Source organism: Neobacillus niacini (genome assembly GCF_036961885.1).
GTDB classification, from domain to species: Bacteria; Bacillota; Bacilli; order Bacillales; family Cytobacillaceae; genus Neobacillus; species Neobacillus niacini_H.
Map to the genome: position 1 here is coordinate 8,582 of NZ_JBALNQ010000021.1, position 57,671 is coordinate 66,252.

The window sequence follows — 57,671 nt, forward strand, 5'->3', positions numbered from 1 at the left end:
GATTTTAACAACAATCGTTTCGAAAACAAACTATAGTAGAAAAATTAAAAAGCCTTTCTGCATGGGCAGAAAGGCATCATAAATAAAGACCTTTCTCCCATCTCCCAAAGCATACGCTTTGTGTGAATTGGCACCATTTCAATATAAATATATTGACGGTTGCCGGGCTTCATCGGGCACATCCCTCCACCTCTCTTGATAAGAGCTATAGCATTCTATATTCAATTAATACGTTCATGGATTAAAGCAACTATTTTAATATAAGAGTTATATTAGCATGGTTATATAGTGGTGTCAAACAAATATTCTACAAATTTCGAATAAACTTTTAATCTATCTTAGGCATTTGCTTTTAGTGAAGCGACACCTGTAGCTGCCTCAATGGCTGCTTCTAGATCTTCAATTAGGTCCTCAACATTTTCAATTCCAATGGAAAGTCGAATTAAGTCCTCTGATACCCCAGCTGCTTTTAGTCCTTCGGCATCAAGCTGCTGGTGTGTCGTACTTGCAGGGTGGATAATTAAACTTTTCGCATCGCCAACATTCGCTACATGGGCAAATAGGGTGATGGAGTCAATTAATTTCGCTCCTGCATCTCTTCCGCCTTTAATACCAAATACAATCATCGAACCAGCACCTTTTGGCAAATACTTAGCTGCTAATTCATGGTCAGGGTGTGATTGGTGTCCAGGATAGGATACCCATTCTACAGCAGGATGATTGACTAAATAATCTACTACTTGCTTCGTATTGGCAACATGTTCTTTCATCCTTACATGAAGTGTTTCAAGGCCCAACGTGAATTGAAAAGCATTTAGCGGGCTTAAAGCAGGTCCTAGATCACGTAATAGCTGTACACGTGCTTTAATGATATATGCTACAGCACCAAGCGCTTCCGCATAAACCAAGTCATGATAACTAGGGTCAGGAGTAGTAAAACCAGGGAATTTAGGTGAATTCCAATCGAACTTTCCTCCATCGACAATAATCCCGCCTGTTGATGTTCCATTTCCTAAAAGCCATTTTGTTGCTGAATGAACAACAATATCCGCACCATATTCGAACGGTCTGCATAGGTAAGGTGTAGCGAAAGTATTATCGATAATCAATGGAACCCCTGCTTCATGGGCAATATCTGCAACTTTTTCAATATCAAGAATTCTTAAAGATGGATTACCAATTGTCTCAGCAAATACAGCTTTTGTTTTATCACTGATTGCTGCACGGAAATTTTCAGGATCTTCAGGATCAACAAATTTCACCTTTATACCATATTTCGGAAGAGTAACAGCAAATAAGTTATATGTTCCACCATATAAATTAGAAGCAGATACGATTTCATCACCCGCTTCTGCAATGTTTAAAATCGCCAACGTAATCGCAGCCATACCACTTGCTACCGCTAATGCACCTACTCCACCTTCCAACAGTGAAACTCTTTCCTCAAAAACAGTTGTTGTCGGGTTATGTATTCGAGTGTATATGTAACCTGGTTCCTTCAAAGCAAATAGATTTGCAGCGTGCTCCGTATTTTTAAATTGATAGGCATTATTTTGATAAATCGGTACTGCACGTGCTCCTGTAACTGGATCTGGTGATAACCCGCCATGAACACTCAACGTTTCAAAACGATAGTTTTTTTGATTTTCTCCCATCCTAAACACTCCTTTAATTTTTATAAAAAAAAAGAAAAACCCTCTTCAAGAAGAGGGGTATTCTCTCCTTATCTGCCAGAGTGACGTACTCTGCTGGAATTAGCACCGTGTGTTGTTAACCGGTTGCTGGGCATCATAGGACCAGTCCCTCCGCCTCTCTGGATAAGAAAGTATGAAATTACTAAAATAATTATTTGAATATTTAAACAGATGATACACCAAATCATGGAATCTCGTCAATAGTTTTTAAGAAATAGAGTGTTTGTTTTATTATTTAAAGTAGTCGTTAATTTTTTCATAAAGAAAAGGAACAGATTGAAAAGCATAAACCCGTTCAACCACTTTCCCATCTTTTATAAATAGCAGGCAGGGAACACTTTCAATTTCCAGCTTTTCCGCCAGTTCTGGATAAAAATTCAAGTTCATTTTTCCTATTTTTACATCAACCAGTTTTTCAATGACTTGAAGCATTCGCGATGCGACCTGACAAGTACCACACATAGGAGTATAGAAATAAATAAGTCCAGATGAATGATTATTTATGAAGGATGATACCTCATCTCGGTTCCAATCGTTCATTCGTTATCCCATCTCTAAAAATTCAGAATGAACATCAATATTTGCACCTAAAAGGACTGTGGCCAGATGGTACACTGGTGCAGTGGCAACTTCACGGTACATCCTGTCAATATAAAGATGCTCCGCTTGTGGAAACTCCCTTTTCAATTGTTTACGCAGCTTTTCACCTGCATCATCGGCATCAACAAGGATATAGACTTCTTTATCCTCGAGAAAATCAATTAATTCATCTAATTTTGTCATGCTGATGGTACCATTTGTACAAACAATCTCCACTGGTTCCTTTAAGATACTTTTCACTTTTTTCTTATCTGATTTTCCTTCAACAATCAGGACTTTATCACCATACGAATCAGCCATCATTCATCACCTATACGAAAAAAAGTTATTTGTTTGTTGTTAACATATTCGAAACATTAATAACGTGTGAACATGTTTACTATACCATGATTATCACACAGATAATAGTTGTTTACAGGTAAATCCACTAGCACCATCCACCATCATCACAATCCGTATATTTTGCATCTGGCTGTTCAGTCACAGTCACATTTTGATAGATCTTCCGCTGTTCTACTTCAAATCGCTGGTCAAGCTGAAATGTCATATCCCCTGGCAGCTTAATCGTTCCAATGGATGTTTTGTCTAAAAATAATTCTATTTCACCATTTTTCATTTTTCCAACTACGCGGTCTGTCACATCAATTTTCTGCTGTTTCAATGTCATACCAAAAGCCCCTTTTCAGTAAAGTTTCTTCTAGTGTCCCCAAGTTTTAGAATTAAGAAGGTGCGAATTTTTGCCAAAGCTGTTTTCTTGTTTTATGAAAACAACAGACTTAGGCAAAAAAAACACCTTGAGAACAAGGTGTTTTTAAAAAATTAGTCTTCTTTAGTCATTTCTTCATATTGTTCTGCAGTCATTAGTTTGTCCAATTCACTGCTATTAGAAGGCTCAAGCACGATCATCCATGCTTTCTCATATGGAGATTCATTGACAAACTCAGGGCTGTCACTTAAATCTTCATTAATTGCAACTACTTTACCACTAATAGGTGCATATAATTCAGAAACCGTTTTAACTGACTCAACACTGCCAAATGGTTCATCAGCAGTCACTTCATCGCCAACTTCAGGAAGTTCAACAAAAACGATATCTCCTAGCTCAGATTGCGCAAAGTGAGTAATTCCTACTCGAACTGTTTCTCCTTCAACCTTTACCCACTCGTGTTCTTCAGAATAACGCAAATCCTTTGGTGTAGTCATTAATAAAATCCCTCCATTATTTTTCTAAAATCTATAATCGACATGCATCGATTTTACCTTAATTACTTTTTGAAAAGTATGAAATGCTTTATAACCACATTTTTTCATACTCTTCTTCTTTAAAGCCAACTGTTACTTTTTCTCCATCCGTTACCAATGGTCTTTTGATTAACATCCCGTCTGAGGCTAATAATTCTAATAGTTCATCTTCAGTAGCAGTAGACATCTTATCCTTCATACCCAGCTCACGGTACTTTTGACCGCTTGTATTAAAGAACTTCTTTAATTCTAGTCCGCTTTTTTCGAAGAACTGCTGCAGCTCATCACGAGATGGGGGATGTTCAACAATATGTATTTCTTTATAGGTTAATTGATGTGCATCCAGCCATTTCTTTGCATTTCGACACGTACCACACTTCGGATACCAGTAAAAAGTAAGAGACATCCTTTCCATCCTCCTCTTCCAAGACATCATGACGTTCACTTCATTTGAATAGTAACATAACAAGGAAAAAAGTAAAAATGGTTCACTTAAAAAATTTCGACTAAATTCGTGAAAATCCTTCTTAAATGAAAGAAAAACTTTAGGCTCCTATGAAAGGAGCCTAAAGTCAATTAATTAAACGATATAGCGTTCAGCTTCAATTAGAACATCCGCCGCTTCACGTTTTTTCGCAATTACATTGATTGGCGTGTGGCGTGTAAGTTTCCGTAGTGCGGAAACTAGCATACGGAGGGTATCTCCTTGTTCAGTAGCCAATAATGTTTCCTTAGCATGCTGTTCAATTTCATTGAATGCTTCTTGGCAAAAGATTTGTGTATAGAGTAGTTTTTGTTTATTTTTCTCAAGACCGGATTTGGCAATTGCCTTTTCAGTCCGTAAAACCGCAGATTCCATTGCATACGCATTTGAAACAATGTCAGCAATATTTGATAAGATTTCCTGTTCTTTATCCAGTGCCTTACCAAATTTTTGTGCAGCTAAACCAGCAGCTAACAAGCCAATTTTCTTTGCATTGCTTACCAAATGCTTTTCTTGGGCAAGCGGCTCATCGCCTGGCTCTTCAGGCATTAACATCATAATTTCTTCTTGAAGTGCCATTGCCTTTTGGAATAACGGAAGCTCGCCTTTAAAGGCCTTTTTAATATATGTTCCTGGTACAAGCAGACGGTTAATTTCATTTGTTCCTTCAAAAATACGATTAATACGAGAATCACGGTAGGCTCTTTCGATCGGATACTCCTGCATAAAGCCGTATCCGCCATGAATTTGGACACCCTCATCTACAACATAATTTAATACTTCAGAGGCGAAGAATTTATTAACGGAGCACTCAATCGCATATTCAGCAATAGAGCCAGCAACTAATTTTATATCTTTTTGCTCTTCAGTAGTGAGTTTACCTTGGTTTTCCTCAAACAATCCTACTGTTCGGTAGACAGAGCTTTCTGCCGCATAAATTTTCGATGCCATCGTACCGAACTTTTCTTTTGTTAAATTGAACTGGGAAATCGGTGTATTAAATTGTTTACGACCATTGGCATATTTCACTGCTAACTCAAATGCATTTTTAGATCCGCCAACAACACCTACTGCTAACTTATAACGTCCAATGTTCAAGATATTAAAGGCAATAACATGGCCCTTGCCGTATTCACCTAATAAATTTTCAACTGGAACAGGAACATCCTCTAGAATAAGGGTTCGTGTAGAAGAACTCTTAATCCCCATTTTCTTTTCTTCCGCACCGGTAGAAACGCCAGGGTAATCTCTTTCTACGATAAATGCCGTAAAGTGCTCCCCATCTATTTTTGTATAAACGACAAATACATCAGCGAAACCGGCATTGGTAATCCATTGCTTTTCACCGTTTAAAATATAATGAGTACCTTCTGCATTTAGTTTTGCTGTTGTTCTAGCACCAAGCGCATCAGAACCTGAACCTGGCTCTGTTAAGGCGTAGGCAGCAAGTTTTTCACCTGAAGCAAGCGCTGGCAAATACTTCTTTTTTTGCTCTTTATTTCCGAATAAAACGATTGGCAGCGAGCCAATACCAACATGTGCTCCATAGGATAACGAGAATCCGCCAGCCTTTGACATTTTTTCTGTCACAAGCGAAGAAGTTATCTTATCCAGTCCTAATCCTTCATACTCCTCAGGTACATCCGCTGCTAGAAGTCCTAGGTCTCCAGCTTGTTTTAGTAATTTTACTGTTCGATGGAACTCATGGTTTTCAAGATGTTCCAGCTGTGGTAGTACTTCTTTTTCTATGAAATCTTCTGCTGTTTTGGCAATCATTAATTGTTCTTCATTAAAATCCTCGGGTGTTAGAATTCGATCATATGATACATCTTCGATTAAAAAGCTTCCGCCTTTGATCATTTTTTCAGTTTGTTGTGTCATTACATTTCCCCCTACCTTTTTGTTGTAATGGCTGTGTTAACTTGGCTGTTGATTTGTGCTCCACGCACTTCGCTTTCCGCAGGCGGTCCGGGAAGCCTCCTCGGCGCTAAAGCGCCTGCGGGGTCTCCCCAGCCCCTTACTCCTGCAGGAGTCTTCGTGCCTTCCGCACAAATCAACGATGTTCCTAAACCAAACATTCTCTCCTTTAAAACAACCTTTATTTTAATCATTCATTTCACTAAATTTAACTATAGTAGTTCAAATACCCCAGCTGCTCCCATTCCACCACCGATACACATAGTTACGACACCAAATTGTTCGTTTCGACGCTTTAGTTCATGGATGAGGGTTAAGGTAAGCTTCGCACCAGTACAACCAAGCGGATGACCTAGTGCGATTGCGCCACCATTAACATTTACCTTTTCTTCATCCAGACCAAGCTCACGAATTACCTGAAGGGACTGTGACGCAAAGGCTTCATTCAATTCAAAAAGATTGATGTCAGATAATTGTAAACCTGCCAGCTTAATTGCCTTAGGTACTGCCACAACAGGTCCAACCCCCATAATTTCCGGCGGTACGCCTCCGACTGCAAAAGAACGGAATTTTGCTAATGGCTTTAAGCCAAGTGCCTCTGCTTTCTCACGGTCCATTATCATTAAGGCTGCTGCTCCATCACTTGTTTGTGAAGCATTACCTGCCGTTACCGAGCCGGTTACGGAGAAGGCAGGACGAAGTTTTGAAAGTGATTGTACATTGGTATCCGGACGAACTCCTTCATCCTGAGAAAATTGGATGGTTCGCTCCACAAGCTTATTGTCCTTGCCCACTGAACGGAAGGTAACATTAACGGGCACAATTTCATCGACAAATTTTCCATCTTTAATCGCTTTTGCTGCCTTCTGATGACTGCGTACCGCAAATGCATCCTGATCCTCACGAGAAATCCCATATTTCTTGGCTACTTCCTCCGCGGTATGCCCCATGCCCATATAGTACTCTGGTGCTGTTTCTGCTAATTTTACATTGGGACGAATGACATGCCCTGCCATTGGGATCAAACTCATGGATTCAGCTCCGCCAGCGATGGCTGTATCGGTGTGGCCTAGCATAATTCCTTGGGCTGCATAGGCAATTGCCTGCAATCCTGATGAACAAAATCGATTAATGGTGATCGCTGGCACAGTATGTGGCAGCCCTGCTAATGCACCAATATTACGTGCCATATTATTTCCTTGTTCTGCTTCTGGCATGGCACAACCAATAATTAAGTCATCAATCGTACCTTCATAATTTCCCGCACGCTTTAATGTTTCTTTTACAACCAATGCTCCCAAATCATCAGGGCGAACATGGGCAAGCGTACCTTTCTTCGCTTTACCTACCGGGGTCCGAGCGCCGGCAACGATTACCGCTTCTCTCATTTCATTCCCTCTCTTTCTCTTATGGTAATAATCTATTAGTTACGTAGTGGTTTACCTTTTACCAGCATGTGCTGCATGCGCTGTTGCGTTTTTTGTTCGCTTATTAAACTTAGGAACGCTTCTCTTTCTAAATCCAATAAATACTGTTCATCCACTTCGGTACCAAATGGCACTTTACCACCTGCAATCACATAAGCAACTTTTTTTGCAATTTTCATATCATGCTCTGAAATATAACCAGATAAGAGCATAGAATGGGCGCCTAATAACAGTGTCGCATAGCCTGTTTCCCCAACGACTGGCACTTTTCTTCGAGCTTTTTGGACGTATCCCTGTTCATGTAATGCTAGGACAGCCTGTTTAGCATCATATAACAGGTGATCTCCGTTAATACTGATTCCATCGGCTATGCTTAAGAAATTATTCTCACGAGCTTCGGCACCAGATGTAGAGACCTTTGCAGTGGCTATCGTTTCAAACACTTTATTGGCAACCGCTTGAAGATCAAATGGAACCCCATTTGGCAGGCCTTCTAAATGTTTAATATAAAGTTCTTTATTACCACCGCCACCAGGAAGTAAGCCTACACCCACTTCAACAAGGCCCATGTAAGTTTCTGCAGATGCTTGAATATGTGCTGCAGGTAAACAAACCTCTGCTCCACCACCAAGCGTCATGGCAAATGGTGCTGCTACCACTGGTTTTGCACTATATTTAATTTTCATCATCGCATTTTGGAACTGGCGGATTACCATTTCAAGTTCATAGATATTGTCATCTTGGGCTTCCATTAGCATCATCGCTAGATTTGCACCAACACAGAAGTTTTTACCTTGATTGCCTATCACTAATCCTTTGTAATTTTTCTCCACTTCATCTACAGCAAAGTTAATCATCTGAATAATATCCAGACCGATTGCATTATTCGGTGATTGGAATTCTAGTAAAGCCACTCCATCACCTAAATCAACTAAGCTTGCGCCGCTATTCTTTTTAATAACACCCTTTTGTTTCTTTAATCTTTTCAGATCAATCGCTTTAGGATTACTTTCAACTAAACGGTATTCGCCATTTTTATAAAAGAATGTTTCGCCATTTTCTTCTAAGTAAAATGATGTGTGCCCTTTAGCAAGCATCTCGGTTACCCATTCTGGAACTTCTAATCCATCGTTTTTCATCTTTTGGACTGACTTATCCACACCAATGGCATCCCACGTTTCAAAAGGACCCATTTCCCAGCCGAAGCCCCATTTCATTGCAGAGTCAATGTCAACGATTGTGTCAGCAATCTCTCCTAAAAGCTGTGCCGAGTAAACAAGTACCGGACTAAAGATGTTCCATAATAATTCTCCCGCACGGTCATTTGCATATACAAGCGCTTTCAATTTATTGGCAGTACCTTTTTCCTGCTTGCTCATTTCAGTTGCCGCGGTTTTCAGCTTTTTCCGCGGAATATATTCTAATGTTTTCGTGTCAAGTTCAAGTATTTCTTTCCCTTTTTTCAGGAAGAAGCCTTGCCCAGACTTGCTGCCCAGCCAGCCTTTTTCGAGCATTGTTCTCATAAATGCTGGAACTTCAAAGACTTCCTTTTCTTTCCCCGATACTTGCTCATACACATTGCCTGCTACATGTGCGAAGGTGTCTAAGCCAACTACATCCAAGGTACGGAACGTTGCACTTGAAGGACGACCAATTAATGGTCCAGTAACTGAATCAACTTCTCCTACACTATAGCCGCCCTTTAACATTTCTTGTACGGTAACTAAAAGTCCATAAGTGCCAATCCTGTTGGCAATAAAGTTCGGGGTATCCTTAGCAAGAACGACACCTTTTCCTAGTACATCCTCACCAAAAGTTTTCATGAATGAAATGACTTCTTGGCTAGTATATTGAGTAGGAATCACTTCCAGTAATTTAAGATATCTTGGCGGGTTAAAGAAGTGGGTGCCAAGGAAATGCTTTTTAAAATCCTCTGACCTTCCTTCTGCCATCGCTTCAACAGAGATTCCTGAAGTGTTTGAGCTGATAATGCTGCCTGGTTTTCGATACTGTTCTACCTTTTCAAAAACCTGTTTCTTTACATTTAGATTTTCAACAACCACTTCAATGACCCAATCGACATCCTTTAATTTAATGAGGTCATCTTCTAAGTTGCCTGCCTCAATCAGTGCCAGGTTCTGTTTTACCGCTAAAGGTGCAGGTTTTTGTTTTAATAATTTTTGGATGGATTGGCTGCTTATACGATTACGGACCTGTTTATCTTCTAACGTCAGCCCTTTTGCTTTTTCATCTTCGGTTAACTCGCGAGGTACAATATCCAATAATAATGTTGGAATGCCGATGTTTGCTAGGTGAGCAGCAATCCCTGATCCCATAACTCCTGATCCTAAAACGGCCGCTTTTTTAATAAGTTGGTTCAACATTGTCTCCCCCTTCATAGGCTTTGAATGAATACTCATTCATTTTTTTGTCAAAAAAAATTCACAAATGAATAGTCCTGCTATTTATTACTATAGAATATTTCAAAAATTTGCGCAATAATTAAAAGCGGAAAATTGATAATTTTTTTAAAAGTGGAATTTCCTATCATATTAAAATAAATAAATGAAATTGGACATCCTATAAGTGAGGTGATTAATCATGGGTAAAATGAAGAAAGACCCATCTAAAAGAGGCGTGAGCGCCGCAAGCGTACAAGGTAATGCCGGTCCTGGCGGAGAACAATCAGAGAAAGACAAAGTAAACAGTCAAAATAATCAATACAAAAGATAAAAGCGTAAGCCCCGTGAACAGGGGCTGGAACTAGATAAAGAGTGTGACTCAAAAGGGCGTTGAATAACGGCGGCCCTTTTGAGTCATTTTTTTATCTTTAGCGGTTAGGGGCTCAAGTTAAGTGCACGAGCTGAAAATAGACGGAGAATTCCGCCTATTGATCCGAAAAATTCGAAAATGGGAGATTTTGCTTGGCATAACCGGAAAACCTCCGCTTATATCCCCAAAAATGAGCTCCATTCTGTATCTAACCGGAAATTTCCGCTTATTTTACTTTTGCTGGTTACTCGATTAAGGACAAGATATCTTATTTAAAAGATGCCCCAATAAGTTATACTTTTGGGGCACCATCTTTAATTTTTCCGAATTGCTGAGCAAATACTTTCTCCATCAAAACACCTTCCATCCTGTGTAGTAGGGGTACACGGGCATGTTTTACAGCGTTTTGAACCGAGCTGATAGGTAAAACAGCATGTTTTTCTTATTCTGACCTCGTCTTCAAATTTTTTCTCCGAAAAGTACTTTTGAATAGGATTATTGTGGTATCTGCCAAACAGGTTGCCTTCTGCCCCTTCAATTAAGAAACGAAAATCATCTTGGACATTTGGATTTTCATGGTCCCTTAACTCCGTCTCATAAAGCCAAAAAAGGTAAACAGCAATATTTTCCCACAAGACGAGTTTTGAAACTTTAAACGTTTTTTCAAAATGCTCAATGATAGGATAGATATTGTCAGCAAAAAGTTCGCGGTAAATATTTTTCCGCCATTCTTTCCGGTCGTTACCATTCCATTCCTCGATGGTTGGATCCTTTAATGAAATCATCGGGAGCCAGTCTTTTCCTCGTTCTGCTTCTTCCATTTCGATATTGTTGAGTGAAAGATTCAGTTTCTTATTTCCAGAACTCATCGCAAACAGGGAGATGACAGCAATAAAAGCATATCTTTTAATAAAGATTGAAGCGGCTGCCTGTTCCGTTGGAGCACCAATTGAATAAGCTAAATTTTTCATAAAGTCTACTACATAGGCATGATCCAATAAATTTGCAACGGTAAATGTTTTTCCTGGTGTCGACTGAAGCCGATATTTCTGTAATGCACTTAAATCATTTTCTAACAGAATATTATCCATTTGACACAGCTGCCTTTTGGAGAATACGTCTTCCTTTTCCATATGGGATACATAACGGTGTCCCGAATAAAGGGTCAATTGTAACTTCACAATCCATGCCAAATACATTTTTAACAAGACTGCAATTGATCACATACTCAGGCTTACCTTGGGCATAAACCTTCTTGTCCTTAAGGGCTACAATATTATGGGCATAGCGACAGGCGAGATTAAGGTCATGGAGAACCATCACAACGGTTCTATTTTTCTTTTCATTCAGTTCGAAAAGGAGATCAAGTATTTCAATTTGGTGCGCCATATCTAAATAGGTTGTCGGCTCATCTAAAAGGATAATATCACTATCCTGCGCTAAGGTCATGGCAATCCATGCGCGTTGTCTTTGACCACCTGATAGCGAATCAACCGATCGCTCCTTCAAATCCTCTAATCGTGTAGCCTTCAAAGCATCATTTACTTTTCTTTCGTCTTCTTCTGACCATTGTTTTAACCATGATTGATGTGGATAGCGCCCTTGTTTTACAAGTTGAAGGACGGTTAACCCTTCTGGTGCGGCTGGTGATTGTGGCAGAATTGCCATTTTCTTCGCAACTTCCTTCGTTGAAAGCTTCGCAATTGCCTCTCCCTCTAAAATAACGACACCTGACTTTGGTTTCAGAAGACGGGCTATTGAACGGAGAAGAGTTGACTTTCCACATCCATTCGCTCCAATAAAAACGGTAATTTCACCTTGAGGAATTTTCAAGTCTAACTCATCAATGATTGAGGCCTCCCCATATGATAGTGTCAACTTCTTCGTTTCAATTGCACTCTTCATGTTCCCAGCTCCTTTAAGCATTTCTTGTTTTAAAAAGTAGATATATAAAATACGGTGCGCCGATTCCCGCAGTAAAAACGCCAGCAGGTATTTCCAGTGGTGAAAACATCGTTCTTCCAATTAAATCTGCAAGCATGACAAGGATTCCACCAATTAATGCAGAAGTTGGAAGTAATGCACCAAAAGATGACCCCACCAGTCTTCTTGCCATATGTGGCGCCATTAATCCAACAAATCCGATGCCGCCTGCAAAGGCAACAGAGCCACCAATTAAAGCAGTGCTAATCATTAATAAAAAGAATCTTTGTCTTTGAATCTTGCCGCCTAAACCTGTTGCAACCTCGTCACCAAGTTCTTGAATATTAATGGTTCTTGCCGCAGCAAAGGCAATAATTAGGAATACCACCGCCCATGGAAGCAAAGTTGCTACATTTTTCCAATTAGATCCATAAACAGTACCTGTAATCCAAATGTTAGCCTGACTGGCCTGATAGATGGGACCCATAATCATCATTAAGGTTGTTAAGGCTTGCATCAACGTTGATAGTCCAATCCCAATTAAAACTAGTCTGATAGGTGAAACCCCATTTTTCCAAGCCAAAAAATAAACTAAGAAAGCAACAACTCCAGCACCTAAAAAGGCGGCTAAGGGCAGCCAAGAAATACTAACCGTTAATGCATTACTTTCATCCGAGAACCATGCAAGAAAAGCTACTACCGCCACGCTTGCTCCTCCGGTAATACCTAATACGTCTGGTGATGCAAGAGGATTTCTAATCATTCCCTGTAAAATTCCACCAGCAACCGCTAATGAGATTCCAACTAGCAGTGCAATAATAATTCTTGGCAAACGAAAGGAAGTTATGATTAGGGTTTCCATTTCAGGTCCGCTGCCCACAAATACTTTTAAAACAGTAAGAGGGTTTATTTTCATTTCTCCTACGGCCGTACTGATCACAAAAACAATAAAAGCTACTGTCATAAGTAAAATAATGGTCAAGCCTGCTTTTCGATCAAGGAGCATGGATACTTTACCGTTAAACAGGCGAAAATTTTTATATTTGCTCATCGTGCATTGAACCCCTTTCTTGCTATGTAAATGAAGAATGGAGTTCCGATGATGGCTGTCATAACCCCGACCGGCACCTCGGAAGGCATAAGAACATATCGAGCAGAGATGTCTGCCGCGACTAGTAATATTGCCCCTAATATGCCAGACAATGGAATGACCCAGCGATGGTCAATTCCAATAATCGCTCGAGTAATATGAGGAATTACGATACCAACAAATCCAATGGGGCCGGCAACAGATACGGCCCCACCTGCGAGCAGAATGACAATTACACCAACAGAAATTTTTACAAGTCCTGTTTTTAAACCCAGTCCCTTCGCTACATCTTCTCCCATTGAAAGGATATTCATTTTTCCCGCTATCACAATCGATGCTATCCATCCGATTCCCAAGTAAGGTAATACAGAAAAAAGTGTTTCTAATTTTCGACCTGAAACAGATCCAGCCAGCCAAAACAACACTTGCTCAAGTGCCGCTTCATCGACAACTAATAAACCTTGCGTAAATGACGAAAACATGGCCGCGATTGCGGCACCAGCTAATGTCAGTTTCATCGGTGTTAAACCTTCTCGACCGACAGAACCAATTGCATAGACACTGATCGCCGCAATTGCCGCTCCTAAAAAGGCGAGTCCACTAAATGCCTGCAAACTTGAAACAGAAAAAAGCGTAACAGCCGCTACAACCACAAAACCTGCACCAGCATTTATACCGAAGATGCCAGGGGATGCCAACGGATTTTTGGTTAATGTTTGCATTAACGTCCCTGCTATCGCTAGGCTTGCACCAACCGCAGCCGCAATGAGTGCTCTTGGAAGTCTAACACTTTGAATAATAATATGTTCATTTGAGCCATTATAATTAGTAAAAGCATCAATGGCCGTCCGTACCGATGTTTCTGTGTAACCAAAAATGACGCTGGCACACATGAAGAGCATCAATAAGAGTACGGAGGTTAGTAAACCACTCCATCGTAATGCACGATTTTTTAAAAGCATCTTGGGTAAACCTTTCTCTCAATATATTTATATTAGAAATGTATTTTACTACTTTTAGTGTATATTCTATTGATAATGATTGTCAATGAGGTTGATAACCATTTTCAATTAAATGTGGATGTGCTTTTAAAATTGATAATGATTTTCAATTAAAGCGTTGACATCACCTATAATCCATTTTATTATTAAGTTGTCATTGAAAATGATTATCATTAACAATTAGGATCAGGAGGGTACATACTCTATGAAAAAATTATTTTTATTCTTTTCGATTGCTGCACTTTTATTATTAGCTGCATGCGGTGCCGCTGAGGAGAAAACAACAGAAAAGCCAGAAACAGAAAAACCGAAGGAAGAAACGAGTTACACGATAGAACATGCCATGGGATCAACAACGCTTAAAGGCACCCCTGAAAGAGTAGTCATTTTAACGAATGAAGGAACTGAAGCACTTTTAGCAATGGGTGTTACTCCTATTGGAGCCGTTAAATCCTTTACTGGTGACCCTTGGTATGACCATATTGCCGATCAATTAAAAGACACTCAAGTAGTGGGTGTTGAAAGCGAAGTCAATGTTGAAGCGATTGTAGCTTTAAAACCGGACTTAATCATTGGTAATAAAATGCGCCAGGAAAAAATTTACGACCAATTAAACGCAATAGCACCGACTGTTTTTGCCGAGACACTTCGTGGCGACTGGAAGACAAACTTTACGTTATATTCACAAGCCCTTAATAAGGAAGAAGAAGGAAAGAAAATTCTAGCAGATTACGATGCTAGAATTGCGGAGTTAAAAGAGAAGTTTGGCGACAAGTTGAACTTGAAGGTTTCAATGGTTCGGTTTATGGCTGGAGAGGTTCGGATTTATCATAAAGATACATTCTCTGGCGTTATCTTAAATGACCTTGGTTTTGCCCGTCCGGAAAGCCAGAATGTCGATGATTTTGCTGAAAGAAACGTAACGAAGGAAAGGATCCCCGCCATGGAAGGTGATATCCTCTTCTATTTCACTTACGAAACAGGTGATGGAAAAGGATCTGAACTAGAAAAGGAATGGATTGCTGATCCGCTTTTCAAAAATCTTGAGGTAGCTAAAAAAGGCAATATACACAAGGTTGACGATGTCATCTGGAATACTGCCGGCGGTGTATTAGCTGCTAACTTAATGTTAGATGATATGGAAGATATTTTTTCAAAACAATAATCTTTTAAGAAGAGCGCGAGGATCTCTATCCCCGCGCTCTCTCTATGCTGATGTCGAAAACATATATTTTTTATAATGATATCGAATCGAGAAAATCAAACCAATCCCGAGCATATTCCCCATTATTGAACTTCCTCCATAGCTGATAAACGGCAAGGGAATACCCGTAATGGGCAACACACCTATTGTCATCCCGATATTTTGAAAAACGTGAAAGGTAATCATACTAATGATTCCGACACAAATATACGTATAAAAATTGTTCTTCGTTTCCATACCAACCTTGGTTATATGATAAATCAACAAGAAAAATAAACTAACGAGCACGCTTGCACCAATAAATCCAAACTCTTCACCGACCACGCTAAAAATAAAATCGGTATGACTTTCAGGCAGATATACTTCTCTATTCCCATATCCTTTACCGCCGGTTTGTCCGGATCCTATCGCTAAAAGTGATCGTGTCAACTGATACCCGGTTGAGCTTTGAAAATTGTAGGGGTCAAGCCATGAGTAAATACGGCTAAATTGATACTGCTTCACACCTAAATATTTTTCAAGAATCTCCGGTTTTAAGAGCACAAAATAAAAAATAACCGAAATTAGTGCTGTTCCAACTGAAAAGATGGGTACCAACAATTTCCATGAGATACCGGAAATAAAGATCATCCCTAATAGAATGGCCAAAAAGACCATTGAAGTCCCCAAGTCCTGCTTGATAATCAAGGCTAATGGAACCATCGTTATAACCACCAGCTTTACTAACAGCCAAAAATCAGTGGAAATAGTTTTGATTGTGTTCTTTTGATGGTGATCGTCGATGACTCTTGCTAACGCTACAATGATAAAGATTTTGACAAACTCTGATGGTTGGAGGGAACCAAGTCCAGGAACATTAAACCAGTTTTTTGCACCGTTTTTTACTGGAGCAATGCTTTCAGGCGCAATAATTAAAAATACGAGCAGAAGTATGCCTGCCCCATAGGCATACCACGTTAATTTTTTCAGCTGGTCAGAGTCAAGCCGAATCACGACGGCTATAATTCCACAACCAATGGCATAATTGATAATTTGTTTTAATAAAAAGTTTCCGACATATTGACCACTTGCCTGCGCACTATAAATCGATACACAACTGGCAAGAAATAATAAAAGTAAGATAAAAACAAGACTATAATCAAGTTTTGAAGTTGTATTTTTAGATGATGTCATTCTTCACACTCCTTATGTAAAGCTCTTTTCTTAAACTATATTGCTTTTTGTAACAAGAATTAATGATTGTGCTGGTTTTCGCGAAAAAACAGCATAAATTTAATAAGAAAAGAGCTTACAAACTAAATTCAAAGGCACAAAATATCTAATTCCGCGTTAAAATCGGCTTTAAGATTTTAACAACCATCGTTACGAAGACAGCCTAATGCAAAGCCTCAAAAGGAACTTGTACATTATTTCATTATATTTTTAATAAGAACAAAGTACAACTTCTAAAGTGAGAATGGATGAATTTACATGTGTAAAAAAATGAAGCTCCTATTATTAGGCGCTTCCACTCGTGAAATATTTACTTTTTATATCATCTGCCATCCATTCTAAATTATTGGGTACTTGGGGAATCCCATATCCAATATATAGTGGAGTTGTAACGAAACGAGGAACGATTTTTACATAAATTCTTCTATTATAATGATGAAAGAAGAGATTGTAGCTATTCGCTTTGAAAGGAAAGTTATTTAAAATATAATGCACCGTTTTTTGAAGATTAACCCCAAAGGTTTCATTATAGCTGAGATCATCCATATCAATATTAAACTCATAAAAGCCTACTTTAGGTTTTGTTGATAACGTAAAATGGACACCATCTTTTTCCTCTATTGTAATGCCCTCAAATACTTCCTCACCAATATTTTCTTTATAGTTAATATCATTTAAGCCAATAATCTGCATATGTGGATGTGCAATGGTCCCTCCTGACAATGGACCATGGTTTTTGTAAAAAATCACGGATTCATATGTTCCCGTTCTATCCATTTCAAGCCAATGCCTGATTCCAAACTGCAGTAGTTTATGTAGATGCGGAAGCTCATAGGTAGATAAATCAGCATGGCAGTCGTCTGTTTCGATCAACACAGTCTGATAGGCATTTTCCAAAACAGGATATTTATTTTTTAACAGAATGATCGGTCCATCCACTTCAATGAGGTTTGTCAGCTCTTCTCGCGCACAAAAGGGGCATGCTTGCTGTTTATTTCTTATACTTTCCGGTTTCTGAACTCCGATGGTTGTGTTGAAATGTAGATGGCTATTTCTCACGCTTGCACTCCTCTCTAAATGTACTTACTTCTATTTTATGGGAGGTTCCACTTATTTTGCACTATTTTTGCCTTCTAAAAAAATTGAATTATTTTTATTGGCTAATTGTTGTTTTTCGTGCATATTTATACTAGTACAGGCTTAGGATGCAGAAAGAGAGGTTATCTATGTTAAGTAAATTGGAAGCACTCATCTTAGGGATTATTCAGGGGTTAACCGAGTTTTTACCAATTAGCAGTACAGGACATTTGTATTTAGGCAGGAACTTATTTGGGCTACAAGAGGCTGGTTTATTACTCGATACGATGCTTCATGTTGGTACCTTGCTGGCGGTTTTTGTTTTTTATAAGGACGAATTTGTTAAAATCATTAAAAATCCATTCAGCAAGCTTACTTTCCTATTGATTGTCGGTACGATACCGGCTGTAGTGGTAGGGCTTCTTTTTAAGGACTATTTTGAGGAGATCTCAAAGACAGGTGTTACAATTGGATGGGAATTTCTAATTACCGGGGTATTTCTTTGGATTGCCGATTCTGCAAAAAATGGCTATAAAAAAATGAATGATATTAGCTATACGGATGCCTTAATTATTGGTTCATTTCAAGCCGCTGCAATTTTTCCAGCGATTTCACGCTCGGGGTTCACGATTGTGGCTGCTTTATGGAGAAAGTTGGACCGGGAAACAGCTGCCTATTTCTCCTTTCTCTTATCAACACCAGCAATTGCCGGTGCCGTCGTGCTCCAATCCTTAGATTTAGTTAGCGGTGCAGGTGAACAAATCTCCCTATCCGCCCTGCTTGTAGGCATCGCCTCGTCCGCATTATTCGGATATTTTGCGGTGAAGTGGATGATCGGGTATTTAAAGAAACGGTCATTAAAGCCGTTTGCTATTTATGTCTGGGTGCTGGGTTTTGCGGTGTTATTCTTTCAATTTACGGGGAAATTTTAGAATGATTATTTTATAGTGACCGGGTCGGCTGAATTTTTGGGGTTTCGGTCACTATGAACCTCTTATAGTTACCGTAACTCCTGTTCATTTTGATTTTCGGTCACTATAGACCTCTTATAGTTACCGTAACTCCTGTCCACTTTGATTTTCGGTCACTATGAACCTCTTATAGTTACCGTAACTCCTGTTCATTTTGATTTTCGGTCACTATAAACCTCTTATAGTTACCCAAACTTCGGTCCACTTCCAGTTTCGGTCACTATAAACAGTCTATTAAAATAAAAATGCGGCTCGATTTTCGAGTCGCATTTTTTTATGTGTATTAAAATTAAACGGTAACGGTTTCTTTCGCCATTTCCTTCGCAGCTTCAATGGCTTGTTCTTTTGCTTTAGCCATAATTTCAGGAACTTGTTTTGGAAAGTGATCCATACCTTCAGCGAACACAGTTGGCATTACTTCCATTCCTAAGAAGTTAAGTACTTTTGTTAAGAAACGGTCACCAAATTCAAAGTCAACCATCGGACCTGTTGAGTAAATGCCGCCTCGCGTTTGAATATGAAGTGCTTTGCGATTCGTAAGTAGCCCTTTTGCACCTTCATGTGTATTCGTGAATGTCTTATTTACAATAAATAAATTATCAAGGAATGCTTTTAAAATAGCTGGTGAGCCAAAGTTCCAAATTGGCGTGACAAACACATAATAATCAGCTGCAATAAAGCGATCTGCAAGTGCATGCATAGCAGTAATTTGTTTTTGTTCCCCCTCTGAAAGCTCATCAAACGTCTTACCCATAAAGGATAATTTAGCACGAGCATATAGCAAATCCATATCAATTTGAGGGATATCCATATCATATAAATGCATATGTTCAATTTCTACTTCCGGCTTCTGTTTTTTAAACTCTTCTAAAAAGGCCTCACCTAACTGCATGCCTTTCGACAGTTTTATATCATTTTTGGGGTTAACGGTAATATACAGAAGTTTTGACATCTAATCCCATCCCTCTTTTTAAATTATTTTCATCTATCCATATAGTACTAGAAATTCCCTTGTTCACTGATGAACAATCAGTGAATTTTTCGAAGAAAGTGTGAACTTTTTCAATGATCATGAACAAAAAGTGACATTTACAATGTTAAACTCAATAAAACTAAACAAAACTTAACAAAAATCACATAATCCATAGTATATTTATATTATATTTACACTGTGAATAGAGTGGAGGAATAACGGATGGAAGGAAAAGTATATACTCCTGATGAAGTAGCACAACTGTTCCAAATCTCCAAACATACCGTCTACGAACTGATCAAGCGGGGAGAATTACAGGCATTTAAAGTGGGCAATAAAATGAGAATTGAACACGAAGAGATTGAAAGATATAAAGAAAGCTCTATAGCACCTGCAAAGAAAATCCAAGTAGAACAGCCTGCGACACCTACATCTCTACCAGTACGACTATCCGGAAGTCACGACTTTCTTGTTGAACATTTTGTAAAACAAACATCTAGAGATTTGCATTTGCAAATCCAGCCAACCTACATAGGCAGCCTTGAAGGACTAATGATGCTTTACCGTGGTCAATCGGATATTGCGGCAATGCACCTTTTAGATCCCGCTTCACAAGAATATAATTTACCTTTTATCCATCAACTCTTCGTTTATGAATCTATTTTAGTATTACGATTCGCTTCAAGAGAACAAGGTTTTATCGTAGCCAAAGGCAATCCTAAAAAAATTACCGGATTTAACGACCTAACAAGAAAAGACATTCACTTTGTTAACCGCCAAAAAGGTGCAGGGACAAGATTTCTGTTTGATTCTATGCTTGCAAGTTATGAAATCAATCCTGCTGAAATAACTGGCTACACGAATGAAGAATGGAATCATCTCTCTACTGCTTCCTATATTAGCAGGGGAATGGCGGATGTAGCGTTTGGAATTCAATCTGCTGCAAGTCATTTAGGACTTGATTTCATTCCCATTGCAAAGGAACAATTTGACTTGGTGTTCCGGTTCACAGAAGAAAATAAAGAAAAATTAAACGAATTAATTCGTTACCTGCAGTCTGACAGTTTTAAAAACAGTTTAACCGATTTAGAAGGCTATGATGTTCAAGAATTAGGAACAGTAATCTACAAAACTGAATAGCATCAGGTACAAGTGAAAGGGTGGCAAACAAGGATGGAACTTATTATTGGTGGACTGAAAAAAGCAATTGAAATGATTCTATCTGGAGATAGAATGATTTTTGAAATAACTTGGCTGACGCTAAGGGTCTGTTTTATGGCCATCCTCATCAGTTCCATTATCGGTTTGCCGCTTGGAATGTTTCTTGGTCTGACAAAATTTAAAGGCAGGAAACTTATTCTTATTTTCATTAATATTGGCATGGGCTTACCCCCTGTTGTGGCGGGGTTATGGATTACTATGTTACTATGGCGTTCTGGTCCCTTGGGTCATTTACAATTGCTCTATTCTCCAACAGCAATCGTCATGGCACAAGTACTAGTTTCCTTACCCATCGTCACAGGCTTAACGTGTTCTGCATTTCAACAAATCAATGAAAAAATGCTGTTACAAATAAAAGCACTAGGTGCTACAAAAATTCAAACCATTAGAATCCTTCTTAAACAAACGAAAATTGCTATCGTCGCGGCCATTATGGCTGGCTTAGGCCGTGTTATCGCTGAAGTTGGCGCTGCACAGATGGTCGGTGGAAACATCCAAGGAGATACGCGTATTTTAACCACTTCTATTGTTATGGAAGTATCAAAAGGTAACTTTGATGTTGCCCTTGCGATTTCCTTTATTCTATTAACGGTTGCGTTACTTATCACAGGAGCCTTAACACTGTTACAGCAAAGGAAGGGATTATCTTGATTCCATTAATTGAGCTTAAAAACATTTCCTATAAAGCGAATAATAAAGGAATATTAACCATCCCTCACTTCGAGATTCATGCGGGTGAATTCCTTGGAATTATGGGACCTAATGGTGCTGGAAAAAGTACCTTGCTTAAGGTAATGTCCTTGCTTGACAGTATAAGCAGTGGTGAGATTCTCTACCGCGGGCAAGTGATTCCAAATGGAACTCCTTCACTAGAACTGCGGAGGAAATTTTCGGTTGCCTTGCAGCAATCATTACTTTTAGAAGGATCAGTATTTCATAATATTGCAATTGGATTAAAGTTAAGAAAGGTCCCTAAAGCAATCATCAAAGAAAAGGTCAATGAAAGGATGGAGCAGTTTCAAATCAGCCACTTGGCGAAGAAAAATGCCCATTTCCTTTCAGGCGGCGAAGCACAGCGCGTTAACCTTGCACGGGCGATGATTGTTGAGCCTGAAATACTTTTTTTGGATGAACCCTTTTCAGCATTAGATTTTCCAACAAAAATTAAATTAATGGATGACTTTAAAGGAATCATTGAAGGATCGGGAACGACGACCGCTTTTGTCAGTCATGACTTAATGGAAATCAATTATCTAACGAGTAATCTTGCCATTATTGTAAATGGAGAAGTCAAACAGTATGGACCAACAAAAAGGGTCCTCGAATACCCCAATTCAGCTACTGCTCCCTTCCTAAATGAATGGAAAAAATTCTATCCCTTACAAACCAGCAGCGCAAAGCCGCTATCCCTGATGAGATAGCGGCCTTTTTTAGGGGTCATTTGTTTGTTTTTTTAACAAAGTTTAAGAAATGAGCTACAAACTAAATTCATAAGCTCAAAATAACTATTTCAGCGTTAAAATCGGCTTTAAGATTTTAACAGCAATCTTTACAAAAATAACCTTTTTAATCATCTTCCTCTGGAAACCATAAGATAATGCTGGTACCTTTATTGATTCTGCTTTTTACTTTAATAAATCCTTGATGTGCTTCCATTAATGCTTTCACAATGGAAAGTCCAATACCCGCTCCTCCTGTTTTACGGTCACGTGATTTATCGCCTCGGTAAAAACGCTCAAAAATATGGGGAATATCATCCTCAGCCATACCAGAGCCTTCATCCTCCACCTTAAATCCGACATACCCTTCCTTTTCAGTTAAAACGGAGATGGTTACATTCTTTCCTTCTGGTGTATATTTTAGAGCATTGTTCAAAACGTTGGAGAGAATTTGCATTAAGCGGTCTTTATCTGCTTGGAATAGGAGTTCCCTATCAGGCTCTTCAATATGAAGGTGGACACCTTTTTGCTTAAACAATGGTACAAACATTTCCCATAATGCCCCAAGAACATTCCCTGCCTCTACCTCTACTTTTTCCAATCTAATTTGTGGATTTTCGGCTGCGAGTAACTTCTCTAGTTCATTAACTAACCTAACCAACCTCATCAGCTCTTCATGACTTGATTGTAACCGCGCCTGTGTTGGCTCCCAGATTCCGTCCTGGTATGCCTCAATTTGACTTCTTAATGTCGCCAGGGGCGTCCGCAGTTCATGGGCTAAATCGCCAGTAAATTGTTTTCTTAACATTTCACCCTTTGCCAATGATTCTGCTAAATTATTAAAGGATATTGCTAGCTGCTTTACCTCTGTTGGTAACCCTTTTAATGGTATCCTAATGGATAGATTATGCTGCTGGAGTTCGTTCGCAGCAAAGGAAACCTTATTCAAACCTGAGGTTATTTTTTTCGAAAATAGCATGCTAAACAGGATCGATAAAAGGATGGTTAAACAAACTGCTGCATAAATGTATAACTGTATCGTTTGTAAAAAATTATACTCATCATCGATTAAGCCTATTGGGTATATGGCAACAAGCTTACCAATCACTTTATTGTCCACTCTCAACGTATAGGAAGCAGAATACCATTCTTCATCATTGGGTTCGGGTTCAGTCAATCCCAGGCTGTTCAAATACCCCACAATATTAGAGGTCCCCATTTGCAATTGACCACGATTATCATACAAATCGAAATAAAGCTGGTCGGTCATCGCATGCTCATGGAGGAAACCAAAAACCGGGTCCCTGGTAAAATGCCCATTTTTCTGATAACCCTTTTCAATCTCTGTAATAATTCTATCAATCTTCTTATCTCGGTTGCGATCTAGATACTTCGTAAAGCTTTCTTCAAACCCCCACTGCATAAAAAAACTGACAAAGAGGATCCCGATCATCGAGCTGAGCAATAAATAAAAGAGAATCCTAGACCGCAGTGTTTGAAACATCTAGTACCCCTCCAAATTTATACCCCATCCCAAACACTGTCAGGATAAACGTTGGCTGTCTAGAATCTAATTCGATTTTCTTACGAAGATTTTTGATATGTGTATCGACGCTGCGCTCGTAACCTTCGTAATACATGCCTTCATCCTGAATTTTTTCTAGTAAATCCATCCGGCTGTATACTCTCCCCGGATTTAATGCCATATTCGTAAGCAGCTTATATTCTATGGGTGTCAAAATAACATCCTGCCCTTTAACGATTACTTCCTTCTTACTAAGGTCAATCGCCAGCTGTTTGTTATTAAATTCAATTCGTTCTATTTTCTCTGTTTTCTTTACTCTTCTGAGGATGGCTTGAACGCGCACAACGACCTCACGTGGACTAAATGGTTTCGTTAAATAATCATCTGCACCCATAACAATCCCATTAATGCGATCATCTTCTGCAGACTTAGCGGTAAGCATCAGAATCGGTACATCTGATTCCTTTCTAACTAAACGGCATACTTCTTCTCCAGAAATATCCGGAAGCATTAAATCTAATATAATCAAATCTGGATTTATCGTTTTAGCTTTTTTTAAGGCTTCGATTCCATTATCAGCACAATGAATTTCATATCCTTCTCTTTCTAGGTAGGCTTCGAGGACTTCCATGATTCTTTTCTCATCATCAACTAGTAGTATTTTCATCGTTAACACTCCCCTTACCTATAATATATCATGTTGGGGATTCGCTTTTTTCATCTTCACAAATTCATCACAACTTCTTCATAACATCTACAATATTTCTCGATAAGATGAACCTGTAGCAATGAGAGAGGCATTAAGCTCTCTTAGGTTATTTGAAATTAACCACTTGCTCTCCCAAATTTAATCTCTCTTTTTTTACATACGGGTGTCCCAACGTGGGAGCCCTATTTTTTTTATAAAAAAGCTGTTTTTCAAACTTTGTGGTTTTGGAATATAGGTATAAAAACAGGTTAAGGTACTAGTCTGATTCCCTCTGCACTGATTTTTCGGGCTTAACGGTAACCAGAAGGCTCATCTGATTCCCTCTCCACTGATTTTTTGGGCTTAACGGTAAACAGAAAGCTCATTTGATTCCCTCTACACTGGTTTTTCGGGCTTAACGGTAACCAGAAGGTTCATCTGATTCCCTTTACACTGGTTTCTCGGGCTTAACGGTAACCAGAAACCTCATCTGATTCCCTCTACACTGATTTTTTGGGTTTAACAGTAACCAGAAGGCTCATCTGATACCTATAAAAAGAACCCTTATCAATTTTGATAAGGATTCTTTACATGATTACTCTTCTGTTTTTTTAATGGTGGATGTAAGTTGCTCGATGCTGCTTTTCACATTTCCTTTTCCTGAGTAGTTCTCGATTAATTCTTTGACATCGATACCACTAGATGCCTTTAATGACTCTTGGAGAGTAGCCATTAGGTTTGTAGCATAACCGGTAATTTTATTGGCCCCGCTATTTTCTCCGGAACCACCTGTGTCGACCACGGTAATTTTATCAATATTAGCTAGCGGGCTTGCTACCTGCTTCGCATATTCAGGAAGCATTTTAATAATCATATCTAAGATGGCAGCTTGACCGAATTGCTCGAACGCTTCTGCAATCTTTTCTTTTGCTTCCGCTTCTGCCAAACCTTTCAGACGAATAATTTCGGCTTCAGCTGTACCTTGTGCTTTTTGGGCTTCGGCTTTGGATAAACCATCTAGACGGACTCGTTCGGCTTCAGCTTTTGCCATTGCTTCAATTCGATATTTATTCGCTTCTGCTTCTGCGATTTGTTTTGCCTTATTCGCTGCTGCTGCCTGCTCAACTGAGTATCTATCCGCATCCGCTTTTTTCTTCACTTCAGAATCGTATTGGCGCTCACGGCGTAGAATTTCTTTTTCTTCTAATTCGATTTGTTTCTGTCTTTCAATGATTTTAACCTGCATTTCCTGCTCCGTTACTTCCTGCTTAGAGCGGGCACTTTCCAATTCGTATGCCATGTCAGCTCGAGCTTTGGCACTGTCCTGTTCACGACGGAATTCTGCAACTTTTAATTGATTGATTTTTTCTGCTTCAGCAATCTCAGTTGCTCGTTCCAACTCAGAACGCTTGGCTTCTTTTGCAGCTTCTGCTCTTTTAATTCTAGTTTCTTTATCAGCTTCAGCTGTTGCAATATCAGCGTCACGTTTAACTTGGGCAATTCTTGGTTTACCAAGGGAATCCAGGTATCCATTTTTATCACGAACATCTCTAATCGTAAATGAAACAATGACTAATCCCATTTTCGCCAGATCCTGTGAAGCGACTCTTTGCACCTCTTGCGAGAATTTATCGCGGTTTTTATAAATCTCCTCCACTGTCATTGAACCGAGGATGGAGCGTAAATGGCCCTCAAGAACTTCTTTTGCTTCATTTTCTCGGTCTTCCTTCGCTTTACCAAGGAATTGTTCAGCAGCCGTGGCAATTTCACTAATCGAACCGCCAATTTTAATAATAGCAACACCATCTGCCATGACTGGTACACCCTGCTCTGTATACACTTCTGGTGTCGTTACCTCAAGTTTACTAGAAAGCAAGCTTAGTGGTTTAGCTTGTTGAAACACTGGTAAAATGAAACTACCACCACCGCGGATGATTTTAATTTTATTACCTGATTCATCCACATGGACACTCCCGTTTCCTAAGAAACTTCCGGTAACAATCAGTGCCTCATCCGGTCCCGCCGTCCGATATTTCGTAACAAAAACTCCAATTAAAGCAATTAATATAAATGCAACAATCCCAATGACAATCAAAAAACCTAAATCCATCAATCCAACCTCCCTATAATGTATACGTCTCTACTTCTTGATGGGAAGACACTTGAAGAACCCCATCTTTTATATCAACAACAAGCACATTTGTGCCATTGTCAATTGGAACACGATCAAAGCTTGTTGCTGGTTTTGCAATCCTGCCGCTAGTACTTTCAATCATAACTTCACCAAAACCATCAACTGGAATTGCCGTAATTACTGATCCGATCCTGCCTCGTAAATCAGATTCTTTATACACTAATGACTCTTCTGCATTCGACAATGGAATGAGTACAAAAACATTTAAAAAAGTAACAAGTATAAAGGCCATAACTGCTGATATTCCAATAATCGCCATGTAATGAAACGCCGAAAGTTTCTCGAATAAATAACTGCTGGCTGAAAAAATAGTGACAAACGCTAGGATGATTACCGGATTAAGAAAATCTGGTCCGTCAAAATGAACAACATCTGCAAAGAAGATATACAAAATGGTCAAAATACCTGAGCCAATTAATCCATATAAATAAATTGTTTCTAATGGCAGGTTGAATACTTCCATCGGCACCATTCCCTTCCTTATGTACGCAACTTTAATACGATTAAAAATTGGAAAAGTTTCACTTTTCTAACTAAATTTTACCTAAATAATAAAAAAAGTGCTATGACTTTTGCCATAGCACTTACTGAATCATATTTAAAAATTTTCTTGTTCGTTCTTGTTTTGGATTGGTGAAGATTTCTTCTGGTATGTTTCTTTCGACCACCACACCTTGATCCATAAAAATAACCTCATCTGCAGCCTCTCTTGCGAAGCGCATTTCATGGGTGACGACTATCATCGTCATTCCTTCAGTGGCGAGGTCCTTCATAACTTTTAAAACTTCACCAACCAATTCAGGGTCTAGCGCTGAAGTCGGTTCATCAAACAACATAACCTTAGGATCCATTGCCAAGGCTCTGGCAATTCCAACCCTTTGCTGCTGTCCCCCTGAGAGCTGGGCAGGATAGTAATCAATTTTATCCCCTAGACCGACCTTTTCAAGTAATGCCTGCGCCATTTTTCGAGCAGCATCTCTACTCTCTTTTTTTACAATGATCGGCCCCTCCATCACATTCTCAAGTGCGGTTTTATGAGGGAAGAGGTTGTAACTTTGAAACACCATCCCTGTTAACCGGCGGAATGCTGCAATGTTTTTTTTCGGTACACCCTTGGAGAAATCTAAGGTATTTCCCTCAATACTTATAACACCTTTTGTTGGTGTTTCCAATACGTTTAAACACCGGAGCATAGTTGTCTTCCCTGAGCCAGATGGTCCGATAACAACTATCACTTTTCCTTTTCCTACTTCCAGATCAATACCTTTTAAAACCTCTAAATTTCCAAATTGCTTATAAAGTCCTTGAATTGAAATCATCGAAAATCCCTCCCTCCTATTACACGTACCGGTCTAGTTTCTTTTCCATCATTTGCTGGATGACGGAAAGGATGAAACAAATTACCCAATAAATAAGCGCTGCTTCAGAATAAACCAATAAGAATTCATAATTGCTCGCCGCTATTTCTTGGGCTTTTCGGAACATCTCAGAAACCAGCACCAGAGATGCAAGGGAAGTATCCTTCACTAGACTAATAAACGAATTAGAAAGTGGTGGAAGAGAAACTCTAGCTGCCTGCGGGAGAATGATTCTTCTTAACACCTGAGAATAACTCATTCCAATCGAATAGCCGGCTTCCCATTGCCCTTTTGGGGTTGAAAGGATTGCTGCGCGTATAATCTCAGAAGCATATGCTCCTACACTAAGGGAAAAGCCTATGACTGCAGCTATATAAGAATCAATAATAATCCCGAGAGTGGGCAGTCCATAAAAAATGATAAATAACTGTACCAATAAGGGAGTTCCACGAATCACGGAAACATAAATTCTCGCTATTATTTGGAAAACCTTCACATGAGAAATACGAGCCAAGGCTGTTAATATAGCTAAGATCAATCCAATGATAAACGAAATCAACGTTAATGGTATCGTATAAAAAATAGCCCCTTTCAGAAGGGGCAGAAAGGAACTTTGAGCAATGTCAATCAACCGGGCGGTTCTTTCTGGGTCAGCAAAAATACTATTTAAGTACATCTTCACCAAACCATTTCTCGGAGATTTTTGTGTAAGTACCATCGTCAATCATTTCTTTAAGTGCCTTGTTAACTTCAGCTACAAGCGTATCACTATCTTTTCTAAACATAAGTCCGCTTACAGATGCCTCTTCACTCGTAGCGACTACTTTAATTGGGGCATCAGGTCTTTGTTTCATATAATCTAAAAACGAAATCCGATCGTTAAACGTTACGTCCACACGTTTGGAAGCAAGTAGTTCTACGGATTGGGTAAAGCCTTCTACTCCGACTAGATTAGCTCCATACTTTTTAGCCATATCACCGTAGTTGCTTGTAAGCGATTGTGCGGAATTTAAGCCTTTAACATCTTCAAATGACTTGACCTTATCATTATCCTTGTGTGTAATTAACACAGCGGCTGATTTAATATATGGGTCTGAAAAGTCGTATTTTTCCTGGCGGTCAGGACGAATTCCCACCTGGTTTGCCACCATATCAAAGCGCTTTGCATCAAGACCTGCAAAGATCGCATCCCATTGTGTTTCCTTAAACTCAGGTTCCACGCCTAAACGTTTTGCAACTTCTGTCGCAATCTCAACATCAAACCCCGTTAGCTTTCCGCTTTCATCATGAAACGTAAACGGTGCATATGTACCCTCAGTCCCGATTAGAAGTTTACCGTCTTCCTTAATCTTCGCTAATAAATCTTGTTTTTCAGCTGTCTTGTTGTCTTTCTTTTTAGCCTCATTTGCCTTTTCATCTTTTCCACATGCTGACAAAACCAGCATGAAGCTGACTAATAGTGCAAAAACAATAGTTAATTTCTTCATTTTGCTTATCCTCCTAATTCAGATTGTTTTTCTCGGATTATATCATCTTAATATAATCCTTTATGACTGTAAAGGAATTTATATAATGTACCACCTTTATCATTCCCAATTTACTCCACAAAAATGTAAAACACCTGCTAGATTCCCAGCAGGTGTTTTACAATCTTTATTAAGCTGATACGACTAGTTCAGTTTCTTTCTTTTTCGCAGCATGTTTTTTCTTAAGCGGTCCATAAAAGAAGATTCCACTTGATAATAGTACGATCCCTAAAATGAATGTCTTTAAATCTGAAGTTCCAGAGATAATGACCCAGACAGAATAGACTGTTGCAACCAATGCAATGAATCCATCGATCATTCTAGACTTGGTATTATGGTAGGATTCGCCTTTCATAACTAATTTAAGCTGGTATATAGAAGCAATAAAGTATGGTACCAAATAGGCAAGGGTAGCAATAACAATAATGAAATCAAATGCACCTGAAATTGACTTTGATACCGTTGAAAAAATGAAAATCTGCGAAATTCCATTTGTGAAAACAAGGGAGAATATGGGCAAGCCCTTTTTGTTTTCTTTTAAAAAGGCAGGCAGGAATAATCCTTGCTTTGCTGCTTGATAGGGGACCTCTGCACTTAACATCACCCAGCCAATCGTTGAACCAAATAAACTGACTAAACCAATGGCGGCTAATACTTTCCCGGCTACGGGACCTAGTACTGATTGAATCGCATCGATTAATGGCTTTTCTGAAGAAGTAAGACTGTTTTGGTCCAACATCCCCATCACAAGGGTGCTAATTCCAATGTAGATACCTAGAGCGATAAAAAGTCCAACAATCGTTGCTCGTTTAACATCTAGTTTCTTTTTGGCTCGTGAAGCAAAAACTACAGCTGATTCTAATCCACAAAATGCCCATAATGTTATTAACGCCGCATTGTTCACCTGTGACATCAAACCATATGTTTGTCCTGAGGCATCGACCCTTGTATCGATGAAAGGAAGAATATTTGTTTTTTCAAATGTAAATAGCCCCACAATGATAAAAAGTAAAAAACCTGTTACTTTTGCAGCAGTTGCTGCAAAATTTAATTTCCCGGCACTCTCTAAACCGCGTAATATGATGGAGTGTGTTCCCCATAATAAAACGGTACAGACAATAAACGTTAATCCATTACCAACTTTTAGCGTATAACCGCCAACGGAAAACCAATCAGCTTGACTGGTTAATATGGGGAAGAAGGTTGATAAGTAACCTGCAAACGTGGTAATAATGGCAACATTGCCTGCAACATTCCCAATCCAGTAACCCCAAGATGCCATAAAACCAGATAGGGTTGAAGCTTGAGACCCTGGTTTAAAAAGTTCCTTCGCATAAATTTGTGGTCCACCAGTTAAATTCGGTTTCCGAACTGCTAAGTTTCCGAATACAAGAGCAATCATTAATACACCTACTCCTGTAAACAGCCATGCTAACATAACCCCAGCAGGACTTGCTGCTTCTGCAAGCGTCCGTGGAAGCATAAATATACCAGAACCGACCATATTTCCAACGACAAGTGCCGTTAATACCCAAAAGCCTAATTTATTGGAATTTCCCATGATGTACCCCCTACGAAGTATCAGGCTAGTTTTCAACAAAAAAATAGTAAGGTAATCCTCCTGGGATGATTACATTACTATTTTGACATTTTTATTTTCTGCTTGCTTGAATTGCTCTGGACTGAACTTTTGAGGAAATATTCCTGTCATGTCCATCGCCGTTCCTAGTATAACATCCTCGTTGAATTCGTCAACCGAAGGCTTAATGGAAATAATTAAATATTTTTCCTGACACACCATTTCAAAAGTGACACATTCTTGTAATTTCATTGTCAAAACACAATAATCATTCATAGAGGCTTCGTGTTCTGGAAGAATAATCGATATAGGTTTTCCAACAATTTCTTCTGAAGAATAATGGATTCCCTTTAATAATTCGCCGTCTATTTTTGTACAAATAAACTTGTTCCCTTTTTTCTTTAAGCTAAAAAATAACCCAGGATGGTCGGCCATCGACTTTTGCACGTTCAATTGGGCTGAATCAGCATCGTATTCAGAGAAATAAAAACCTTTCAAGATAAAATAAAAGCCGAAAACTTTATAAACATGTCCAAGAAAGTTATCAAGATCAAAGACACTTTGATAAATTGTAAAGATTAATTCGGTTAGGAGCAGAAAAACAAAAGCTAGAGCAAAGTATAACTTATCTTCCTTTTTATCCAGATAATATTGATAAAGCGAAACCATCAGAGAAATAAATAAAATAAAACTTACACCATACTCTAAACTATTTTTTAATAAAGTCGTTCCCTTTCCTTCAATCACAAGCAATGGAAGATTCGATTCATAGGAAATAATAATAAATCCAATAATGAATGTTAGTACCACCCCGAATGGCACGGCAATCAGGCGATAATCTCTTTTTAATTTTCGGTCAGGCAGGAGGATTAAAGCTAGCATGAGTATGGATTGAATAATCCTCGCTATAATCCAAAACCAGGTTGCTTTTTGGACAGAGCTTGGAGTGATGAAAAAAGGCATTCCATTGTATGAGAGGGTATGGAAAATATCGATCATTCCTACTGTAAAAAAGGTAAAAGCCAACAAAAGCAAACGGATTGATTTAGTTGTATTAAACTTTTTTATACCGTATAGAAAGATAGTAATAGAAATGGCAACGCAGATGATTTCTAAAAAAGCGTGTATTCCAACATAATTATGAGGGGTATAGATATTATTTATTTGTGAAAGGAAAATACGAACCATCATCAGGAGAAAAATGGCACTAACGGTATAGATAAGGAATTTTGTTTCCGTCATTTTTGATATCATATTTTCCACATCCTTTTTTTAACAATCGTTTTGTTTAAGTATAATTATAAAACGTTGTCGAAAGAAATTATCAGTCAATTTATATCAACTTTATGAATCTTTAATAGAAAAGCGTAAGCGCCCTGGTCAGCGGCGTATGGCCTGGAGCGCTCCAACTGAGATAAAGGAAACACGAAGAGCCGCAGGCGATTCGATGTTGACTTATCGTAGGGTGGAGAGCGAAGGACACTAGCCGCTAGGGTGCTGGAGCTGGACAGTAAACTAAGTTTAAAAATTATACTCTCTCATAAAAAAAAGGAAGGAATGATTCCCCTCCTCTACTTCCACCAAGTGTCAAACATTGATGCTGGAAGCTGACGTTTATGTTCTGTTATCCGATAGCGTTGCTCAATTTTTTCTGCAATCTCTTGTGATACAGGTTTTCCTTCAAGGTAATCATCAATATCATCATAGGATACTCCCAATTCTGTTTCATCCGCTTGACCAGGTTTGACATCAAGCAGATCTGCAGTAGGGACCTTTAAATAGAGCTTTTCATCAGCCCGAAGTTCTTTTAGTAAAGCTTTCCCCTGCCGTTTTGTTAATCCTGTTAATGGCAATACGTCTGCTCCGCCATCGCCATACTTAGTATAAAAACCTGTAACGGCTTCTGCTGCATGATCAGTACCGATAACAAGCAAACCTTCCATTCCGCCAAAGGTATACTGTGCAATCATTCTCAACCGCGCTTTTACATTACCTTTATGATAATCACTTAATGGCTCTTTATTGGTTACGGAGTTATACTCCAATTGAACAGCATCGACAGCTGCTTTAATATTAAAACTATACTCCTGGTCTGCTTGAATGAAGTTTAACGCAAGCTGGGCATCAGCTTCATCCTGTTGGACTCCATATGGGAGCCGGACAGCTATAAAAAGGGCTTCATGGCCTTCTGCTCTTAACTCTTCTACTGCCAGCTGAGTAAGGCGCCCAGCTAGAGTTGAATCTTGGCCACCGCTAATCCCAAGAACGTAGCCTTTCGCTTTCGTTTTTAACAAGTAGGATTTTAGGAAGTTTATTCTATTTTGTATTTCTTCCTTAGGGTTAATTTCAGCTTTCACATTCAACGCCTGAATAATTTCCTTTTGCATCTTTATCATTTCATTAAACCTCCCTTCTTAAAAAGAATACCTATATGTAAATTATCATACTAGATGCTCATTCTCTTTTTCAACATGTATGAATAAGACTTGCCAAGACGGCAAGCCTTCTTTTCTCACGATTCTTTCTTCGGTTCTATATTCTTGTTCCACGTCCTAACTCCATCTTCTTCATCAAACTCAATGGTTACATCTGTGACGCCTTTTTCAGCGATAATTTTTTCAAGCAAGCGATCCTTAATATCATCTGCTGCTGCAATGGTTAGATTGGGATCAATTTCAATTTCTAATTCTACATGTAAATCTTCTCCCTCTTTTATAACAGCTAGGCTTTGAATGTCTTTTACATCTGGGTCTGCCATCACTAAAAGACCAATTTTCTCTTCCATCTCCTCATCCGCTCTTCCAAGAACACCTGCGGCATTATCCAAAAAGACCCTGCCGACAACAAAGAACATCATCAAGCCGATTAGGATAGATGCAGCACCCTCAACCCAAAGGATTCCAGTAAAGTGGGCTATTACCACAGCGATAATTGCCAGTAAACCACCGCTTGATGCAACTAAATCTTCCATAAAAACCAACTTTGTTGCTGGCTTAGCTCTTCCCAAATGGGCAAAACTTTTGAAGATAACACTGAGACCCTTTGCATCTTCTCCGACTTCGTGCATTACTTCCTTCATTGCCTTATAAAGAACGAATAACTCGAGTATAAGAGCAAATCCAAGTACTCCAATATTTATTAGGAATCCTCCTGATTCAGTTGGATGAAGAATGTGGTGATAGCCTTCTATGATCGTTTCATACGCCATTATTCCAACGATTAGAACGGCTCCTAGTAAAACTAAATTTACCAATCGGCCAAAGCCATTTGGATAACGGTCTGTAGGTGCTTTTTTGCTTAAGGCTGATCCAATAAAAACAAAGAACTGGTTTGCTGCATCACCAATACTATGCATAGTTTCGGCAAACATCGCAACATTTCCTGTTAACATAAAAGCTACACCCTTAGCAATGGCAATGATCGTATTCACAATAGCAGCAATCATCGCTGATTTATTACCTTTTTTTAATAAACGAAATAGTTCCCCCATAATATTCCTTCCTTCTCTCAGCATTTTTAGTTATCTTTACTATTTTCTAAAAACCTAAATTTCATGAAAATAGTCTATCATTAAATATTTAGCTATAATAGTAAATTTTTCTAAGAAAGAAGAAAAACCCCCATTTCTGGGGGTTTTCACTTTTATACGTTTATTAATACTAAAAATAACCTGTTATTTCTTGCGTTTCTTTCTTCCTCTGATGCTAAATCATATTTCTTTAACAGATGAAACACTTCATTTAATAGGTCTTGAGTATGTTCCTTGGTGAAGAATTGTTCAAATAACGGCTTCATATCATCCGGAAGGAACGGTGTTTGTGCGTCATATTTACTTCTAACATCTTCCTGTGAATGATTTAATTTGCATTCGCTCATTTTGTCACCTCTAGACTTTTTGATGATCAGTAACTTCTAATACATCTAATATGAAAACAAAGACAGGGATCCCTATAATTAAACCCCAAACTCCAAAAAAGTGTTCAGAAAAAATCAGTACTAGAAATGTATAAAAAACAGGTAAATTTGTTTTCGAAGACATTAAATTTGGATTTAAAATATAAGCTTCAATCGCATGGATAATCATAATCGCTATAAATACATAAAGAACGGTCATGATTCCACCTATACTATAGCCTATGATAGCAAGCGGAATAAGAGAAATAATTACCCCAGCAACTGGAATCAAACCTAAGAAGAAAATCATGATCGATAGTCCGCCTAGCTGTGGAAATCCAAATATCCAAAGGGAAATCGTTGTCAGGACACAGTTAACAACAGCAATGATTAACTGTGCTTCAATTACTTTCCCAAATGTACTCACAAATTTTACGGAGAAAAATTCTATTTCCGCATAAATAGAGGCAATCTTACTCGTCTTGAATTTTTTTGTAAACTCGATTAACCGAGGCTTTTCTAATAAAAAGAATAAACTCATTAAAAGAGCGATTAGGATTTGCAAACTAAATGAACTTATACCCGAAAAATAAGAAATCACAAAGGTGAATCCTCTTTCTAAGTAACTGGATATTTGTATTTCCTCGAGACGGCTTACTAAGTAATTTAGTATGATATTGTCATGTTTCTTGGTATAGAAGGCCGTTATTTGCTTAATTAATGCAGTTATTTCACCAACAATCATTGGTAGATATTTAACCAAGCCGTAGGAGAGAAGACCTACAATCGTGGAATAGGAAGCAATGACCAGTATTTTCCGATTAAGTGGGATTTTATGTGACAGAAAGATGACCAACCGGTCCATTAAAAAGGTAAAAATGAATGTAAATAAAATCAAGTTAATCATATCTTTTAGTGCATACAGAACTAATGCAAGTAAGACAAAAATTGAAATTCTCTTAAAACCGCTGCTTTTCAATAGATTATTTATCATTTTATATACCAAACCCCATTATTTGTCTTAGATTATGTATTATTTTTATTATAACAAATAAGTCCATGAATGTTACCTTTTAAAATAAAAAGTAGGGAAAATTCTGTGCTATTGACAGGCAAAATAGCCTAGAGCTGCCATACAATATTCAAAAACCACGTATTTACAAAAAAACGGATGGATTTGCCTGAAGGTCAAAAGAACTTATGAGTTATTCAAAGCCAAAAACCCAGTTCAATTTGAATTGGGTTCTCACGAATAGGAATCATTTAGTTGCTAGATGCATAATGATAGCTGGACTCGGGTCATATTTAAATGGAGTTAATAATTCTATACAGGACAAACCATCCACTATAAAGAACAACTTCACCTAAAAAAATTTCCCTTCCTGTTCAATATGATATTGTCTACCGGTTCTGGCGACTTTGTTCCATCCCTCTTTGTTAATAAAGTATTGTACCGTTCCGCTAATGGTACAAACCAATAAAAAAAACCTAAAAAAGAATATATCGAAAAATAGAACGAATACGATCTTTAAGAACTCTTTGTAGGAAAAACGATTTTGATAATAATAGGAGATAACAAAGCCCGCCATATTATAAACTAGGTTTATCACCAATGTGATGACCGCATAAATTAGAACTACTTTACTATTACCTAAAAAGAATAGGAACGTTAATAAACCGATCACCGTCAAAAATGCGCAAAATACCCCTACAAATATGGCCTCTATCAGAAAGAAAAAGGATAAAGGGCTTTTAAAAATTGTGTACAACAATTCTTTTAAATAGAGAACTGTACAGTCCATAAAAGCCTTTTGCCACCTAATTCGTTGATTATATAGACCCTTCCAGGTTTCAGGTACCTCGGTATAACAAATAGCCTCTGGAATATAAGCCACCTTTAACCCCGTTTTTTTACTCTTATATTGCTGTACTTTTAAGGTGATATCGATATCTTCACCAACCGTTTTTCGATACCCGCCAACTTTAATCAAAATATCTTTTTTAAAGATCCCAAAAGCCCCAGAAATAATGGAAAGAGCATCGACCGTCGCAAGAGAAGCTTTATAAATAAAGAATCCGCGAAAATACTCAGCAATTTGAAGTTTTACAATCGATTTAACCTTTAATGTCGGTTTTAACGTACCATTTCTTAACCTTCTGCCCTGTAAAACATTGACGGTTCCCCCAGCGGCAATTAAGTTAGGATCTTCAAATGCTCTGTTAATAACCTGAAGAGCCTTTTCATCTAAGATACTATCCGCGTCTAACGTAATGACTAAATCATTGTCAGCATAGGTGATCCCGGCATTTAGTGAATCTGCTTTTCCTCCATTAAATTTATCTATGACAACTATCCTCGGATCCTTTTTTGATCGATATATTCCTTTTACTGTAGAAAATACTAAATCACCATTGTTTGGTTTTATTTTATGAATTTCTAAATCTAGCATTTCCTCCATGATGTCAAAGGTATGATCGGAAGAACCATCATTGATGAGGATATACTGATAATTTTTATAGTTAAGTCCTCCCACACCTAATATCGTTGTTTTGATTATCGATTCCTCATTGTAGCAAGGAACCAGAATCGTTAATGGTTTCTCAGACAATTTTATTTCTGATTTTTGATAATATGGTTTTTTTCTTAAACTCGTCAGAGAATTAAAGATATGGAAAATCGGAAAAATGAGGCAAATGCCAAAAATGATATAAGACCATAAAATGAAAATGTTATCCATTTACTCCCCCTACTTTCCGGTAAATTTTTACATAATCAATTGAAAATTCAGCCGGGAAAACGGTACTTTCATCGGGGCTACCTGGCCAGTTCCCGCCGATGGCAAGATTTATGATTACGTACATGGGGACATCTGGTACATTTTCATTAGAAGAAAACACTAAATTTCCATCGATGTACCAGCGAATCTCATTTGGCTCCCACTCTAAACTGTAGAGATGGTCTTGATCAAAGGTTTTAACAGTTGAGGTATTATAAATTCTATTCTTCACTCCATTTTCTTTCCAATGGTGAACCATATAGACTACTTCTGGGTCGTCTCCTACACTTTCTAAAATATCAATTTCAGGCAAAGCGTCCTGATCGTCGGACCTTAGCAGCCAAATTGCAGGGAATAATCCTTTTCCAGCAGGATATTTTGCCTTCACTTCTACCTTCCCATATAAAATGTCTTGATTCCCCTTTGTCTGTACAAGACCAGAGGTATAGGTTTGGTTTTCATTTTTCCCTATTAAAAGCAAGCGGCCACCTGCTAGGTGTACATTCTCTTTTTTATAAACCTGCAATTCATTGTTATATTTATCTGCTCTTTCCAACGCAGTCCAGGCGTCATTAAGCACTGAATCATTAAACTCGTCATAAAAAGCGATTTCCCATCCAGGATATTTCGAAATGAACTTCTCTACTAGTTGTAAATTCCTTTTAGGAATCTCATTCATCACAAGTTCTTTCGTTTGAGCACTTTTTGGGAAAAAGTAATTAAAATAGAAGCCAGTGGAAATAATCATCACGAATCCTAAGAGAACCTTAAACTTATTGATCGTCATCAGTCCTTTCAGGTTGTATTTAGAACAGTTGGTTCACTATAAAGAACAATTAGGATAAAAAAATTTATACGTAAACTAAACCCCTGATTAATTTGAATTAATGGCATCAATTAATTTTTTTATTTGGTTTATCTTTTCAGTCGTTAATTGATCATCGGTCAGCTCAATCTCCACTTTGAGCTTACTCTTCACCTGTAGGATTCCCTTACAAAAATAGGGGGACTGTTCTTTCTCCTTTCGAACCAAATCCTCCACTGCCACCCCAAACGTTTCTGCTAATGTTTCGAGTATCTCTAAACTCGGGTTCGTTTGAAGATTCCGCTCGATTAAACTTAAGTATGATTTTGATATACCGGTCCGTTCACTTAACTTACTTAAAGACATTTCCTTTTCTATCCTTAACGCTTTGAGTTTATTTCCGTCCATCGAATCACCCCTGGATGTAATTTTTTAACTCACCCGCCTAATCCTTTTGTTATTAACGTAATGGCCAAGGGTCCTAAAATTACAATAAATAACGATGGGAAGATGAAAAATACCATCGGAAATAACATCTTAACAGGTGCTTTCATAGCCTGTTCCCTTGCTGCCTCACGACGCTGCTCGCGGATTCTTACTGTTAAATTACCTAATACCTTTGCCATTCCTATCCCAAGTTGGTCCGCTTGGATTAATGAGGTAATGACACTTTGGAAGGAATCAGATGGCACTCGCTTCCGAAGAGCATAAAAGGCTTCTCTTCTTGATTTACCTAACTTCATATCTTCTAATGTTTGAAAAAACTCATCCGCCAACGGCCCTTTAATCTTCTTCGAGACTTCAAGCAAGGCTAAATCTAACCCCATTCCAGCCTCCAACAATAGATTTACAGTATCAAAGAAATCGGGCATGGAGACATTAATCGCTTTAATTCTGGCAGTCTTTTTCTTGCCGAGGTAAAAGATTGGGAGTCGGAAACCTAACAATGCCAACGTCAACATCATTATCCAGGTTAACAGTTTGTTATCTGTACTAGGGAGAACGAAAAACAATATCGGTAAACTTAATCCTGCACTTAGGACAATTTGAAACAGCCTGAAATCAATGGCTGATTTAAAAGGGTAACCTGCATCCCTAAGGAGCATGTCTAATTTTTTTCTTTCTGCTGCCGAAACCTTTTTACTTAAAATTTCGGTTCCCTTGCCCCAATAGTATTCCAATGTTATTTTAATGCCTTTTTTATTTTTTTCTTCTAATAATTCCTCTTTTTGTTTTTTTAGTGGTTCAGCAAAATACTTATTTACCCGCTCATTAAAGGAAATTTGCTTCTTGAATATGGTAAACATAAAAGCTGCTATGAATGTCGTTGCACATCCGGCCAGTAAAAATAATAAAAGGATATCCAGCATATTACACCTCGATTCGGATGATTTTCTGAATGACCACCCAGCCAATAATGATAGAAACGGAGGCTACGAACATCATCAGCCATCCTAAAGGATGCTCTAGCATGGGCGCAAAATATTCACGGTTCACTAGTGCTAAATACAAACCAAGGCCAACTGGGAGTAAAGTAATAATCCAAGACGACATCCTGCCCTGTGCAGTTAACGTGTTCAATTCTTCTAGGATTCGAACTCTGCCCCTAATCGTTTCCTCCATCGTTTCCATCAATTCAGCCAAGTTGCCGCCGCTTCTTCTTTGAGCAAGGATAGCCCTAATGACAACTTCCAGCTCCTTATTTGGAAGGCGTTTTTCCATTTCTTCGAAAACATCCTCCAAAGGAACACCTAATCCTGCCTGGCGAATGACGCGCTCAAATTCAGGTCCGAGCGGATCGGGAATTTCTTTGCCAACCAGCTGCATTGCCTGCATAAAACTAAAGCCTGCTCGCATCGAGTTTGCCATCATTCCTAATACTTCAATTAGTTGATAGTTTACAAATGCCAAGCGTTTTTTTCTTTTTCGTTTCATGAGGATTTTAGGGATAGCAAAGCCGATGATCACCACTACAGCATTAAAATACCATGGTAAGCCTATAAATAATCCCATTAATCCAAGGCCAGCAGCTGTTAAAATCCTTAGTGCGAAAAAATCTTCTGGTTTCAATTTGCTTCCTGCTTCGAGCAATAGCTTTTCTGTACCTTCATTAAATTGAACATTTTTAAAGATACCTGCCATTTTATTTACCAACTGATTACTGACAGATGGTTTCTTTTCGCGTTCACTCAGTACTGATATTTTCTCTGGTGAAGGTAAAAACTCAGTTATCCGTTGTTTAATCCTTCGATTTTCTACATAGGTGACTAAAATGAGAAAAAAAGTACCACTTGCTGCAATGAATAACAGCAGAATCATTACCGCGGTTTTCATTCCTACCACTCTCCAATAAACCATGATGAAGGAAGACTATAGCCATTTAACTCAAGCTGCTCGGCGAACTTTGGACGTATACCAGTACTTATGAATTTACCTTCAATTCGGCCATCAATCGAATGACGTGTTTCCTTAAATATAAAAAGGTCTTGAAGGACAATCGTTTCCCCTTCCAGTCCTAGAACTTCCGTAATATGGGTAATTTTTCTCGTCCCATCCTTCATCCTAGATTGGTGGACGATTAAGTTTATAGCATTGGCAATTTGCTCCCTGATTGCTTTTACAGGAAGTTCATACCCTGCCATTAATACCATTGTTTCTAAGCGGGATAGAATATCGCGTGGAGAATTGGCGTGTCCCGTGCTCAAGCTGCCGTCATGACCGGTGTTCATTGCTTGAAGCATATCCAGAGCCTCTGCTCCTCGAACCTCACCGACTACAATTCGATCTGGCCGCATCCGAAGTGCATTTCGAACCAAATCACGGATCGTAATTTGACCCTTTCCCTCAATATTCGGCGGTCGGGATTCAAGCGCAACTATATGCTCTTGTTCTAGCTTAAGCTCGGCTGCATCTTCGATGGTAACGATCCGTTCATCATTAGGAATAAAGGATGATAATACATTTAGTGTTGAGGTTTTACCTGAACCGGTCCCGCCGCTAATAAAGATATTGAGCTTCGATTTAACACAAATTTCGAGAAATTCAGCCATCTGTTCACTTACGGTGTTGAAATTGATTAAATCTTTAATTGTGAAAGGAGTTTCAGAGAATTTTCTGATGGTTAAACTAGGCCCCTTAAGTGCCAGCGGGGGAATAATCGCATTCACACGCGAGCCATCAGGCAGACGGGCGTCAACCATTGGTGAACTTTCATCCACGCGGCGGCCAATAGGGGCAACGATACGCTCAATAACCCGCATAACATGCTGATTATCAATAAAGTTTACATTACTCCGATAAACCTTCCCTTTTTTCTCGTAGTAAACTTCGTTATAGCTATTCACCATAACCTCACTGACTAAAGGATTCTCTAATAAAGGGGTAATCGGCCCATATGCAAGCAATTCGTCCTTAACATAATGAAGAAGATCTTTCTTCTCCTCAAAGGTCAATCTTGTACCTTCCTGTTCAAAAAAGGAATCGGCCAATACCTCTAATTTCTCACTTTCCTGTTGCTTATTTTGCCCTGGATTTTTTTTCAGTTCTTCCAAAAGGTAATTGTGAAGGTCTGCCTCAATATCCCAGAATTCTTGAGACTTTTCCACATTGGGGATTTCTTGAGATGTTTTAGTTGTAGGTGTAGAGATATTTTCCTCTATAAATCTTTTAAATAATGACATAGCCTTCGCCTCACTTCCCCAGTAGATACCAACGTTTATCCTTTTTAATTTCTAGTATTTCATTATTTTTCTCTGCAAACAGGGTCTCTGATAGCTTTAGGACCGACTTACTTAAATGGCTTCGTGAGTTGGATAGGATATATGGATATCCAGCATTAATCGAAGCCACTACAACATTGGATTGCTCTGATAATGTGTGGTAGACATCCATCCCAAAGATTTCTTCGATTTTTTTCACCTCAAGGCTCTGTCCCTTTTGAAACCGATTCAAAAGAAGCTTAACCTTATCTTTTATATTAATAGTCTCTAACGTTTCAAGGTAAAGCTGTGTTAATCTCATAACTGAAAGTTCATTCGTAGTAATTAACAGTATTTCGTCAGCTAAATCTAGGCAACGTAAGTGAATATCCGATAAGTATGTTGCCATATCAATTAAGACGATATCAAATTGTTTCTTCATTTCTTCGATGGCAGCCTTTATATGGTGCTCTGAAATTCCTTCAAAAAATTCAGGTCTCTGTGGTGCAGCAAGGATTGAAATACCGTATTCACAGCTTGTCATATATTGGCTGATGGTATAATTATCTCGTCCATACCCTTCTTTAACCCACTCATAAATCGTTCGTTTCGGTTTTAAATTACAGTACATCGCAACATCACCAAATTGAAGGTTCCCATCCATAATCGCAACCTTTTTCCCCATCTTGGCAAATGAGACTGCGAGATTTATTGTTATAGATGTTTTTCCAACACCACCCTTTGGGCTGGAAATTGCAAACACTCTGCTTTCTTCTTTTGGTGGGTTTACATAATTTTGATCCAATTTCGAACGGTGCTCCATGAATTTCTTTGCATGTTGAATGACTTCAATTAGATCATTTTCTTCGAAGGAAGATCGTAAAGTATCGGATGCCCCCATTTGCATGGCCTTTTTAAGGTTCTCCATGTTATCAGGCATAATTAGAATGATGTAAGCATGCGGATAAAGTGCTGAAATTTCTTGAGAAAGATCATAAACGTTATATAGTGAACCAGCTTTTAAAAATAGAACAGACTGATTACTCTCCCTTAAGAGTGCATGAAGCCTTTCTAGTTGGTTTGTCGTAGTTAGTTGAAAATTATCCTTTTCTAGAAATGTTTTAACTTCTCCAGGGGTAGTTTTCGATTCAGAAAAATAAATCCAATTTATGCTCATTTCTTCTCAGCAGCCTCCTCTTTGATTACTTCTCGAGTTTGCTTATATCCAGCTTTTCCAGTTTCAGCATCTTCTGTATTTCTTAACATTAAATAGAAACCGTCCTTATCCTTGGAGGCTAGGCTGAGCATGACACCTTCCTCGACGGTTACTTCTAATGTAACCGTTTCATAGTGGAGCGCCTCTTCCTTATTATCAGGAGATTTACCAGATGTCAGGACCTTTACATTTTCGAGGGCAAGTACTGCAGATTTAAATTCCTTTTTAGTGGCATCGTCCTTTTGTGTCTCATAAGCAATAACATCAACCATTGAATTTGGAGCAATATATCCAGAAACACCGTGTTCCAGTTCTACCTTTATTGAAATAGCTCTTTTCCCTTTACTAACATCTACACTTGGATTGTTAAATTCTCTAACTAGTGCTGCTTCCTTTTCAGCCTGTTTCTCTTTTTCCTTTTGCTCCTTAGTCTTTTCATCGTTTGTTTTTTCTTGTTCCTCACTTACAGGCGCACTTGCAGGTGCTGAACCGCTATCTTTTGCAAACATCGAAAGATAAATAAACCCTGCAACGGTCACTCCTAATATTAATGAAATTATCCATATTTTTTTTGTATTCATAATGTCCTCCTAAATCCCTTCCTCCATGGACTTACTCCACCAACTTGACCCCGTATATTGTTCCTGTGTCTACACCGCCAATTTGTCCTGGCTCAAACCTTTCAAGAAATTCGCCAATAAGTGTTTTTCCACTAAATCCCTCTATCCAATAGGCAGCAAAACCTACAACGTTGATTACATCCCTACCGCTAGCGTCCTCGAATGTATCAGTTACAACTACATAAATAACTCTTTCGCAGGTACTGTCTGCAGTATCTGCGGACTGACATTGCGTTTTATCTTTATCTGCCTTAATTAAATCATTAATAGCACTGCTAACCGGACCCCACATTTCCCCTGGTTCAGTTTCCACCTCTGTTCCAACTGTATACGTACTTCCATTTGTGATGGCTTCTTTTAAGGTCTTTGCACCTGAGCCGTCGATAGCAAGGAAACCACAGTTGCCCTGCTGATCACCTGGATTAAAGCATGTTAATTCTTTTCCATCAGGAATTTCATCTTCTTCCACAGCTATAGGTGCAATACCACTAGCTGAACGTAATAGTGCAATAACTGCTTTCGATGTAGCACTCACATCCGCATCATTTTTTCCTAATACTCTAGCAAAAGTTAAAGGAACATTAACTAGTTTCGTTGCTCTAATTGAGTCGGATGTTACTGTAAGGTCCGTCTCGGTAATTGGGAAACCATTTTTTGTTGCTACATCAATGGCAATTGCTTTTGCTTCTGTGGTGCTCGTTTTTAAACCCTGAGCCCCCGCTAGAACGGCTGCATCTAATGCATTTTGAAGCTGGCTTTTCTCAGAAAAAAGTCTTCCCCCATCTATCGTTAATGCCGTAAAGCCCAACAGAGCTACCATAGCTATGGCCACCATTACTAGTACTGCACCACTTTCATCACGCAAATTTAATAATTTTAGAATTCTTTTCATCTATTCCACCCTCATTACTGTGGTATCTTTCAAGGTTATAGGTCCTACAATGCTTCCAATCACCGGAGTTAGAAAGGTAATAGGATAAGTAATTGTAATTGAAACATCATCTCCTGAAACTCGTGTCCCTGTTGGAGAAATAACTACTCTATCAGTTGTTAAACCAATGCCGACTGCGTCAGTCACAGCAGTACTTTTTACTTGTGTATCATCTTTGCCAATACTTGCTGCCCGGGCCGCCTCTCTCCCTGCATGATCAATAGTTAAATAGGCATGGAAAGTCCGTCCAAAATCAACGATTCCAAACAGCAGTAAAATTAATAGTGGTAGAATAAGAGCAAATTCAACAAGCGATTGACCGCTTTCTGATTTCATTAGAACCCTCCCCAAACTAATGTAAAAAGTGTTCCTAGCACTATTGCAACTCCATATGGGAATGAAATTCCAGTTTGATTTTCTTTTTTTAATACAATGGACCCCACATTACTTTGGAAAAATACGATTTTATAAAAAAAAGTTTTTATCGTTATAACCAGCCCTTTTTGTTTAAGAATTATCATTAATGCTATTAGTCCTCCAATCAAGGCGGTATACAGAAAACAATAAAAAACAAAACTCGTTCCCATTAAAGCTCCTATTGCAGCCATTAATTTAACATCTCCTGCACCCATACCACCTAACATATAAGGAATCAATAGTAAACCTAAACCAACCCCAAAACCTTTAATACTAAAAACAAATCCTTCTAAACCAAGAGTTGTAGTATAATAGAATAATGCAAATAATACCGAAGGAGTAGTGACTATATTTAAGATTTTTCTATTTTTTATATCTGTGATTAGAGAAATAAGTAATGCTACTATTAAAACGGTTTTTATCATCATTTAAAACTACCTCATCTTTTTTAGAAGCCCTACTTTTAAAAAGTAGGGCTTCAATAGTTATTGATTAATTATTAAACAATAGCTTCTAGCTGAGTAAGGATTCTGTCAAACATATCATCAATCTCAGGTCCAAGTAATAATAATGTAGCAATTACGGCAACTGCAAGTAATCCAACAAGTAACCCATACTCCACTAAAGCTTGCCCTTCTTCTTCAACAAATAAATTTTTGATTTTCTTTAACATTTTGTTTCCTCCTACTAGTTTTTAGTTTTTTCGTTCTGTATTTAGAACTTGAATTTAATATATAACGAACTTAAAGATTTGAAAACGTTCATTTTCGTTCGTTTTTGAGGATATTTACCTATTATTCTATCTTTTTCTCTACTTTTCTTAATTTATCTTAGTTTTTCGTTCTTTAAAAAGAATTTTTTATTTAATATAATGAACAAGTAATACAAAACAATGGAAGGAGTTTTTATATGGAAGGAAAGATTGTTACTATCCCTTATCATATTGAAATGGCTGATTCTTTTTTTAAGAGATTGAAGGGATTGATGTTTCGAAAGGATCCAATACAGAATGAGGGGCTTTGGATTGTACCCTGTAATGCCGTTCATATGTTCTTTATGAAGTTTCCGTTAGACATCGTTCTTTTGAACGAACAAAACGAAGTGATTGAGCTTCATCATTGTTTACAGCCTTGGAAAATGACCAAACCTGTAAAAAATGCCTATTCAACATTAGAACTGCCTGCAGGCGCGGCAGAAAAATTAGGTATACGTATTGGAAGTTTTATTCACGTTAAAAACTAAAAGTTTAAATTAAGAAAAAAATTAGGGAGTGTACGAGAAATTGAAAAAGAGTTTTAGAGTTCTACTATTGTTAATTATATCTTTATTTACGTTGTTAAATGTTGTTTCTGCAGCTAAACCAACTGGAAGCAACACCACAAGTATAAATGTTACCTCTACTAGCAGCTATAAAAGTATTAGCTTAAACTATCAGTTAGTAAACTCAAAGAAGGCAGCCGATCGATACATTATTTATAGAGGGACTCAAAAGATTTATGATGGCGTAAAAACCAGTTTTAGTGATAATGGTTTACATTCAGATACTGAATACTACTATACGGTAGAAGCCAGGTTAAATGGCAGGCTTCTAGCAAAAGCGACTTATAATACATTTACAAAAGCTATTATAATCAACCCAATAGAAATAACAGCAACTGTTCAATCGGATGATTCTGTTGTCCTAACGTGGCCCAATCTGAACTCAGGATTAGCCCCTGACCAGTATAAGGTTTTTGTTAATGGCACACTCAACACAACACTAACACCTTCGGCTTCTTCAACACAGAACACAACGTTACCTGATCTTCAACCAGGGGACCATTTTATAAAAATAGAAGGCTGGTATCAAGATGAACTCGTCAGCCAAAGTAGTAAGATGGTTTCTATTCCGGAACCTATTGTTGCAAAACCTATTCTTGTAACATCAACTGTTCATGCTGATTTTTCCGCAGATATTTATTTTCCTACACCTTCAGACCTTCATATAGATGATTATAAAATCTTTATCAATAATGATGAGGTTTTAAATGGTAGTATAACTCAAGCCAATTACCATATTTCTGAACTTTCACCTAGTCAAATCTACTCGGTTCGGGTAGAAGCTTATAGCGAAGGAAAAATGGTTGGATTGGGAAATACAGAATTTATCTCCCCAAATTTAATTACTGTGGAGAATGATACTCTTGATTTTGAGTCAAGAGTAATGCAAGTTAATTTCAGTTATGATGATTCACTTCAGCCTGCGGATCGAATGGTGATTACTCGCAAAAAGGTTACTCTCGTAAATAGAATGCCAACAGAGGATACAGTCTCTGAGGTTGTTTATGATGGTCTGCCGATTGACATGTACACAGAAAGTCAATTTAGCCTGGATGTAGCTGGATACAATTATGAAGTGGTGAATTACCGAAATGACAGCGTAGTTGGATCTGGAAAAGGATTTGTTCCAAACTTTTTCGATTATTGATTCTGAATTCCAAAAGAGCTGAATTCTACGAAAAATCAGCTCTTTTGGTATTTGAACAATATCCGTATATACAAAATGTTCGTTTTGATGTTAAAATCGTTTTATATAAAGAACACCTTGTTCTATTAATGTTTTTACTATGGAGGTGTTACCCGGTGTTTAAAAAAACAATTGGTATTCTAGTCTTGTTCATTTTTATATTTTCACTAACGAGTGTGCAAGCGGAGGATTCCTTTGTCACCTCTTCACGGATTGAAGGGGTTCTAGTTGTAGATGTAAGTAAATCGATGCTGACAAGTGACCCGAACAAAATCAGCAATGAAGCAATGAAAATGTTTATTGATATGTCTTCATTGAAAGGAGATAAAATCGGTTCTATTGCTTATGCAGGTGATGTGGTTGCCAAAAAGGATCTAGTAAAGCTGCAGATCGAGAAAGATAAAACCGACTTAAAAGCATTTATTGACTCGCTTGGCCAATTTTCAAATACCGACATATCCGTTGGACTGAAAGACGCCATCGATACCCTAGATGCCAGCCATGAAAAGGACTATCTTCCGCTGATTGTTTTACTAGCGGATGGTAACAATGATGTAGATGAGAAACAAGGTAAGACACTACAGCAAGCAACAGATGGCTTGAACACCGCAGTTGCAGAGGCAAAAACCAAGGGTTATCCAGTCTATGTTATTGGTCTAAACGCGGATGGAACACTGAATAAAGAGGTTTTAAAAAACATTGCCACTACAACGAACGGGAAATTTTTTGAAACAAGCTCAGCGGATGATTTGCCAGGAATCCTTAGTGAGATTTTTGCCAACCACTTAAAATTAAAGGTTGTTCCCGTTGATGAAGTAGTTGGTAAAGGTGATTTTCAAGATGTTACCATCACCATTCCAAATACAAATGTATTAGAGGCAAACCTTTCACTTGTCTCAAGTCAACCAGTGGAGATTAAATTGTTCGACCCGTCCGGCACTGAACAAACCCTACCGTCAGATAAACTTACTTTTACAAAATCTAAGTCCTATTCGATGGTTAAAATGCTCAGTCCTGTTCCAGGCGATTGGACCCTAAAGGTCAAAGGCATGCCCGCGGATAAAATTGATATTAATCTCGTGTTTAACTATGATTTACAGCTTTCACTCGCTACACTTGATAGTAAAAAGTATAAGGCTGGAGATACAATCAAGGTTGAGGCATTCTTTGAAGATAATGGGCAGCAAGTTACAAACATTGATCTCTATAATACAATGAAAGCTACTCTTTTATTGACGGATTTAGAAACAGGTCAAACCGAGGAAATCCCTTTAGCGGCAAATCAGCAAGGGTATACAGGGGAATTTATTCTTGGAATTTCAGATACCTATGAGATGCTGGTAAAGGCAGAAGGAAATAGTTTTTTCCGTGAAACACCGGTTCAACAAATTTCAGTGGAAAAGACTGCTGCCTCTTCGGAAGCAAAGGTAAGTCCAGAAAAAGAAGCTCAGCCTTTTCCATGGACATATGCTGGTCTTTTTGCTATAGGGGCTCTCCTATTGGTTATTTTCATAGTTATCTATTTTAAAATTAGAAAAGGTAAACCTGGCTTTTTTGGGCAAATAATGATTGAAATAAAAAATGAAGATACAAAAGAACTCTTTGAACCAAAGTATGAAAAATTAAAAGGCTTTAAAGGAGAATTCAATCTGTTGCAGTTGTTCAAGCTGTCACAAGAATTCACTGAAACGGAACAAATCAATTTTATCCCACTAACAGACTTTGCATTACTAGTCTATAATAAGTCAAACTGTAAGATTGAAATGAACGGTATTGAGGCTGAAGGGGATTATCAACGATTCAGGCAAAATGATACTCTACGTATTATCTTAAGAGATACAAATAAGTCCATATATGTTCGAATGATTGGTGTAGGTCAGAATAAACTTCCGGAAATAAACATTAAGCAAGCATAGTTAGAGGCGATGGTTTATCGCCTTTTTTATTGTCATAAACTCACAAATTTTCATACGAAACTGGTTTTCATTGAGGCTGACAACCAAAAACAGCTGTAATTTCACTGAATACTGTCATCATAATAGCGATGATAACCAAAACCTGCCTGAATTCCATACAATACTGTCATCATACCGCAAATGATACGTTCCCAGTGGAAGTAAAAGTGGTTCAATTTGCATAAATAAAGAATGCACAGAGAAAAAAAACTCTGTGCATTTTTTATTTTGGCTTTATTACCATTAAATCAAGCCCTTTTTCACTAGTATTTCCATTTTGCTTTCTGGGATACTTGGAAGTAAATCTCCATTTTTAACGTCAATTGCCTCCCAATCTGAGTAGACGATAAAGTCCTCAGTCAAAGGTAGAATATCGCTCCAATCATATGTATTTAATTCCTTAGCTACCTCAAATCGAAGCTTCTGACAGGCTTGCCAGCCTTCCTCCCATTCTGCATCTCCAAATAGTTTTACAAGTTCTTCCTGCTTCTTTAAAAATTCGCTATCTTGAATAATAGTTTGGTATTCAACTGGCATTTCTCCTGAGTTCCATAAACTATACTTATCATTGATGCCATATTCTTCGATTATTTGGTTTCGATAAGAATCGATCCCTAATGTAATGAGACCAAGTACAGGTTCATAATCCGTTCCAAGCAAAGATAGGTAACAAACCTTATCTTCGTCATTTAACTTGATATTCCTCACAGCTTTGGGGATCTCTTTTATAAGAATTTGCTTCAATTCTTCAATCAATTGTTCTCTTTCCATAATTCACCTCGGCATAATAAAGTAATATATTAATTCGAGATGTTACGCTTTATTCCTGCCCCATGACGAGAAAAAGGGAGAGAATTTCCAATTGTTTTCTCCAGAAAAAACATGTTAAACAAAAATTTAATAAAATTCTATTTTAAAACTTAAATCCTTCGTGTGATTAATAATTGCCAGTCACAAGTTCGCGGATATGGTCTATCCCTTTTTATAGTAGTTTTTTCTAAAGATAGGGGTTTTACGCTGCATTTTGATAAATGGGGTTATGAATAACTCCGGTCGATTGATACATAATAACAATGGCTATTATCACACCATAAGGAGGAAAATTTGATGATGCAAAACCAGCAGGGACAACAAGGTCAAATGCACCAAAACATGCATACAGGAAATGTACCGCCACAGCTAAATCATGGAGGACATGAGGTTATTGATTTAAATGAAGTTTTAGGGGCAGTAGTTGGCAGCATGAATCAGTATATGTTGTTGCGCCAACACGTAAAAGACCCAGAATTACTAGATATTCTGGATCGCCAATACAAATTTATGCAGGATGAGTACAATATCACAGTGGAATGTTTCAAAACCGGACAGAACCCTTCACATCCTACTTCTAAATATATGATGAATCAGGGGAATGACTTCATCTATGGTATGAAGCCAGCGCAACCTAAGAAGCCTTGGCAGTCGGTTTCTGAAATTAATGATGAATACATTTCAAGCTGTATGCTGGCGTCTTGTAAATCGAGTGCTTCCATGAAAACAATGGCAGCACTTGAAGCAACGAATCCTGTAGTGCGCCGTGTACTTGCCGATTCTGTGCCAAATTGCATTGAAATGGGCTATGAACTTTCTATTTATCAAAATAAACATCATTATTATCAGGTTCCACAGCTGGCTGAGGCCGACATGACTCATTACACCAATGCATTCGCACCTGCACAAGGAATGCCTTCGGGGCAAATGCAAATGCCGAATAACAATATGAACATGAACAACAATTTGCGACATTAAAAGTAAAAAGCTATCCTTTCATGGTGAAGGGATAGCTTTTTTTCATCCTTGGAATCTCAAGTATCTTCTATAACGATGCTTAAATTATTCAATTAAACTTTTGAAGAGATTTTTGTAAGTGAATAATCTCATTCTGTATACTCGGGAACATTTCTATTTCAGGAACGTTTTTAATAGATAGCGACTGTTTTCGTCCGGCAGCAATTGCCATCGTTTCACAAACATACAGCAGTTGGGCAAGCTTTTCCTCTGAAAGAATCGGACGCTTGTCTACTTTTGAGCCATTTTCTAATAAATACCCTAATCGCTCGATGGAGAATATAACTGGCCAATAATAATCCAACGCCTTTTGATCGACCGGAATTTCACCTGCAGCGGTAGTATAGAGTGTTTTTACCGTAATGATATTTGTTTGCATTTTATTAATTTCACTGCATTCTTCGACATTACATCCTACTCCGTGTTTAGAGAAAAGCAGTAATAAAAATTGTCCTTGACTTCGAATGGTTTTGGTTACTAAATGAGGAAGCCGGCTAGATGCTGACCTTCTCCCTACAAACCATACGCCAATTAGGCCGATGGCAGTCCCGATGAGGACATCGATTAATCTAACTGAAGCAAAGTAAGAAAAACTAAATCCTCCCTGACTTGTACTTTCAGCCATCAGTAATGCATTCGGTGTGAAGAACAGTGCTGCTAACCCGTAATTTTTTACAATAAAAAGCTCTGTAATAAACGTCAATAGTAGAATAAGAAGAGCAATGATGTATCCATGTGGCTGTGTAGCAAGAATGAAGCCAGCAATGAGAATACCCACAACTGTGCCAAATCCTCTTTGAATCGCACGATGATAGGTAGAAATAATCGTTGATCCTGACATAACAGCAACACAGGATAATGGCACCCAGTAGGAGCGGGCTAAATCAAATTGATAGGCGATGAACGCTGCGATGATCGTTACGACACCGAACCGTAAGGCAGATATGAATACAATTGAATTTTTGTCAAATGCTCCACCAAGAATCATCTTAGGGGATGGTTTAGAAATTAGTATCACGTTATTAATTTTTGATGCTGGTTCATTCATTATCGCATCTGCATCATATATTTTTTTGAATAATACAGCCACATTTTCATTCATTCCTTCTGGCTGGAGTATTTTTTTACAAACCCCTATTGACGTATTCTTCTTATCCAGTGACTTGGTCATTTCCCGGATCGTTTGCCCTAGTTCCGGTGGTAGTGTTGAATGATCTTCTGAAAAATTTTCGAGTATATACAAAAACATCTGGTTTGCATGATCATTCAATACATACAGTCGATTAAATAATTCTGTTTTTCGCCAAGGAATATACCCGGCTGCAAGTGTTTCATCCGCTTCTTTTAAAACGGACATAACTCGATTCTTCGACTCATTAAACCTCTCTGTACCAACTGACTCAACAAATGCAGCAAGTTCTAAAAAAACTCTTTTTACTACACTGGTTTCTGGACCATGAGGATTAAATAACCAACCACTCATGGCAATGATCCACGATAATGTCCCCCCTAAAAAGACGAGACCAGCACGTATTGGAGCAAGTTCTGGATTAACCGGCATACCGGTAGTCATAGCAAAAACTAAAACAAAAAAAATAGCAGATGGCCCAGTAATTCGCAATGCCCCAAAAATAAAAATAACTGTGGCTCCTATCACCCCCATTAAAATAGCAATGGCAAGCGGGTAAGGTGCAGCAAGTGTTCCAAGTGCTGAAACCAAAGTCATACCAAGTACAACGAAAAATAGCTTTTGTGCATTTTGAGGATAGGGAATATTGAAAAAGTAAAGGTAGGTGAATCCTCCCATTCCTGCTATCAACCCATATTCGAAATTGCCGAACAATAATCCAATCATGACTGGCAATGCTGCAGCTATCCCTGCACAAAATGCTTTTACCCAAGGAAACGATTTTGTGTTCACACTCATTGCCTGTTTTAAATAAGATGGAGATTTAGCAGAGACTAACTTTTTTGTTTCTCCCATATGATGGCTCCTTTTTGTATAAGCATAAAAAATATGTACGGCGATATATGAACGGGATTTACTATTTTTGAATCTTTATCACTATGTAAAAGGCATTATATTTTTGACTTATATATATATAGTAACCACCCACTCAATTTATCATGAAAAGATTTCTTCATCACACTACTGGAATACAATGTACACCTAGTCAAATCTAAAGAGAGAACAAACACAAGTTAACAAAAAAAATCAAAATTCCTTTTGCATTGGAAGAAATGGACCTTTATGTATCCAGTAATACCAGCACTTTCCCAGAATTCAAATGAAAAAGATGCTCCTTGTTTGAAAATATTTTACATAAATACTATAATAAACGAGAACATACATTCGCTTATATTTAGAATGGGAGGACTAGTAATGGAATGCTGGGAATCTGCTTACATTGCGGGAATAATCGATGGAGAGGGATCAATTTCACTAACAAGAATGCATGAGAGCGAACATCGTCGTCCTTGCATTTCGATTGCTTCCACAGATATAGAGCTCTTAATATATATTCAAACTCTAACAGGAGGAAAAATTAATAATAAAAAGAATTATAATCCGGATAAACATAAAGACTCATACACATTAAATATTAAGAAAAAAGAAGCAGTGCTTTCTTTATTAATTAACATAAAACCATACCTAAGAGTTGATAAAAAAAGAAACCGATCTCAGTTGATAATTGAGAATTATGAAAAGGTAACTCCACGAAACGGAAAATATAATCCACAATTATTAGAACGGAAATTAGCTTTTGAAGATGCATTTTTTTTAATATAAAAAAATAAAGCATAAACTTTCCAGCAGGAAAATTTATGCTTTATGTTATAGACAAATAAAAACCACCAAATATGTATTTGGTGGAGACGGCGGGACGTGCGTTTCCATGCTTTCGTCATGGCACTGACTATATCTTGATCCTAATTTTATCAGGACCTCCGGCGTATTATGCGAAATATAATTTTACCTTTACCAGGCAGAATTTCGCATCCTAGTACTACCATTTAACATGGCAGCCTATAAGTCGATACACGGCTGTTGGATTACTCCACATACCGCTCGGCATTGCCTTATCGCATTTAAGCGACGTAGGTTTCACCGATAAAGCCGAATTTTCACTTATGTGTTACCACATAAGGCGACTAAGTTACTAATCGAACCCGCGTCCAAAGATATCGGCACTTAAGCTTCTACGAGTGTAGTCGACATATTGGCGTTTCGCTGATCCATTTGCCTATCGACAGGCGGCCGGTCAGCTAGTCTGTTTGTTCTCTTCCTTCGCCCTCAGACGGTGGACTCCGGCGTAGCCTACTTAGAGTGAGTCCGCTACCCTACCACATAGGCGATGGAGGGGCGAACAGCTATGCAGTATTAAGCTGCGAAAGCTAGGTTGTTGTTAGTTTTGCCAGTTATAGGCGTTGACGTTTTAACGAGGCCGATCCCCTCGACTCGCAACCCAAGCTCGAACTACCCCTGTCGAATCCGTAGCGCCCCCATTATAAAATGAGCTGAAATCTACTTAAAGATTAAAGCTGCAGACGTCGGATGCTCAACAATAGTTTGAGCAAAAGTTTCATCGCTCCTTAGCGACATACTTATTATAACACACTGAGCGCATTTTTCAATTGTAAAGATTTGTAATTACATCTTTTGGCGCTCACGGAATGCACGCTCAATATCTCGACTTGCCTCTTTTTGCTTCAGGACTTCACGTTTGTCATAATTCTTTTTACCCTTTGCTAGTCCTAATAAAACCTTGGCAAATCCATTTTTTAAGTAGATTTTTAATGGGATTAATGCGAATCCCGCTTCCCTTGTTTCTCCAAAAAGCTTATTAATTTCCCGCTTATGGAGCAAGAGCTTTCTTTGTCTGAGCGGGTCGTGATTATAGCGATTTCCTTGCTCATATGGGCTTACATGCATATTTAATAAGTGCATTTCACCATTTTGGATTCTAGCATAGGAATCTTTTAAATTCACTTTGCCGGCACGTATTGATTTGATTTCTGTTCCTTGCAGCACAATTCCAGCTTCGTATGTTTCTTCAATAAAGTAATCATGGTATGCCTTTTTATTTTGCGCAACCACTTTCCCTATTCCTTTTGGCATGTCTCTCACCTCGTTATGGGTTAATTTTAGCAGAAAAGTGTACTCATAACAATTGAAAGCAGGCACAAGCAATCATCAAACATTTTATAGTTACCCAAATACCTCTCGATTTCGGTATACGGGCACTATAAAGCTTCTATAGTTACCCAGACTCCTCATGATTCTGATTTACGGGCATTATAAAGCTTCTATAGTTACCCAAACTCCACTCGATTTCGGTTTACGGTCACTATAAAGCTTCTATAGTTACCCAGACTCCTCACGAATCCAGATTACGGGCATTATAATGCCCTTATAGTGACCGCACCCCTATCCAATCCAAGGGTCCGGGCATTATAAGGGCCAGAAACGAATAAAATATTATCTCTTCTTATTTTTCCGCTTCGTGCTTTTGTTGTTAGCGACATTTTCGTAAAACTTCTTTTTCTTGCGGGTTCCCGATCCTTGACCAGTTCCGCCACCACGACCTTCCGCCTTTTGTTCTCCACTGCGGCCATCCGTTTTATTACGACGTGGCTTTTTCGTATCGCTTCCTGTTTTAAATACCTTCGTTGTCTCTGAGCGTTCGCGGCGAGTACCTTTCATTCCGACGATTTCAAAGTCGATGGAACGCTCATCCTTATTAACTTTAACGACTCGAACAGTGATTTCATCGCCAATTCGGAATACATTCCCTGTCCGCTCGCCAATCATTGCAAAGTGGCGTTCGTCAAACCGGTAATAATCATCCGTCATATAGCTAACATGGACAAGGCCTTCAATCGTATTTGGCAGCTCGACAAACATTCCAAAATTGGTCACTGAGCTGATAATACCGTCATACTCTTCGCCAATCTTGTCTTCCATGTATTCAGCTTTCTTAAGCTCATCTGTTTCACGCTCTGCATCAACTGATCTACGCTCCATTTTTGATGAATGCTGAGCAATTTCAGGCAATCTGGCATTCCATTTTTCCCTCGTCGTCTCATCTAGCTTCCCTTCAATTAAATAAGTTCGGATCAAGCGATGAACGATTGTATCGGGGTAACGGCGAATTGGCGAGGTGAAATGAGTATAAAACTCAGTCGATAATCCAAAGTGACCAAGGCTTTCAGGATCGTATTTCGCCTGCTGCATGGACCTGAGCATAACGGTCGAAATAACCATCTCTTCTGGCTTTCCTCGAACTTCCTCAATAATTTCCTGAAGGGCTCTAGGATGTACATCATTTGCTGTCCCTTTAACAATATAACCAAAGTTGGTGATAAACTCGAAGAATCTCCTTAGCTTGTCTTCCTTTGGATCCTCATGGATACGGTAAATAAACGGTACTTCCATCCAGTGAAAGTGCTCTGCGACCGTTTCATTAGCAGCGAGCATAAATTCCTCAATTAGTTTTTCCGCTACCGAACGTTCACGAAGCACAACATCTAATGGTTTACTCTCTTCATCGACCAAGACCTTTGATTCTTTAAAATCAAAATCAATCGCCCCACGCTTCATTCTCTTCTCACGCAAGATTTGCGCTAGTTCTTCCATCTGTTCAAACATCGGAACAAGAGATTCATATCGAGTGCGTGTTTCTTCATCTTTATCAACTAATATCTTATTGACATCAAAATAGGTCATTCTCTCGGTAGTTTTAATCACACTTTGAAAAATTTCATGATTAACAACTACCCCTTCAGAATTAATTTCCATATCACATGATAATACTAAACGGTCAACTTTTGGATTTAGTGAACAAATTCCATTAGATAAACGATGGGGAATCATGGGGATAACCCTGTCGACTAAATAAACACTCGT

General features: G+C 38.3%; 57 protein-coding genes, 1 other RNA gene and 2 riboswitches (1 of these 60 cut by a window edge). Of the genes, 11 read left to right on the plus strand and 47 right to left on the minus strand.

From position 1 onward, the window contains the following. Window positions 1–94 precede the first annotated feature (94 nt). Window positions 95–205: riboswitch (SAM riboswitch) on the minus strand. 133 nt (window positions 206–338) lie between these two features. From V7124_RS09550 to V7124_RS09595, 10 genes are all read right to left on the minus strand, one after another. After that, window positions 339–1,655 (minus strand): O-acetylhomoserine aminocarboxypropyltransferase/cysteine synthase family protein, encoded by a 1,317-nt coding sequence (locus tag V7124_RS09550; protein WP_335488456.1) that lies wholly within the window; start codon window positions 1,653–1,655, stop codon window positions 339–341. Between the two features lie 65 nt (window positions 1,656–1,720). Beyond that, window positions 1,721–1,824, minus strand: a riboswitch (SAM riboswitch). A 101-nt stretch (window positions 1,825–1,925) separates the two neighbouring features. Then, window positions 1,926–2,234, minus strand: a complete 309-nt coding sequence (locus V7124_RS09555) for a thioredoxin family protein (protein WP_335420167.1) — start codon at window positions 2,232–2,234, stop codon at window positions 1,926–1,928. Between the two features lie 3 nt (window positions 2,235–2,237). After that, the gene (locus tag V7124_RS09560; RefSeq protein ID WP_335420171.1) at window positions 2,238–2,594 is read right to left on the minus strand and encodes a toprim domain-containing protein; all 357 of its coding nucleotides are present in this window, start codon (window positions 2,592–2,594) and stop codon (window positions 2,238–2,240) included. Window positions 2,595–2,721: 127 nt separating this feature from the next. Then, window positions 2,722–2,961, minus strand: a complete 240-nt coding sequence (locus tag V7124_RS09565) for a YusG family protein (RefSeq protein WP_335420173.1) — start codon at window positions 2,959–2,961, stop codon at window positions 2,722–2,724. 152 nt (window positions 2,962–3,113) lie between these two features. After that, a complete protein-coding gene (gcvH, locus tag V7124_RS09570; protein WP_335420176.1) occupies window positions 3,114–3,497 on the minus strand; it encodes a glycine cleavage system protein GcvH in 384 nt (127 codons plus the stop codon). Between the two features lie 88 nt (window positions 3,498–3,585). Continuing rightward, window positions 3,586–3,942: an arsenate reductase family protein gene (locus V7124_RS09575; RefSeq protein ID WP_335488459.1), complete on the minus strand. Its 357-nt coding sequence runs from the start codon at window positions 3,940–3,942 to the stop codon at window positions 3,586–3,588. Window positions 3,943–4,116: 174 nt separating this feature from the next. Then, on the minus strand, window positions 4,117–5,901 hold the full coding sequence (locus tag V7124_RS09580; protein ID WP_335488463.1) for an acyl-CoA dehydrogenase family protein: 1,785 nt from the start codon (window positions 5,899–5,901) through the stop codon (window positions 4,117–4,119). A gap of 11 nt (window positions 5,902–5,912) precedes the next feature. Then, window positions 5,913–6,131 (minus strand): hypothetical protein, encoded by a 219-nt coding sequence (locus V7124_RS09585; protein WP_335420185.1) that lies wholly within the window; start codon window positions 6,129–6,131, stop codon window positions 5,913–5,915. Window positions 6,132–6,149: 18 nt separating this feature from the next. Further along, the gene (locus tag V7124_RS09590; protein ID WP_335488466.1) at window positions 6,150–7,325 is read right to left on the minus strand and encodes an acetyl-CoA C-acetyltransferase; all 1,176 of its coding nucleotides are present in this window, start codon (window positions 7,323–7,325) and stop codon (window positions 6,150–6,152) included. A 35-nt stretch (window positions 7,326–7,360) separates the two neighbouring features. Then, window positions 7,361–9,748 carry a 3-hydroxyacyl-CoA dehydrogenase/enoyl-CoA hydratase family protein gene (locus V7124_RS09595; RefSeq protein ID WP_335488469.1) on the minus strand — a complete coding sequence of 796 codons (2,388 nt, stop codon included), beginning with the start codon at window positions 9,746–9,748 and terminating at the stop codon, window positions 7,361–7,363. Between the two features lie 217 nt (window positions 9,749–9,965). Here V7124_RS09595 and V7124_RS09600 point away from each other — a divergent pair, with 217 nt between their 5' ends. Next, window positions 9,966–10,097, plus strand: a complete 132-nt coding sequence (locus V7124_RS09600) for a YuzL family protein (protein WP_335488472.1) — start codon at window positions 9,966–9,968, stop codon at window positions 10,095–10,097. Between the two features lie 353 nt (window positions 10,098–10,450). On the opposite strand, the gene V7124_RS09605 is transcribed toward V7124_RS09600, so the two are convergent. Genes V7124_RS09605 through V7124_RS09620 form a run of 4 tightly spaced genes read right to left on the minus strand, consistent with a single transcriptional unit; the run spans window position 10,451 to window position 14,111 of the window. Further along, window positions 10,451–11,227 (minus strand): IucA/IucC family C-terminal-domain containing protein, encoded by a 777-nt coding sequence (locus V7124_RS09605; protein ID WP_335488475.1) that lies wholly within the window; start codon window positions 11,225–11,227, stop codon window positions 10,451–10,453. After that, the gene (locus V7124_RS09610) at window positions 11,220–12,041 is read right to left on the minus strand and encodes an ABC transporter ATP-binding protein (RefSeq protein ID WP_335420199.1); all 822 of its coding nucleotides are present in this window, start codon (window positions 12,039–12,041) and stop codon (window positions 11,220–11,222) included. Before V7124_RS09610 ends, V7124_RS09605 begins: the two co-directional genes overlap by 8 nt. A gap of 13 nt (window positions 12,042–12,054) precedes the next feature. Next, on the minus strand, window positions 12,055–13,110 hold the full coding sequence (locus V7124_RS09615) for a FecCD family ABC transporter permease (protein ID WP_335420202.1): 1,056 nt from the start codon (window positions 13,108–13,110) through the stop codon (window positions 12,055–12,057). Next, a complete protein-coding gene (locus V7124_RS09620) occupies window positions 13,107–14,111 on the minus strand; it encodes a FecCD family ABC transporter permease (RefSeq protein ID WP_335420205.1) in 1,005 nt (334 codons plus the stop codon). The genes V7124_RS09615 and V7124_RS09620 overlap by 4 nt, the downstream gene beginning before the upstream one ends. 244 nt (window positions 14,112–14,355) lie before the next feature. On the opposite strand from V7124_RS09620, the gene V7124_RS09625 reads away from it, so the two are divergent. After that, window positions 14,356–15,315, plus strand: coding sequence for an ABC transporter substrate-binding protein (locus V7124_RS09625; RefSeq protein ID WP_335420208.1), 960 nt, complete (start codon window positions 14,356–14,358; stop codon window positions 15,313–15,315). A gap of 42 nt (window positions 15,316–15,357) precedes the next feature. Here the strand turns inward: V7124_RS09625 and V7124_RS09630 are convergent, their stop codons facing one another. Together V7124_RS09630 and V7124_RS09635 are read right to left on the minus strand one after the other, a co-directional pair. After that, complete coding sequence (locus V7124_RS09630) at window positions 15,358–16,527, minus strand: FtsW/RodA/SpoVE family cell cycle protein (RefSeq protein ID WP_335420210.1); 1,170 nt, start codon at window positions 16,525–16,527, stop codon at window positions 15,358–15,360. 324 nt (window positions 16,528–16,851) lie between these two features. Continuing rightward, window positions 16,852–17,625 carry a DUF4931 domain-containing protein gene (locus V7124_RS09635; RefSeq protein ID WP_335488478.1) on the minus strand — a complete coding sequence of 258 codons (774 nt, stop codon included), beginning with the start codon at window positions 17,623–17,625 and terminating at the stop codon, window positions 16,852–16,854. Window positions 17,626–17,792: 167 nt separating this feature from the next. On the opposite strand from V7124_RS09635, the gene V7124_RS09640 reads away from it, so the two are divergent. Then, window positions 17,793–18,575 carry an undecaprenyl-diphosphate phosphatase gene (locus tag V7124_RS09640; RefSeq protein ID WP_335420217.1) on the plus strand — a complete coding sequence of 261 codons (783 nt, stop codon included), beginning with the start codon at window positions 17,793–17,795 and terminating at the stop codon, window positions 18,573–18,575. Window positions 18,576–18,903: 328 nt separating this feature from the next. Here V7124_RS09640 and V7124_RS09645 read toward each other — a convergent pair whose 3' ends face one another. Continuing rightward, the gene (locus V7124_RS09645) at window positions 18,904–19,566 is read right to left on the minus strand and encodes an FMN-dependent NADH-azoreductase (protein WP_335488481.1); all 663 of its coding nucleotides are present in this window, start codon (window positions 19,564–19,566) and stop codon (window positions 18,904–18,906) included. Window positions 19,567–19,809: 243 nt separating this feature from the next. Between V7124_RS09645 and V7124_RS09650 the strand changes: the two genes are divergently transcribed. Genes V7124_RS09650 through V7124_RS09660 form a run of 3 tightly spaced genes read left to right on the plus strand, consistent with a single transcriptional unit; the run spans window position 19,810 to window position 22,229 of the window. After that, window positions 19,810–20,727, plus strand: a complete 918-nt coding sequence (locus V7124_RS09650; RefSeq protein ID WP_335488484.1) for a helix-turn-helix transcriptional regulator — start codon at window positions 19,810–19,812, stop codon at window positions 20,725–20,727. Between the two features lie 33 nt (window positions 20,728–20,760). Beyond that, window positions 20,761–21,459 carry an ABC transporter permease gene (locus tag V7124_RS09655; RefSeq protein ID WP_335488488.1) on the plus strand — a complete coding sequence of 233 codons (699 nt, stop codon included), beginning with the start codon at window positions 20,761–20,763 and terminating at the stop codon, window positions 21,457–21,459. Then, window positions 21,456–22,229 carry an ABC transporter ATP-binding protein gene (locus tag V7124_RS09660; protein ID WP_335488491.1) on the plus strand — a complete coding sequence of 258 codons (774 nt, stop codon included), beginning with the start codon at window positions 21,456–21,458 and terminating at the stop codon, window positions 22,227–22,229. The genes V7124_RS09655 and V7124_RS09660 overlap by 4 nt, the downstream gene beginning before the upstream one ends. Before the next feature lie 145 nt (window positions 22,230–22,374). Here V7124_RS09660 and V7124_RS09665 read toward each other — a convergent pair whose 3' ends face one another. From V7124_RS09665 to V7124_RS09785, 25 genes are all read right to left on the minus strand, one after another. Then, entirely contained in the window at window positions 22,375–23,751 is a 1,377-nt protein-coding gene (locus V7124_RS09665; RefSeq protein WP_335488494.1) for a HAMP domain-containing sensor histidine kinase, read from the minus strand. Further along, window positions 23,729–24,439, minus strand: coding sequence for a response regulator transcription factor (locus V7124_RS09670; protein WP_335408394.1), 711 nt, complete (start codon window positions 24,437–24,439; stop codon window positions 23,729–23,731). Before V7124_RS09670 ends, V7124_RS09665 begins: the two co-directional genes overlap by 23 nt. A gap of 616 nt (window positions 24,440–25,055) precedes the next feature. Continuing rightward, window positions 25,056–26,570: a flotillin family protein gene (locus V7124_RS09675; RefSeq protein WP_335408396.1), complete on the minus strand. Its 1,515-nt coding sequence runs from the start codon at window positions 26,568–26,570 to the stop codon at window positions 25,056–25,058. Window positions 26,571–26,583: 13 nt separating this feature from the next. Then, window positions 26,584–27,117 carry a hypothetical protein gene (locus V7124_RS09680; RefSeq protein ID WP_335488497.1) on the minus strand — a complete coding sequence of 178 codons (534 nt, stop codon included), beginning with the start codon at window positions 27,115–27,117 and terminating at the stop codon, window positions 26,584–26,586. A gap of 121 nt (window positions 27,118–27,238) precedes the next feature. Then, complete coding sequence (locus tag V7124_RS09685) at window positions 27,239–27,973, minus strand: amino acid ABC transporter ATP-binding protein (protein ID WP_335488500.1); 735 nt, start codon at window positions 27,971–27,973, stop codon at window positions 27,239–27,241. Between the two features lie 19 nt (window positions 27,974–27,992). Beyond that, entirely contained in the window at window positions 27,993–28,688 is a 696-nt protein-coding gene (locus V7124_RS09690; RefSeq protein WP_335408400.1) for an amino acid ABC transporter permease, read from the minus strand. Beyond that, a complete protein-coding gene (locus tag V7124_RS09695) occupies window positions 28,675–29,499 on the minus strand; it encodes an amino acid ABC transporter substrate-binding protein (RefSeq protein WP_335488504.1) in 825 nt (274 codons plus the stop codon). The genes V7124_RS09690 and V7124_RS09695 overlap by 14 nt, the downstream gene beginning before the upstream one ends. A 169-nt stretch (window positions 29,500–29,668) precedes the next feature. After that, a complete protein-coding gene (locus V7124_RS09700) occupies window positions 29,669–31,099 on the minus strand; it encodes an amino acid permease (RefSeq protein ID WP_335488507.1) in 1,431 nt (476 codons plus the stop codon). A 69-nt stretch (window positions 31,100–31,168) separates the two neighbouring features. Beyond that, window positions 31,169–32,359 (minus strand): MASE3 domain-containing protein, encoded by a 1,191-nt coding sequence (locus V7124_RS09705; protein WP_335488510.1) that lies wholly within the window; start codon window positions 32,357–32,359, stop codon window positions 31,169–31,171. Window positions 32,360–32,688: 329 nt separating this feature from the next. After that, the gene (nadE, locus tag V7124_RS09710) at window positions 32,689–33,510 is read right to left on the minus strand and encodes an ammonia-dependent NAD(+) synthetase (RefSeq protein WP_335488760.1); all 822 of its coding nucleotides are present in this window, start codon (window positions 33,508–33,510) and stop codon (window positions 32,689–32,691) included. A gap of 119 nt (window positions 33,511–33,629) precedes the next feature. Continuing rightward, window positions 33,630–34,607, minus strand: coding sequence for a cation diffusion facilitator family transporter (locus V7124_RS09715; RefSeq protein ID WP_335488513.1), 978 nt, complete (start codon window positions 34,605–34,607; stop codon window positions 33,630–33,632). 152 nt (window positions 34,608–34,759) lie between these two features. Then, window positions 34,760–34,993 (minus strand): hypothetical protein, encoded by a 234-nt coding sequence (locus V7124_RS09720; protein WP_335488516.1) that lies wholly within the window; start codon window positions 34,991–34,993, stop codon window positions 34,760–34,762. A gap of 10 nt (window positions 34,994–35,003) precedes the next feature. Next, window positions 35,004–36,005 carry an AI-2E family transporter gene (locus V7124_RS09725; protein WP_335488519.1) on the minus strand — a complete coding sequence of 334 codons (1,002 nt, stop codon included), beginning with the start codon at window positions 36,003–36,005 and terminating at the stop codon, window positions 35,004–35,006. 370 nt (window positions 36,006–36,375) lie between these two features. Next, complete coding sequence (locus tag V7124_RS09730; RefSeq protein WP_335488522.1) at window positions 36,376–37,749, minus strand: glycosyltransferase family 2 protein; 1,374 nt, start codon at window positions 37,747–37,749, stop codon at window positions 36,376–36,378. Continuing rightward, on the minus strand, window positions 37,742–38,575 hold the full coding sequence (locus tag V7124_RS09735; protein WP_335488525.1) for a glycoside hydrolase family 16 protein: 834 nt from the start codon (window positions 38,573–38,575) through the stop codon (window positions 37,742–37,744). The genes V7124_RS09730 and V7124_RS09735 overlap by 8 nt, the downstream gene beginning before the upstream one ends. Before the next feature lie 87 nt (window positions 38,576–38,662). Next, window positions 38,663–39,001 (minus strand): helix-turn-helix domain-containing protein, encoded by a 339-nt coding sequence (locus V7124_RS09740; RefSeq protein ID WP_335488529.1) that lies wholly within the window; start codon window positions 38,999–39,001, stop codon window positions 38,663–38,665. A gap of 29 nt (window positions 39,002–39,030) precedes the next feature. Next, window positions 39,031–39,900: a type II secretion system F family protein gene (locus tag V7124_RS09745; RefSeq protein WP_335488532.1), complete on the minus strand. Its 870-nt coding sequence runs from the start codon at window positions 39,898–39,900 to the stop codon at window positions 39,031–39,033. 64 nt (window positions 39,901–39,964) lie between these two features. Continuing rightward, window positions 39,965–40,927 (minus strand): type II secretion system F family protein, encoded by a 963-nt coding sequence (locus tag V7124_RS09750; protein ID WP_335488535.1) that lies wholly within the window; start codon window positions 40,925–40,927, stop codon window positions 39,965–39,967. A gap of 2 nt (window positions 40,928–40,929) precedes the next feature. Continuing rightward, a complete protein-coding gene (locus V7124_RS09755; RefSeq protein ID WP_335488538.1) occupies window positions 40,930–42,273 on the minus strand; it encodes a CpaF family protein in 1,344 nt (447 codons plus the stop codon). A 10-nt stretch (window positions 42,274–42,283) separates the two neighbouring features. Then, a complete protein-coding gene (locus V7124_RS09760; protein ID WP_335488541.1) occupies window positions 42,284–43,468 on the minus strand; it encodes an AAA family ATPase in 1,185 nt (394 codons plus the stop codon). Further along, window positions 43,465–44,088, minus strand: a complete 624-nt coding sequence (gene cpaB / locus V7124_RS09765) for a Flp pilus assembly protein CpaB (protein WP_335488544.1) — start codon at window positions 44,086–44,088, stop codon at window positions 43,465–43,467. Before cpaB ends, V7124_RS09760 begins: the two co-directional genes overlap by 4 nt. A 31-nt stretch (window positions 44,089–44,119) precedes the next feature. Further along, the gene (locus V7124_RS09770; protein ID WP_335488546.1) at window positions 44,120–45,019 is read right to left on the minus strand and encodes a TadE/TadG family type IV pilus assembly protein; all 900 of its coding nucleotides are present in this window, start codon (window positions 45,017–45,019) and stop codon (window positions 44,120–44,122) included. Next, window positions 45,020–45,394, minus strand: coding sequence for a TadE/TadG family type IV pilus assembly protein (locus V7124_RS09775; RefSeq protein ID WP_335488549.1), 375 nt, complete (start codon window positions 45,392–45,394; stop codon window positions 45,020–45,022). It lies immediately after the preceding gene. Then, a complete protein-coding gene (locus V7124_RS09780; RefSeq protein ID WP_335488552.1) occupies window positions 45,394–45,903 on the minus strand; it encodes an A24 family peptidase in 510 nt (169 codons plus the stop codon). The genes V7124_RS09775 and V7124_RS09780 overlap by 1 nt, the downstream gene beginning before the upstream one ends. A gap of 71 nt (window positions 45,904–45,974) precedes the next feature. Continuing rightward, window positions 45,975–46,148, minus strand: a complete 174-nt coding sequence (locus tag V7124_RS09785) for a Flp family type IVb pilin (protein WP_335488554.1) — start codon at window positions 46,146–46,148, stop codon at window positions 45,975–45,977. Between the two features lie 236 nt (window positions 46,149–46,384). On the opposite strand from V7124_RS09785, the gene V7124_RS09790 reads away from it, so the two are divergent. The 3 genes from V7124_RS09790 to V7124_RS09800 all read left to right on the plus strand — a co-directional run bounded on the left by V7124_RS09790 (window position 46,385) and on the right by V7124_RS09800 (window position 49,897). Further along, on the plus strand, window positions 46,385–46,717 hold the full coding sequence (locus tag V7124_RS09790) for a DUF192 domain-containing protein (protein WP_335488556.1): 333 nt from the start codon (window positions 46,385–46,387) through the stop codon (window positions 46,715–46,717). A 40-nt stretch (window positions 46,718–46,757) separates the two neighbouring features. Continuing rightward, the gene (locus V7124_RS09795) at window positions 46,758–47,942 is read left to right on the plus strand and encodes a fibronectin type III domain-containing protein (protein ID WP_335488559.1); all 1,185 of its coding nucleotides are present in this window, start codon (window positions 46,758–46,760) and stop codon (window positions 47,940–47,942) included. A 155-nt stretch (window positions 47,943–48,097) separates the two neighbouring features. Further along, window positions 48,098–49,897 carry a vWA domain-containing protein gene (locus V7124_RS09800; protein WP_335488562.1) on the plus strand — a complete coding sequence of 600 codons (1,800 nt, stop codon included), beginning with the start codon at window positions 48,098–48,100 and terminating at the stop codon, window positions 49,895–49,897. Between the two features lie 282 nt (window positions 49,898–50,179). Here V7124_RS09800 and V7124_RS09805 read toward each other — a convergent pair whose 3' ends face one another. Then, window positions 50,180–50,707, minus strand: a complete 528-nt coding sequence (locus V7124_RS09805) for a hypothetical protein (RefSeq protein ID WP_335488565.1) — start codon at window positions 50,705–50,707, stop codon at window positions 50,180–50,182. Between the two features lie 336 nt (window positions 50,708–51,043). Here V7124_RS09805 and V7124_RS09810 point away from each other — a divergent pair, with 336 nt between their 5' ends. After that, complete coding sequence (locus V7124_RS09810) at window positions 51,044–51,724, plus strand: spore coat protein (protein ID WP_335488567.1); 681 nt, start codon at window positions 51,044–51,046, stop codon at window positions 51,722–51,724. A gap of 88 nt (window positions 51,725–51,812) precedes the next feature. On the opposite strand, the gene V7124_RS09815 is transcribed toward V7124_RS09810, so the two are convergent. Further along, window positions 51,813–53,747 (minus strand): FUSC family protein, encoded by a 1,935-nt coding sequence (locus V7124_RS09815; protein WP_335488570.1) that lies wholly within the window; start codon window positions 53,745–53,747, stop codon window positions 51,813–51,815. Window positions 53,748–54,014: 267 nt separating this feature from the next. Here V7124_RS09815 and V7124_RS09820 point away from each other — a divergent pair, with 267 nt between their 5' ends. After that, complete coding sequence (locus V7124_RS09820; RefSeq protein ID WP_335488575.1) at window positions 54,015–54,554, plus strand: LAGLIDADG family homing endonuclease; 540 nt, start codon at window positions 54,015–54,017, stop codon at window positions 54,552–54,554. Between the two features lie 371 nt (window positions 54,555–54,925). On the opposite strand, the gene ssrA is transcribed toward V7124_RS09820, so the two are convergent. The 3 genes from ssrA to rnr form a co-directional block, all read right to left on the minus strand. Further along, window positions 54,926–55,261: a transfer-messenger RNA gene (gene ssrA, locus V7124_RS09825) on the minus strand. A 154-nt stretch (window positions 55,262–55,415) separates the two neighbouring features. Then, window positions 55,416–55,883, minus strand: a complete 468-nt coding sequence (gene smpB, locus V7124_RS09830; protein ID WP_335413077.1) for an SsrA-binding protein SmpB — start codon at window positions 55,881–55,883, stop codon at window positions 55,416–55,418. 360 nt (window positions 55,884–56,243) lie between these two features. Next, window positions 56,244–57,671: the 3' portion of a ribonuclease R gene (gene rnr, locus V7124_RS09835; RefSeq protein WP_335413080.1), read on the minus strand. Its footprint extends 930 nt past the window's final position; the window shows 1,428 of its 2,358 coding nt (coding positions 931–2,358); its start codon lies beyond the right edge, outside the window — the gene reads right to left on this strand; it ends in the stop codon at window positions 56,244–56,246.

Coding starts and splice junctions, on each gene's coding strand:
- V7124_RS09550 (WP_335488456.1), bottom strand. CDS start 1,655: ATGGGAGAAAATCAAAAAAACTATCGTTTTGAAACGTTGAGTGTTCAT.
- V7124_RS09555 (WP_335420167.1), bottom strand. CDS start 2,234: ATGAACGATTGGAACCGAGATGAGGTATCATCCTTCATAAATAATCAT.
- V7124_RS09560 (WP_335420171.1), bottom strand. CDS start 2,594: ATGGCTGATTCGTATGGTGATAAAGTCCTGATTGTTGAAGGAAAATCA.
- V7124_RS09565 (WP_335420173.1), bottom strand. CDS start 2,961: ATGACATTGAAACAGCAGAAAATTGATGTGACAGACCGCGTAGTTGGA.
- gcvH (WP_335420176.1), bottom strand. CDS start 3,497: ATGACTACACCAAAGGATTTGCGTTATTCTGAAGAACACGAGTGGGTA.
- V7124_RS09575 (WP_335488459.1), bottom strand. CDS start 3,942: ATGTCTCTTACTTTTTACTGGTATCCGAAGTGTGGTACGTGTCGAAAT.
- V7124_RS09580 (WP_335488463.1), bottom strand. CDS start 5,901: ATGACACAACAAACTGAAAAAATGATCAAAGGCGGAAGCTTTTTAATC.
- V7124_RS09585 (WP_335420185.1), bottom strand. CDS start 6,131: ATGATTAAAATAAAGGTTGTTTTAAAGGAGAGAATGTTTGGTTTAGGA.
- V7124_RS09590 (WP_335488466.1), bottom strand. CDS start 7,325: ATGAGAGAAGCGGTAATCGTTGCCGGCGCTCGGACCCCGGTAGGTAAA.
- V7124_RS09595 (WP_335488469.1), bottom strand. CDS start 9,748: ATGTTGAACCAACTTATTAAAAAAGCGGCCGTTTTAGGATCAGGAGTT.
- V7124_RS09600 (WP_335488472.1), top strand. CDS start 9,966: ATGGGTAAAATGAAGAAAGACCCATCTAAAAGAGGCGTGAGCGCCGCA.
- V7124_RS09605 (WP_335488475.1), bottom strand. CDS start 11,227: ATGGATAATATTCTGTTAGAAAATGATTTAAGTGCATTACAGAAATAT.
- V7124_RS09610 (WP_335420199.1), bottom strand. CDS start 12,041: ATGAAGAGTGCAATTGAAACGAAGAAGTTGACACTATCATATGGGGAG.
- V7124_RS09615 (WP_335420202.1), bottom strand. CDS start 13,110: ATGAGCAAATATAAAAATTTTCGCCTGTTTAACGGTAAAGTATCCATG.
- V7124_RS09620 (WP_335420205.1), bottom strand. CDS start 14,111: ATGCTTTTAAAAAATCGTGCATTACGATGGAGTGGTTTACTAACCTCC.
- V7124_RS09625 (WP_335420208.1), top strand. CDS start 14,356: ATGAAAAAATTATTTTTATTCTTTTCGATTGCTGCACTTTTATTATTA.
- V7124_RS09630 (WP_335420210.1), bottom strand. CDS start 16,527: ATGACATCATCTAAAAATACAACTTCAAAACTTGATTATAGTCTTGTT.
- V7124_RS09640 (WP_335420217.1), top strand. CDS start 17,793: ATGTTAAGTAAATTGGAAGCACTCATCTTAGGGATTATTCAGGGGTTA.
- V7124_RS09645 (WP_335488481.1), bottom strand. CDS start 19,566: ATGTCAAAACTTCTGTATATTACCGTTAACCCCAAAAATGATATAAAA.
- V7124_RS09650 (WP_335488484.1), top strand. CDS start 19,810: ATGGAAGGAAAAGTATATACTCCTGATGAAGTAGCACAACTGTTCCAA.
- V7124_RS09655 (WP_335488488.1), top strand. CDS start 20,761: ATGGAACTTATTATTGGTGGACTGAAAAAAGCAATTGAAATGATTCTA.
- V7124_RS09665 (WP_335488494.1), bottom strand. CDS start 23,751: ATGTTTCAAACACTGCGGTCTAGGATTCTCTTTTATTTATTGCTCAGC.
- V7124_RS09670 (WP_335408394.1), bottom strand. CDS start 24,439: ATGAAAATACTACTAGTTGATGATGAGAAAAGAATCATGGAAGTCCTC.
- V7124_RS09675 (WP_335408396.1), bottom strand. CDS start 26,570: ATGGATTTAGGTTTTTTGATTGTCATTGGGATTGTTGCATTTATATTA.
- V7124_RS09680 (WP_335488497.1), bottom strand. CDS start 27,117: ATGGAAGTATTCAACCTGCCATTAGAAACAATTTATTTATATGGATTA.
- V7124_RS09685 (WP_335488500.1), bottom strand. CDS start 27,973: ATGATTTCAATTCAAGGACTTTATAAGCAATTTGGAAATTTAGAGGTT.
- V7124_RS09690 (WP_335408400.1), bottom strand. CDS start 28,688: ATGTACTTAAATAGTATTTTTGCTGACCCAGAAAGAACCGCCCGGTTG.
- V7124_RS09695 (WP_335488504.1), bottom strand. CDS start 29,499: ATGAAGAAATTAACTATTGTTTTTGCACTATTAGTCAGCTTCATGCTG.
- V7124_RS09700 (WP_335488507.1), bottom strand. CDS start 31,099: ATGGGAAATTCCAATAAATTAGGCTTTTGGGTATTAACGGCACTTGTC.
- V7124_RS09705 (WP_335488510.1), bottom strand. CDS start 32,359: ATGACGGAAACAAAATTCCTTATCTATACCGTTAGTGCCATTTTTCTC.
- V7124_RS09715 (WP_335488513.1), bottom strand. CDS start 34,607: ATGGGGGAACTATTTCGTTTATTAAAAAAAGGTAATAAATCAGCGATG.
- V7124_RS09720 (WP_335488516.1), bottom strand. CDS start 34,993: ATGAGCGAATGCAAATTAAATCATTCACAGGAAGATGTTAGAAGTAAA.
- V7124_RS09725 (WP_335488519.1), bottom strand. CDS start 36,005: ATGATAAATAATCTATTGAAAAGCAGCGGTTTTAAGAGAATTTCAATT.
- V7124_RS09730 (WP_335488522.1), bottom strand. CDS start 37,749: ATGGATAACATTTTCATTTTATGGTCTTATATCATTTTTGGCATTTGC.
- V7124_RS09735 (WP_335488525.1), bottom strand. CDS start 38,575: ATGACGATCAATAAGTTTAAGGTTCTCTTAGGATTCGTGATGATTATT.
- V7124_RS09740 (WP_335488529.1), bottom strand. CDS start 39,001: ATGGACGGAAATAAACTCAAAGCGTTAAGGATAGAAAAGGAAATGTCT.
- V7124_RS09745 (WP_335488532.1), bottom strand. CDS start 39,900: ATGTTTACCATATTCAAGAAGCAAATTTCCTTTAATGAGCGGGTAAAT.
- V7124_RS09750 (WP_335488535.1), bottom strand. CDS start 40,927: ATGAAAACCGCGGTAATGATTCTGCTGTTATTCATTGCAGCAAGTGGT.
- V7124_RS09755 (WP_335488538.1), bottom strand. CDS start 42,273: ATGTCATTATTTAAAAGATTTATAGAGGAAAATATCTCTACACCTACA.
- V7124_RS09760 (WP_335488541.1), bottom strand. CDS start 43,468: ATGAGCATAAATTGGATTTATTTTTCTGAATCGAAAACTACCCCTGGA.
- cpaB (WP_335488544.1), bottom strand. CDS start 44,088: ATGAATACAAAAAAAATATGGATAATTTCATTAATATTAGGAGTGACC.
- V7124_RS09770 (WP_335488546.1), bottom strand. CDS start 45,019: ATGAAAAGAATTCTAAAATTATTAAATTTGCGTGATGAAAGTGGTGCA.
- V7124_RS09775 (WP_335488549.1), bottom strand. CDS start 45,394: ATGAAATCAGAAAGCGGTCAATCGCTTGTTGAATTTGCTCTTATTCTA.
- V7124_RS09780 (WP_335488552.1), bottom strand. CDS start 45,903: ATGATGATAAAAACCGTTTTAATAGTAGCATTACTTATTTCTCTAATC.
- V7124_RS09785 (WP_335488554.1), bottom strand. CDS start 46,148: ATGTTAAAGAAAATCAAAAATTTATTTGTTGAAGAAGAAGGGCAAGCT.
- V7124_RS09790 (WP_335488556.1), top strand. CDS start 46,385: ATGGAAGGAAAGATTGTTACTATCCCTTATCATATTGAAATGGCTGAT.
- V7124_RS09805 (WP_335488565.1), bottom strand. CDS start 50,707: ATGGAAAGAGAACAATTGATTGAAGAATTGAAGCAAATTCTTATAAAA.
- V7124_RS09810 (WP_335488567.1), top strand. CDS start 51,044: ATGATGCAAAACCAGCAGGGACAACAAGGTCAAATGCACCAAAACATG.
- V7124_RS09815 (WP_335488570.1), bottom strand. CDS start 53,747: ATGGGAGAAACAAAAAAGTTAGTCTCTGCTAAATCTCCATCTTATTTA.
- V7124_RS09820 (WP_335488575.1), top strand. CDS start 54,015: ATGTATCCAGTAATACCAGCACTTTCCCAGAATTCAAATGAAAAAGAT.
- smpB (WP_335413077.1), bottom strand. CDS start 55,883: ATGCCAAAAGGAATAGGGAAAGTGGTTGCGCAAAATAAAAAGGCATAC.